The sequence below is a fragment of the Bacillus cereus group sp. BfR-BA-01311 genome (assembly GCF_022664295.1).
In the GTDB taxonomy this organism is placed as follows: domain Bacteria; phylum Bacillota; class Bacilli; order Bacillales; family Bacillaceae_G; genus Bacillus_A; species Bacillus_A cereus.
On the sequence record NZ_JAKUHC010000016.1, the window covers coordinates 1 to 57671 of the forward strand.

Genomic DNA, 57671 nt, shown 5'->3' on the forward strand with positions numbered 1-57671 from the left:
CAGCGTTCATCCTGAGCCAGGATCAAACTCTCCAATAAAGTTAGTTTGTCTAGCATCTAAAATAAAAATTGACGTTTCACGTTGTTTGTTTCGTTCAGTTTTCAAAGAACTAAAAGCGGGTGAAGAGAATCGAACTCTCGACCAGAGCTTGGAAGGCTCTTGTTTTACCACTAAACTACACCCGCGTGGTCGGGAAGACAGGATTTGAACCTGCGACCCCCTGGTCCCAAACCAGGTGCTCTACCAAGCTGAGCCACTTCCCGTAATTGGCGCGCCCGAGAGGAGTCGAACCCCTAACCTCTTGATCCGTAGTCAAACGCTCTATCCAATTGAGCTACGGGCGCTTATTCATGATGTTTTTTCGTCGTTGTAATTTGGCGACTCAATTATCTTATCATACTACATTTTCAAATGCAAGCACTTTTTTAAGATTTTTTTGATGCGGCCGAGAGGACTTGAACCTCCACGGGGTTTCCCCCACTAGGCCCTCAACCTAGCGCGTCTGCCGTTCCGCCACGACCGCGCGGAAAAAACAAAAGTGAGCCATGAAGGACTCGAACCTTCGACCCTCTGATTAAAAGTCAGATGCTCTACCAACTGAGCTAATGGCTCGGAAATGGCTGGGCTAGCTGGATTCGAACCAGCGCATGACGGAGTCAAAGTCCGTTGCCTTACCGCTTGGCTATAGCCCATCGAAATAATTATCTTCTTTTCAAAGACAAATGTTATTGTAACATAATGCCCAATAAAAAACAACTGCTATATAGCAGAAGTTAAAATGGCGGTCCCGACCGGGGTCGAACCGGCGATCTCCTGCGTGACAGGCAGGCATGTTAACCACTACACCACGGGACCATTTGATTGCGGGGACAGGATTTGAACCTGCGACCTTCGGGTTATGAGCCCGACGAGCTACCGTGCTGCTCCACCCCGCGACAATACTATTCATATAAAATTATATGGTGGAGGATGACGGGATCGAACCGCCGACCCCCTGCTTGTAAGGCAGGTGCTCTCCCAGCTGAGCTAATCCTCCGAAGTGGTGACCCGTACGGGATTCGAACCCGTGTTACCGCCGTGAAAGGGCGGTGTCTTAACCACTTGACCAACGGGCCAATATGTATGGCAGAGAAGAAGGGATTCGAACCCTCGCACCGCGTTAGCGATCTACTCCCTTAGCAGGGGAGCCCCTTGAGCCACTTGGGTACTTCTCTGTATGGCTCCGCAGGTAGGACTCGAACCTACGACCGATCGGTTAACAGCCGATAGCTCTACCACTGAGCTACTGCGGAATAATGAAGACAATTTGTATCTTATAAAAATTCTCTCTGTAAGTCAAGAAGTTTTTAACAACATCTTGTTCAAACGTGACATGTTTATAATATACTGGATTGCGTTTTTACTGTCAAGATGTTTTCGATATCGGTTTGAGTTTCCCTTTACACTTTCCACAGACATATCTTTTTATATTTATTTGACGCCTTCTTACATATTGAAGTGAACACTCCATACATTCATACTTATAAATCTTTTTTTCCTTCTCTTCATTAATCATTCGTTTACAAAAACGTGGTGCATCAACTTTCTTTAACAACTCACGAAAATCCCTGTCCCCGTGCTTATACCCTCTTCCTGCAATATGTAAGTGATAATGACAAAGCTCATGTTTAATAATCCCGACTAACTCTTCTTCACCATACAATTCGTAATATCGATAATTCAGTTCGATATTATGACTCTTCAATAAATAACGCCCACCAGTTGTACGTAATCTATTATTAAAAACCGCTTTATGTAAGAACGGCATCTCAAAGTATTGTAGTGACACTTCTTCCACTAGTCGCTGAATTTCTTGCTCATCCACTCTCATTCCTCCTAAACAAAAAAATATTTTTACACTTTTCTCCCTTCTTATACATATATTAAATAGTACATATACCCATCCTCATGTAAGAAGCGGGGTTTCTAAAAACAAAACATGAATAGAAATCCACTCACCAACCTCTCATCAATAGCATTTTAAATTTTTGAGAGCAGGATTAAACAAGGAGGGATTCCTATGCCTACGTGGCTAAAAAAACAAATGCAACGTGCATATTTCGAAAAAAACCGGTATCAAATTAAGTTATTAAATGAATGCTGGTTTTATTATAGCAAAATACATCAAAGCTCATAATCCATTACACTTTTTATTTCATAAAAAAAGAGCAGTTTCATCTGCTCTCTTCTCTTACTATTCAATCGGCAACATAGATAGTGCAACGCGTCCTTTTTTTGTATCAATATCATCTACCCATACTTTTACAATTTGCCCTACTGATACAACATCTAACGGATGCTTTACAAACTGTTTGCTAAGTTTAGAAATATGTACTAAACCATCTTGCTTTACACCAACATCAACAAAAGCACCAAAATCAACAACGTTACGAACTGTTCCTTCTAGTTCCATACCACGTTTTAAATCTTCTAATTTCAAAATCCCTTTTTTCAAAAGTGGTTTAGGCAACTCATCCCTCATATCTCGTTCAGGACTAATAAGCGCATCTATAATATCAACTAACGTCGGCTCCCCAACTCCTGTTTCTTGAGATAACTTAGAAATCTCTACTTCTTCCAATCTCTTTTGTAATTGCGGTTGTCCTACGTCATCTATTGATAACCCTAGACTCTTCAATAACAATTCAACATTTTTATATTGCTCTGGATGAATACCTGTTCGATCTAATGGATTCGCTCCTTCTAGTATACGTAAGAAACCTATACATTGTTCATAAGTCTTTGCACCTAAACGTGGGATTTTCTTTAATTCCGTGCGCTTCGTGAATTTCCCATCTTCTTCTCTCTTTGCTACAATATTTTTCGCAACAGTTTTCGATAAACCTGAAACATATTGTAACAATGCAACCGAAGCCGTATTTACATTAACCCCAACTTGGTTAACAGCTGTTTCTACTACAAATGTTAATGACTCATTCAGTCTCTTTTGAGATACATCATGTTGGTATTGTCCAACCCCAACTGATTTAGGATCAATTTTCACAAGTTCAGCAAGTGGATCTTGCAGACGTCTCCCAATAGAAACGGCACTTCTCTCTTCAACTTGTAAATTTGGGAATTCCTCACGGGCTAAATCAGAAGCTGAATATACACTAGCACCCGCTTCATTTACAATAATATAAAAGACATCTCGGTTCACACTTTGTAATACATCTACTATAAACTCTTCTGTTTCTCTAGATGCTGTCCCATTACCAATTGCAATCATTTCAACTTGATATTTATCTATAATAGAAAGAACTTTCGTTTTTGCATCATCATATTTACGAACAGGTGGATGCGGATAAATAACATCGATATGTAGTACTTTCCCCGTATCATCTACTACAGACAATTTACAACCAGTTCTATATGCCGGATCTACCGCTAGCACGACTTTCCCTTTCATCGGAGGTTGTAATAATAAGTTACGTAAGTTCTCAGAGAAAATATGTATTGCTTGTTCTTCAGCTGTTTCTGTTAATTCTTTACGAATCTCTCTTTCGATTGAAGATTGAATTAATCGTTTATAACCATCTTCAATCGCTAATTGTACATAATGTGCACTTTTCGAATCGTTATCACGAATTACTTTCTTATTTAAGAAGGTTACTATCTCATCTACTGGCGGAACAACAGCAACTCTCAATATATCTTCTTTCTCGCCACGATTCATTGCTAATACACGATGTGGTACTACTTTTTGCAATGGTTCTTCATAACTGTAATACATTTCATATATATTCTTTTCATCTTTTTCTTCATCTTTCACGGAAGAAGACATAACACCTTTTCTAAAAGTAACATTTCGAATCCAACTACGATACGCAGCTTCATCTGAAACCATTTCTGCAATAATGTCTTGTGCACCTTGTAAAGCTTCTTCTGCAGATTGCACTTCTTTCTCTACATTAATAAATTCCACTGCCTTTTTAGCCGGATCTTCTTTCTTATATAACAATAACCATTCAGCTAATGGTTCTAATCCTTTTTCTTTAGCAACTGTCGCTTTCGTTCTTCTTTTCTCTTTATATGGACGATATAGATCTTCTACTTCTTGCAACTTTGTAGCTTTAACAATTTGCTGTCGTAGCTCTTCTGTCAGTTTCCCCTTCTCATCAATAAGACGAAGAACTTCTTCCTTCCTATCTTCAAGTTGCATCATATATTGCCATCTCTCTAAAATCGTACGAATTTGCACCTCATCTAAAGAGCCTGTCCATTCTTTTCGGTAACGAGCAATAAATGGAACTGTGTTACCTTCTTCTGTTAATTGAATAACATGACGAACTTGCTTTTCGGTAAAGCCTAATTCTTTCACTAACATTTTCATTAACGCTTGTCGATTATCTACCATTTCCATATACAACCGTAACCTCCTCTATAATAAAAAAAGTTGCCCTTCAAAGAGAGCAACTTAAACTGCCGATTTAAAAATCTATTAGTCCTAAACTAATTTGTAGCGCTTCATCTACACGAATCATCATCACTTCATCTAAGTGAGTGATTTTGTCCGTTAAGCGCTGCTTATCGATTGTTCGAATCTGCTCAAGTAAAATAACAGAATCTCTCTCAAAACCGTACTTTTTCGCATCAATTTCCACATGAGTGGGTAATTTCGCTTTTTGAATCTGTGCAGTAATAGCCGCTACAATCACCGTTGGACTAAAACGATTTCCGATGTCATTTTGAATGACAAGAACCGGACGAACGCCTCCTTGCTCAGAACCAACAACTGGGGAAAGGTCTGCAAAATACACGTCGCCGCGTTTTACAATCAAAATATTACCCCCCGCTAACTAAGCGTTCTACTGTATGAGCTGCTTCATACTCTGCTAAGAAAGCTTCAGATGCAATACCAAGATTAATTTTTCCCATTTCAATGTACCCACGTCGCATTGATTCATGTTGGTAGCGTTTCTTCGTCTTATGTTGACGCAATAACAATTGTGTTGCCTGGCAAATTAGTTCATGGCGATTCTTATTCTCTTGTTTTCCAATTCCGTCCAATTCCGTTACCATTTGCTTTGGCAACCGAACCACGATTTCAGTAGTTACACTTGATTCGGACACAAAAATACACCTCCACCGTCAACTACACACCCAAATATATATATGACACCTATTGTAATAATACCATTGTATGGAGCCTGTTGCAAAGACTTCCTTATTCCTTGCTTATGTTTTCCAATTCACAAACAAAACATTCATCTTCTTAAATTTTTTATCTTATAACTAACTAAAAACAATAGAACTCCTCTTCAAAACTTACGTGCAACTTATATAAAAAATGATTATAAGTAAAAAGCTTCTCATCAAAAAGAGCTTATTATCCAGCAATGAACAGTCACTCCAATGACAAGAAGCAATCATACTACCTTCTATATATTGTTCAAGTAATTAATTATCTCTACAACCTTACCATTCCGTATAAATATTCTCGGCACACGGAAACTGATCGTTGCAATAATTTCATAATTAATAGTCCCTGAGTATTCCGCAACCTCTGTAGCGCTAATATACTCATCTCCTTGCCTTCCAATAAGCGTAACTTTCGTACCAAGTGGCACTTCACAAGGAAGATGAATCATGAACTGATCCATTGTTACTCGCCCTACAATCGGTACCCTTTTACCATTTATAAGCACTTCAAATCCTTGTAACCTCCTAAGCCACCCATCTGCATAGCCAATCGCTACAGTCGCAATCCATTCTTCAGTTTTCGTTCGGTAGGTGACGTTATAACTAATTCCATCACCTTTAATTACCTGTTTAATATGAGCGACTTTCGTATGAAGTGATAGCGCCGGTTCTAATTCAAATGGTAAAAAAGGACGTATTTCTACAGAAGGAGATAATCCATACATTGCAATCCCAATTCGCACTGCATTAAATGTAATCCCTTGAAAACGTAACGTCGCAGCACTATTAGCTGTATGAACAAACTTAGGATCCACTCCGAATTCTTTCAACCAACTTAACTGCTCTAAGAACGTGTTATATTGCTTATCAAAATACGAAGTCTCAACTTCATCTGCCGTTGCAAAATGCGTGTATACTCCTTCTAACTCTAAAAACGGTGCACCCTCTAAACTCTTTAAAAATTCTTTTAGCTCTTTTCTTTCACGTATTCCAATTCTCCCCATACCACTATCAAAGTTAATATGGAATTTCATTACAGATGAACCATCCCAAAGTTTAATTGCTTCGTCCACCCATTCTTTTTGAAAAACAGTTAGCGCTACATCATTTTCAGCAGCTACATTTACATCACGCGGCGGCGAGGGACCTAACACTAAAATCGGCTCAGTAATACCAGCCCTCCGAAGCACTAAAGCTTCATCTAAAAAAGCAACAGCTAACCTTGTTGCACCTGCTTCTAATGCCGTTTTAGCCACCGGTACATAATCGTGCCCATATGCGTTTGCTTTAACTACAGCAAAAATCTCTACATTACTTGGGATGAACTCTTTAATATGTGTAACGTTGTTATAAATGGCATCTAAATCCACTTCCACCCAAGTGTCACGGTAAAATGGTGCTTCTTCCATAAATACACTTCCTTATACACGATATGCGAAGCTTATTCTTTTATATGCTTCTTTTATGAAATCCACCTTCAAACTAAGAAAAGACGTGGTGCACATATATCACCACGTCTAAGAAGTTTACTTCACCTGCTTCGCTGTAACTGAACGAGCAACCATTAACAGCTCCTTCGGCTCTAAACCTTTAGACACGAGCATATATTCTACTCCGTTATGCGACCACGTTACAGAGTCTTTCGTTAATGCACCAATCGTAAACCCAAGATCAACTGGTTCTCCACTTACACTTACCGCTGATGATGCCTCTGCAACTTTTGCCTTTTCTTGTATTAAAGTAAAGGATTTCTTATTTCCAGTGTATGTGAGTATCGCACGCTTGCCACTGTCTGTCTTCAACTCTTTTTCATCTTGCAGAGTCATACCTTGTGGTGTATCAAGTGGATACAAAATAGCAAACGGTTTGTCTTCTTTCGCTGTTGTTTGAACATCTACCTGCGCTCTAGACATATTTTGTTTCGTATCAAATGCACCTTTATCAAATTTCGCATCGAATTTCACTTTAGAGAAATCTACTTTCACAAGAACATTTTGATCATTATCCATTACCTTCACTGAAACTGGAGTCAAGTCGCTCTTATTCAATGTAATCTCTTGTCTCGGCAACATATTTTGATGTTGATAGTTTGTTTTTGTTTTAAAAATATAATACTTATCTGTTTTCTCAAAAGTAAGGTTTTTCTTGTCCTGCAAAATATCTCTTACAAGTGATTCATATAAATAAGCCTGGCTACTATTTTGCGGCCAATCACTTTGAAAACGGAAGCTCTTATTAAGTGCTGGCGTTAATACAAATACACCTTCTTCATTTCTCAAAATAATTTGGCTCTGATCTTTTTTTGCATTTTTTAAATTCACACGATAAAAAGACGGTTCCTTATGCCAAATCTCTACGTTATACTCTTGAGGCTCATTGCCTGTTTTAATAGATAATTTTGCCTCAGCTTGATAACTTTTCATCCCTTTTACTTTTGATTCTAAATCTCTCACGACATCATCTTGCTTCTTTTCCATACAACCCGCCAACACAAAAACGGTCAACAAACCGACAAGAACTAAAAACAGACGCCTTTTCATCAATTCAGCCCCTTTGCCCCTATAAATGAATGGAAGATGTACCTTCCTTATCGCTACCTCAAATATATGAGACAAAGATATAAAATATGCAGACTAGCGTGACAAGCTTTCTAAAACAACTTGAGCAACAGCAAATTCCTTACTATGACTAATTGATAAATGAACAATATACTCTGTACTTGTAATCAGAATTGGCTTACCTCTTTCATCATTTTTCACTTCAACATCTAAAAAACTCACTTCTTTTCCGATACCAGTACCTACAGCTTTTGAATACGCCTCTTTCGCTGCAAACCTTCCAGCTACAAACTCTGTAAGGCGACTTCCTTTCAGCTCCATAGCAACATTACGTTCATTTTCCGTTAAAATACGTTCCATAAATTTAAGCTTTCCATCTAGCATTTTTTCAATACGATTTAATTCAATAATATCGATACCAATCCCTATAATCATTTCAAAATCCCCTTCTTCTATTTAACTTTCTTCTTTCATATTGATAAGAATAACAGAGAATCTTTCTGATGCAAAAGGGGTGATAGTAACCGTATGCTAATAAGATCCACTCATATTTCTTTACAACCGACTATTCTTACCTTACTGCTTATTCATTTAGTCATGATGATATTAGGCGACTTTTTTCTCTTACCACTGGCAGCCTCTAATGAATATATCGCGAAAGGAGAATGGTGGCGTGTCATAACTTCTCTTCTCGTACACGTAGACTTACAACATTTTCTTTCTAATAGTATTTTTTTGTTTGCTCTTGGTTCTTCTATCGAAAAGCAACTCGGACACTTTTCTTTTTTTATTCTATTTTTTCTCTCTGGAATTTCTGGAAATATTTCTTCTTATATTATTATGCCGCTTGAATATATTCACGCAGGTGCATCAGGTGGTATTTTCGGACTATTAGGTGCACAGTTATTTTTATTGTACAATCGATACCGCTCTTCAAAACCAAAAGAAATTGCCATTTTCTCAATTATGATACTTCTATTACTGCTATTTACTTTCTTTAACCCTTCTGCCAATCCGATCAGTCATTTAACAGGTTTAATAACCGGTGGCATTTTAACCCCTTTTTTAACAAAAAAAAACGATGGTGCAAAGCTTATTTAATATAAAAGCTTGCACCATCGATAATTTCTACATCTACTTGTTCACTTAAATCTCTCATTAATTGAAATAAAGACTCATCCTTCATCTTCGCCTCAATCATACAATCAATTTGCGGAACACTTCCCTTTATCCTTCTTAAAAAAGATAAAAATGCGTCTACATTAATATAATCTGCATGAGCTCTTGGATCTTTTCCCTCTCTAGGGCTAGAGATATGCATTTTAATCGGCAACAAAGACGTTTCCCACGTATGAACAACACGTGCCCAATCTTCATACCAATCTTCTTGCTCATTATTCATCATATGGTGATGCAAGTCAAATACGACGGGAATATCTAATTTTTCTCCTAAATATAATGTTTCCTCTAACGTAAAGGTTGTATCATCATTTTCTAATATAATCATTTCTTGAATACCCCTTGGGACATTCGACCAATTCTCTATAAAGCGCTCTAATGCAAGTTCTTTATCTTTATATCCTCCTCCAACATGCAGTACACATCGTTGCTTATGTTCAATCCCCATGCCTTTTAATAATTTTTTGTGCATCTGCAATGTTTTTACAGATTGTTTAAAAACACTCTCTTCAGGCGAATTTAGTACAACAAAATGATCTGGATGGAAATCAATTCTCATATTCATATGAACTGCATATTCACCTAGTTTTTTTAAATTTTCTTTTAACGGACGAATATAGTTCCACTCTAGCAATTCCTCATGATTCGCTAAAGGAATGAGCTTTGAACTGAGCCGAAAGAAAGATATGTCATGCCCTTTATTATGCTTTAATAAACGTAAACAATTTTCTAAATTGGAATTAGCAATTCTTTCAAGCTTACGAATTGCAGCATCACGATCATCTAATTTCTGAAACTGTGCATACGTCATCGTTTGAGATGGAGATGCATTCTTCAAATGCACACTCATCGCAACGTAACCAAGCCTTACAAGCATATAACAGCCCCTTTTCTATCATAACTATTATGTAGTATGCACAATTATAGAAATAAAAAAAAGAGAATGCCCGCAAAGGGCATTCTCTTTTTTTTATTAAGCTTGTGGACGGCTATGATGTTTTCTTTCGCCGCGTCCATTTGAAGAACCAGGGCGACCTTGACCTTCACCTCTACGACCACGACTACCACCATCACGATTACGATCGCGGTTACCATCACGATTGCGATCACGGTTTCCGTCACGATTACGTCCATCACGGTTACGGTCACGATTACGTCCATCGCCACCGCCGCGTCCATCACGACTACGATTACGGTTACCATCACGGTATCCGCCTCCGTTACCGCCGCGTTTTTTAGAACCGCCGCCTCTTGAAACAACAGGTGGTTCTGATGTTAAAGCGATCGGAGTTGTATCCGGCTCTTTAGTCATCATTTTTAAAGCAGCAGCTACTACTGTTACAGAGTCATTTTCTTCTAACATTTCTTCTGCAATACGCTTGTAGTATGCTAAGTTTTCATTTTCAATTGTGCTTTGAAGCTTTTCAGCGATTAAACGTTGTTGACCTTCTAATGCCTCGTCAAGTGTCGGTGCATCCATACGGTCCATTTTACGTTTTGTTGTACGCTCGATATTTTTTAATTGTCCTGATTCACGTGGTGTTACAAATAGCATTGCAATACCTTTTTTACCTGCACGACCAGTACGACCGATACGGTGAACGTATGATTCTGGATCTTGTGGAATATCGAAGTTATATACGTGCGTTACGCCTGAAATATCAAGACCACGCGCAGCAACGTCTGTTGCAACAAGAACTTCAATAGAACCTTCTTTAAATTTACGTAATACAGACATACGTTTCGCCTGAGTTAAATCACCGTGAATACCTTCTGCAGCATAACCACGTAAGTTTAATGCTTCTGATAATTCATCAACACGACGCTTTGTACGACCAAATACGATTGCAAGCTCTGGAGATTGAATATCTAATAAGCGTGTTAACACGTCAAACTTTTTCTTTTCTTGCACTTCTAAATAGAACTGCTGAATGTTTGGCATTGTTACTTCTTTTGCTTTTACTTTAATGTGTTGAGGCTCAGTCATGAAACGCTCAGCAATACGGCGGATTGGATCCGGCATTGTCGCTGAGAATAGTAATGTTTGATGTGTTTCTGGCACATCTGTTAAAATTGCTTCAATGTCTTCAATGAAGCCCATGTTTAACATTTCATCCGCTTCGTCAAGAACAACTGTCTCTACGTTTTGCAGACGAAGTGTTTTACGGTTAATATGATCTAAAATACGACCCGGCGTACCAACAATAATGTGTGGGTGTTTTTTTAGAGCACGAATTTGGCGGTTAATATCTTGACCACCATAAATCGGTAAAATACGAACGCGTTTATGCTTACCAATTTTGTATAATTCTTCTCCAACTTGAATTGCTAATTCACGCGTTGGCGCGATAACAATACCTTGAACCGATTCTTTATGTGTATCCACTTTATCTAATAGTGGTAATCCGAATGCTGCTGTTTTCCCTGTACCTGTTTGCGCTTGCCCAATAATATCTTTACCTTGCAATGCATGTGGAATTGTTTCAGCTTGAATTGGTGTAGCCTCTTCAAAGCCCATACTTTCAACAGATTGCAGTAAAGAATCACTTAATCCTAATTCTCGAAATGTTGTCAATGTTACTTCTCCTTTTCTATCCTATACTTATCATTTAAAAAAAGGCGTTTTCCGAATTTGCGGAAAAGCCCTTTTCCTGAATGCTCACGTATATAAACGGGCGTATATTCTTCACGAAAATACTTCTAAACGTTATTACACTTTATCAATTATAAGTTTTGTATGTGTAAAAAGCAAACCCAACTGTTACCTTATTTTCATATTCAGAGTTTTTTTCTTCACTTTTATTTTTTTATATTTACTGTAAGCGCTTATTATAAGTTTCTTCTATTTTCGCAACTATCATCCCTATTTATATACACCAATTATTTCAACATCGTAATTACTTCTTCTAATTTCATACCGCGAGATGCTTTTATTAATACAACATCTTTCACATCGACTACTGCTTGTAAATCTTTTACTAACTCTTCTTTATTATCATACGCCTTTACACGTTCATTAGGGAAATTAATTTTTGCTCCTTCAGCAATTTGAGCCCCTAATCTACCGTATGTGAATACATGTGAGATTTTTGCTGGATCGATTAATTTTCCTACCTCATAATGGAACTGTACTTCTTGATCTCCAAGTTCTAACATATCACCGAGCACAACGATTTTTTTAGCAAAACCATCTAAACCATTCATTAAATGGAATGCTGCTTCCATAGCCGTCGGGCTTGCATTATAAGCATCGTTGATAATTGTTAAACCACTATTTGTTTTCACAATTTCCATACGCATGCCCGTCATTTGAAGTGTTACTAAACCTTCTTTCATCTCTTCCCACGTTACACCAAAATGTTTCGCAATTGCCATTGAAGCAAGTGTATTATACACATTATGTTTTCCTAACACCGGTAAGTAGAATGAAATATTTTCATCTCTATTCATTTTGAAATGTGTCCCAGTTGCTTGTAATGTTACAGTCGTTGGATAATAATCGTTTGCTCTTGCATCACCAAACGTAACCGTTTCTGCTGCTAAATTCATTCCAGGAACACGATTCGTTAATAAAGGCTCATCTCCGTTATATACGAACACGCCACCTTCTTGTAATCCTGTAACAATTTCTAATTTCGCTTCAGCAATTGCCTCACGAGATCCTAAATCCATTAAATGCGCCTCACCAATATTTGTAATGATAGCTGCATTAGGACGAGCTAACTTAGATAAGAATTCAATTTCGCCTCGGCTTGACATACCCATCTCTAATACTGCTACTTCTGTATTTTCTTCTAAGTTTAAAATGGTAAGAGGTAATCCGATATGGTTATTGAAGTTCCCTTCTGTTTTTTGCACTTTGAATTTAGTCGCAAGAAGACTTGTTACAATATCTTTCGTAGATGTTTTACCGTTACTACCCGTTACACCTACAACTTTAACATCCAATTGATCGCGATAGTTTTTCGCTAACATTTGCAATGCCGATAGCGTGTCTTCTACAAAAATAACCGGAAGATTCTCAGGTGGATTCGCTACATCTTTCATCCATAATGTAGCCACAGCTCCATTTTCAACAGCTTTATCTACAAAAGCATGTCCATCGAAGCGCTCCCCTTGAATCGGAACATACAAGTTTCCTTTTTCAATTTTTCTCGTATCAATAGACACGCCTTGAATAGTAATTCCCTCATATTGCTCTGCTAATTCAGTACCATTTACCATCTGTTCCACTTGCTTTAACATTCGCTTTATCATATATAAACGCTCCTTACATAGAGGAAGCACTATTCCTATGAATAGTGCTTCCTCCTTTTTTGTTAGATTGTATATTTAATTTTTTGTTTTTCTTCGTGACGTTCAATCGCTAAACGAATTAGCTCTTCGATTAATTCTGGATATGGTAACCCAGTATGTTGCCATAATAGAGGGAACATACTGAACGGTGTAAATCCTGGCATTGTGTTTACTTCGTTAATATACACTTCTCCATCTTTCGTTAAGAAGAAATCAGCTCGCGTTAAACCTGCACCGTCTAATGATTGGAATGCAATAATCGCATCACGCTTAATTACATTAGATTCTTCTTCTGTCATTTCAGCTGGAATAATTAGCCCCGTATCACCATCGATATATTTCGACTTATAATCATAGAAGTCCTTTTTCGGAACGATTTCACCTACAACTGAACATTTCGGCTCATCATTACCTAGTACCCCAACTTCTACTTCACGACCTACAATATTTTCTTCTACAATAATTTTGCGATCAAATTGGAATGCCTCTACAAATGCATCCTCAAGTTCTTCACGATTTTTACACTTATTAATACCAACACTTGAACCAAGGTTCGCTGGTTTTACGAAGCAAGGATATCCTAACTTATCTTCTACTTTAGAATAAGCTTCCTCACGATTTTTTTCCCATGCACTACGAATGAAGGATGCATATTTTGCTTGTTTTAAACCAGCCTCTGCAAAGATGTTTTTCATAACAACTTTATCCATACCAGCAGATGATGCTAGAACACCATTTCCTACATAAGGGATATTCATTAATTCTAATAGTCCTTGAACCGTTCCATCTTCACCGTTTGGTCCATGTAGTAATGGGAAAATAACGTCAATAGCGTTCTCCTCAGAAGCTGCAGATGGGATAATTTCTGTACTTAATGATAACGGAGAAATCGCATTTTCTGCACCGCTCATTTTTAAAGCTTCAACATCTGTTACTTCGCCTTCAATACGCTCACCGCGTACCCATTGACCTTGTTCTGTAATATAAATTGGATGAATCTCGAATTTATCTTGATTTAACGCTTTAATAGCAGCAAGAGCCGTCTGTAGCGAAACTTGATGCTCAGCTGATTTTCCACCATATAATAAACCTAATTTAATTTTCGTCAATGAAATCACCCTAACCAATTGTTTTCATTTTTCTATTTTAGCACTTTTTATAAAAATAGGTAGTTCCTATTTGAAATAAAATGTAACTTCCATAAATAATTAAATAACATCACTTATTGGTTTTTCATTTCATTTTCTATATAACTACACAAAATAAAATGGCAATCTAATCTAGTTATGTACCTAAAATATGTAGAAATCCCCTTTTTTGTGTATGTCACCTATTCACTAAGAAGATCGTTTGGTTAGTGTGTCTTTTTGCCTTTGCTCCACAAGGCGATCTAAAGAAACATATACAATACCTGCAACTACACATCCTACAGCTAAAATTGTAAATAGAAAGTGACCAAGTAATCGATCTAATAAAAAACCGCCCAAAAGTGGACCAAATGCGCTTCCTGTAATCCACTGCAAACTTGCAGCTCCCATATAAGTCCCTCTCAAATGCTCAGGGGCCAAATTTGCTACAAATGTCATCTGTACAGGCGACATAATCATCTCACCTAACGTATATATAGCATAAACGAACAGTAGTATTATTAAAATAATTGTAGCATTTGTATTAAATTCTCCAAACCACTTCGGTAACCACCCTATAAAAAATAATCCAATCCCGAATAAACATGCACCATATAACATCGTCTTCCCGACCGGTTTATCCGTAGCCCATTTTGAAATTTGAAACTGGAATAAAACAACTAATAGTCCGTTTAACGCCATTAAATATGGATATGGATTATTCGTTCCAAAAATATGCTTCATTTCATTATCAAAATGTAGTGGCAACATGCCTTCGGTTTGAGAAAACCCCATCGAAATGATAATGCCTGCTAATAAGTAAATCATTAATACCTTATCTCGCATTACAATTTTCCAAACTGCCCCAGCTTCCTTTTCTTTATGTTCTTCCTTATCTGTCCTTTTTGGCATCGTCTCTTGAATAAGAAGTAATACAAGTAACGCATAAAATAGCATTGTAGAAGAGGCAATAATAAACACAAGGTTCTTTGACAACACAACTACTGATGCTCCCATTATCGGACCAATCGCAGCACCTATATTGTGTCCCATTCGTAATAAACCATATGCCTCTGTTCTTTTTTCTGGTGCCGTTACATCCGCGACCATAGCTGATGCAGCTGGATGAAATAAAGAATTACTCAACCCTAAAAAAATAGATAAAATTGCATATGGAATAAATCCTTCTATAAATAGAAAACCGAGCATTAATAATGCATTACTTGCCATAGAAAATATCATAATAGGCTTTCTTCCATATATGTCAGCAATTCTCCCTCCTATAAGTGATCCAAAACTTGCAGCAATTGGAGAAAGCGCCATAATAACCCCAACTTCCAACAACGAATCTACCTTATCTTTTAAATATAATGCAAAAAAAGGCATTAACATCATCATTGCAATTGCATTTAACGTCTCTCCAATAAATCGAATCCATACGTTACGGTCCATCTCCCTTAACTCACGCCACGTATTTTTCATCATTTCACCCCTTTAGTTAGCCAACAATTATCTTATAATAAGTTCAGAAAAATGTAAATTTTCAAATAAAAAAATCCATTCTAACAGAATTAGAATGGATTTTTTCACTTATAAATTTGCAACATCTTCTTCTTTTTTACTATTATTTAAAGCACTATGTTTTCGGCTATATAAAAAGTAAACCGCTATACCAATAACCATCCATATCCCAAAACTAATCCATGCTGTCCCTGATAATTGAAGCATTAAGTATAAACAGAACATCACTGTTAATGCTGGTAAAAATGGTACAAGCGGAGCCTTAAATGCCCTTGGTAAGTCTGGATGAGTTCTTCTCATTACGATTACCGCAACAGCTACGAGTGCAAATGCTGACAATGTCCCCATATTTACAAGATGTGCTAAAACATTTAAATCTATTAATCCTGAAATCAGTGCCGCAATAATCCCCGTTGTCCATGTATTTAAAAATGGTGTTTTAAATTTTGGATGAACTTTAGCAAGACGCTTCGGTAGTAAACCATCTCGACTCATCGCATAAGAAACACGAACTTGCCCATACATCATAACTAGCATTACTGTTGTAATTCCTGTAATTGCTCCTACTGAAATTACCCCCGCTAAACCATCTTGTCCAATAAATTGAAGTGCAAAAGCAACTGGATCTGATATATTTAGCTGTCCGTATGGAACAATTCCTGTCAAAATAAGCGACACAACGATATAAAGAACTGTACAAATTAATAACGATGCAATAATACCAATTGGTAAATCACGTTGCGGACGTTTCACTTCTTCTGCCGCTGTTGAAACTGCATCAAATCCTATAAATGCGAAGAATACTGTAGCCGCTCCAGCCATTACACCATCTAAACCAAATGGCATAAAAGGCGTCCAGTTTTCAGGTTTCACATAATTAAAACCAGCAAAGATAAAAATAAGAACAACTGCTATTTTAATAAATACCATAATGTTATTTACTCGTGCACTTTCACGAACACCCCTAGATAAAAGAACTGTCATCACTAAAATAATTAGAACTGCAGGTAGATCAATTATTCCACCCTTACCTGTACCAGGAGCCGAGGAGAGAATAGTCGGAATATGAATTCCAAACCCCTTTAATAAAGATTGAAAATATGCAGACCAACCGTTCGCTACAGCAGATGTAGCAAGTAAATATTCCAGCATTAAGTCCCAGCCAATTAAAAATGCGAATACTTCCCCCATCGTCGCGTATGTATACGTATACACACTGCCCGAGACAGGAACTGAAGAAGCAAATTCAGCATAACAAAATGCAGCAAAGGCACAAGCTAGAGCGGCAATCGCAAATGATAATATAATAGCTGGCCCAGAATGTTTCGCTGCCACAACACCCGTTAGAACAAAAATACCAGTTCCAACAATTGCTCCGATTCCAAGCATAGTTAAATCTAGCGCGCCCAATGTTCTTGCTAACGTTTTTTGCTTACTTTCTTGCATTAACTTTGCAATTGGCTTCTTTTGAAAAATTTGCTTCATCTTTCACTCCTCCAAGTTTTAAATTTTCTGAAAATTTTTAATTCGCTTTTTTATTTTACTCATTACGCTTTTCCTAGTCAATACTTTTGTCGAAACAAGTAGAAATTCTTCTGAATATGCACAATCCTTATTATTCTTTCTATATATCTTTCCATTATTTTTTTGGTATTATTATACATGTCGATTCCGTGAAAAAGGCATGCCCCCTTATTGAGAGCATGCCTTTTTTACTTATTTCACAGTATATGAACCTTGTTCAATCCAGCTATACATATACTTTTCATCTTCTGTTTCATGTGCTTGTTTTACAATACGAAGCGGACGGAATGTGTCTATCATAACAGCTAATTCAAGCGTCTCTTTCTTCCCTATACTTGCCTCTGTTTTCCCCGGATGCGGTCCATGGGGAATCCCGCTCGGATGAAGTGTAATAGAACCTTCTTCCACACCTTTGCGACTCATAAAGTTTCCTTCTACATAGTAAAGAACTTCATCACTATTAACATTACTATGATAATATGGTGCCGGAATTGACTCTGGATGATAATCGTATAAACGTGGTACGAAAGAGCAAATAACAAAATTATGTCCTTCAAATGTTTGATGTACTGGCGGTGGCTGATGAATGCGCCCTGTAATTGGTTCAAAATCCTCTACATTAAATACCCACGGATATAAATAGCCATCCCATCCCACAACATCTAACGGGTGGTGTCCTAAAACATGTTTATGCATATAGCCTCTTGATTTTGTCATTACGACAAACTCGCCTTTTTCATCATATGTCTCTAATTTTTCTGGACCACGAAGATCTCTTTCACAAAACGGACTATGCTCTAACAATTGTCCGTATTCATTTCGATAACGACGCGGCGTTGTAATTTGGCTATTCGCCTCTACAACAAGAAACTTAGTCTCTCCTTCATCTGGAATAACACGATAAATCGTTCCAATTGGAATCGTTACATAGTCGCCTTTTCTATAGTGAATCGTTCCAAACATCGTTTCAATTTTCCCTGTTCCATAATGAACAAATAACATTTCGTCGCCATCACCATTACGATAGAAATAATCCATTTTTTCTGTTGGACTCACTACTCCAATTAATAAATCTTCATTTCCAAGTATGAAATTCCGTCCACTTATTGCATCACCACTTTTTTTACTTTCTTTCGTTCGAAAGTGGCGATGAGAAAGAGCAACATCCTCTTCATACTGCAACTGACAAGAATGCGATAATGCAGAATGACCTACTTCTGTCGGCATATAATGATGATACAAAATAGACTGCGTACCAGAAAAACCTTTTGTTCCCATTACCTGTTCACGATAAAGCGATCCATCTTTTTTACGAAATTGTACATGTCGTTTATGAGGTAGTTCTCCCATGTGACGATAAAACATGCCCATCACCCGCTTCCTTTTCTTTTTTGATCGTATTACGTAGTGTACCTAAACCAGTAATCGACAGTTCTACAACATCTCCATCTTGTAGCCACTCTTCTGTACCCAGTTCTAAAATACATCCTGTTCCCACTGTCCCAGAACCAATCACATCTCCTGGATATAACGTAACGTCCTCTGAAGCACGTTCAATCATTTCAGCAAATGTATAGTAAATATCTTGGAAGTTTCCTTTTGATAATAGTTTTCCATTTACATGAGCAGTCATTTCTAAATTATATCGATCACCATTACGATAAACGTCTAATTCCTCTTTCGTAACAAGATGTGCTCCTAAAGAAGTTGCAAAGTCTTTTCCTTTCGCTGGACCGAGACCTACTTTCATTTCTGTTGCTTGTAAGTCTCTCGCACTCCAGTCGTTCATAATACAATAACCAAAAATATATTCCTCTGCTTGCTCACGAGAAATATTTCGCCCTTCTCTTCCTATTACGCAAGCAATCTCCAACTCATAATCAAGCTTTTTAGACTTTTTCGGACCAATTACAAAATCACTGGAACCAATTACAGCACGATGATTAGTAAAATAAAAAACCGGAATATCATACCATTCAGGCACAACATCTAATCCTCTTCGTCCGCGAGCTGTTTTTACATGTTGTTCAAATGCGTAAAAATCTCGAATACTACTCGGATTAGGAAGAGCAGCTGTCAATTGTACTTCTTCTAAAGCATATATACCCTTATTTGGATTCTTAATATTCCGCACTACTTCTACATACTCATCCGCTTTCTCTAAAAAAGCAATCATAGAAGAAGGGATTTTCCCTTCACTAACAAGATTCATATCTATTACTTTGTCACCTTCAAGCCATCCAGCCCGTAGTTCTTTTGAAGGAAGACGAAATGTAACAAATTTCATCCTGATTCCTCCTTATAAAAATGAAATTTCCACCAGCAAAGGGACTTTTGCTGGTGGATACAAATCTTATAAGTTTCCGCGACGCTCTTGTTCTCTTTCAATTGATTCGAATAACGCTTTAAAGTTTCCTTCACCAAATCCACGAGAACCTTTACGTTGAATGATTTCAATAAATAAAGTCGGGCGATCTACAATTGGTTTCGTAAAGATTTGTAGTAAGTAACCTTCATCATCACGATCTACTAAAATCTTTAATTCTTTTAACTTATCAATTTCTTCATCGATTTTTCCAACTCGTGCAGTTAACTCATCATAATAAGTATCAGGTGTATCTAAAAACTCCACCCCATTTGCACGAAGCGCTTCAACTGTTTTAACAATATCACTTGTTAATAAAGCAAGATGTTGTACACCAGCTCCATTATAGAATTCTAGATACTCTTGAATTTGTGACTTTCTCTTTCCATCTGCTGGTTCGTTAATAGGAAACTTAATACGACTTCCATTCGTCATAACTTTCGACATTAACGCCGAATACTCTGTACTAATATCGTCATCATCAAAATGAATCATTTGTTTAAAGCCCATAACATTCTCGTAATAACTAACCCACTCTTCCATTTTTTCAACATTACCAACTACATGATCAACAGCAATTAAACCAGACTCTTCAAATGGAATATTAAATTCTACCTTTTGGAATCCTGGCATAAATGCCCCTTTATAATTTTTACGCTCTACAAGCGTATGAATTGTATCACCATACGTACCAATAACTGCTTTTTTCAATGTACCGTCCTCATCTGTTAATTCCTGCGGTGGAGCAATTGCGACGGCACCACGTTTCACTGCTTCTGAGTATGCTTTATCAACATCATCAACAAGTAGTGCCACATCCTTCACGCCATCACCATGAGTCTTTACAAACTCTGCAATACGATTTTCACTACTTAAAGCTCCAGACACAACGAAACGCATATTTTTTTGCACAAGAACATAAGATACCTTTTCACGGTTTCCAGTTTCTAATCCAGAGTAAGCCACAATTTTGAATCCGAACGCTCTCGCAAGATAATAACTCGATTGCTTTGCATTCCCTACGTAAAATTCCAAATGATCTACATCACGTACTGGAAAAAAGTCCTCCATTTGTGCAGCTAGCGTATCCATAGATTTTTGTTTCATAATATCTTCATCCCCCTGTAAATAGATTAAATGGTCCATACTTAAAACCAACCGAAAACGCTTCCAACGTTAATTAATAGAAATTAGTTAGCAAGCTAACAAATTCTGACCTTTAAAATTTTCTATCTTTTCTGTCAAATTCCTCTTTTTTTCTTACATATAAAATTCGACTTTTTTCTCTTTGAAATAAAGCGGGATTTTATTCAGTGGATTTTTGATTATTCGTTGAATCAAGTTTCAACCGCAACGTTTAATTAGCCATGCATGCTGGATAATGAGGTAACTTTAATACTTGAGGGGATATAAGAAGAATATAAAAAAGACTCCAACATATTAACTACTTACTAATACGTTAGAGTCTTTATTTTTTTTGAATGATTGTATTTATATATCTCATACTAATACATTTGCAAGGAATAGAATAAATGACGTTAATATTACCGCTCCACCTAAGGATCCTAATAAATCTGTTTTTGTTACTTGAAACACTTGTTCACTGTTCATATCCCTCATTCTCCTTCCTTTTTTGTTTGATTTAAAACTTCTATTATACTAATACACTTGATAAAAATACGATTAATGCTGTTAATACTACTGCTCCACTTGCTGATCCTACGAAGTCACCTTTTGTTACTTGTAATACTTGCTCTTTCATATCTTTCATTCTCCCTTCTGTTTCTTTTGTTACAAAGCTTCTATTATACTAATACGCTTGATAAAAATACGATTAATGCTGTTAATACTACTGCTCCACTTGCTGATCCTACGAAGTCACCTTTTGTTACTTGTAATACTTGCTCTTTCATATCTTTCATTCTCCCTTCTGTTTCTTTTGTTACAAAGCTTCTATTATACTAATACGCTTGATAGAAATACGATTAACGCTGTTAATACTACTGCTCCACTTGCTGATCCTACAAAATCACCTTTTGTTACTTGTAATACTTGCTCTTTCATATCATTTATCCTCCCTTTTTATAAGTTATCTATATGTAATTTCTAAGAAATGTTTATTTCATAGTTTTTATGTTAACGTTACATTAAATTTGATAACGTAACGTTTGTAACATTAATGTAACATAACTATTATTACGTTGCAATATAATTACGTAAAATTTATTACACTTTTTTTACGTTTTTTTATAATAATCCTCAAAAGCCTTTATTTAATGCGTTTTTCACTAAGTTCACGTTTGTAACATTCGTGTAACATTACAGTCATAAAGTGAAATATAGTCATATTCCTCTCTATTTTTGTTACAAATCGTTTATTTAGTGACACTAAACCTATCTAATCTTTACTTACTTTTAATATGAGATAAAATACCGTCTTTCCAAGATAAGTTTATATGTTTCCTCTATATAACTATGTATAATAAAAACAAAGAGGTGGTCATTTTGAAATTAATCGCATTAGATATGGATGGTACACTACTATCATCTAATCTTGAAATCTCCAAAGAAAACCTACAAGCAATCCAAACTGCACAAGAAGCTGGTCATATTGTAATGATCTGTTCTGGTCGTGCGAAAGAGGATGCTTTAAAGCTATTGGAAGAATATAAATTATCTCTTCCAGTCGGAGCAAGCAATGGGGCTATTGTTTATGTGGATGGAAAAGTAATTAACTCGCGTTGTATACAAAACGACAAAGTGTACAAACTTGCAAAATTACTAGAATCTGAAGGTTTCCCATATAAGCTATATACGAATAAAGGAGTTTATTCTCCATATACATGGCAAGATCAAGTGATGCAAGCATTCGAAGAAAATAAGCATGCGCTTGATGTTACATTAGAGGAACTTGAACGAATTACAGAAAAGCAAAAGAAATCGAACCTAATTACTGATTTCAAAAAAATAGAAGATGTTGTAAATAACCAAGAACTAGAAATATCTAAATTCTTCATTTTAACGTTTAATGCAGCGCATCGCGCACAACTATTAAGTATATTACAAGAAGATGCTGATATTATGGTTACAGCATCGGCTCCTACTAACTTAGAAATTATGGATAAGAATGGACATAAAGGAAACGGGATACAGCAGATGGCAGCTCATTTTAATATCCCTATTGAAGATACAGTTGCTATTGGTGATAATTTTAATGATGTACCGATGTTAGAAGTAGCAGGCTTATCTGTTGCAATGGGCAACGCTGAAGAAGATGTAAAAAAGCTATGTGATGTTGTAACACTAACAAACAATGAACATGGTGTTGCTCACGCAATCGAGCAATTTGTATTGAAACAAACTTCATCTATTAAATAAAAAAAGGACTCTTTCAATTTGAAAGAGTCCTTTTTTATACGTGATGACAAGCAACAAAATGCTCTGCACCAATATTACGGAATTCTGGTACTATTTTTTTACAAACATCCGTTGCAAATGGGCAACGTGTATGAAAACGACAGCCCGAAGGTGGATTTGCTGGACTTGGAATATCCCCTTCTAGTATAATTCGCTCTCGCTTCACTGTTGGATCTGGTATTGGAACAGCTGATAACAATGCTTTCGTATAAGGATGTAGCGGATTGGTAAATAACTCATCACGCGGTGCTGTCTCCACAATCGTACCTAAATACATAATTCCGATTTTCGTACATAAATGTTCTACTACACTTAAATCATGCGAAATGAATAAATAAGATAATCCCTTTTTCTCTTGTAACTCACTAAATAAATTAATAATTTGTGCTTGGATAGATACATCTAGTGCCGCCACAGGTTCATCAGCTACAATAAATTCCGGATTTAATACCATAGCTCTTGCGATTACGATACGTTGACGTTGTCCACCAGAAAACTCATGGGGATACCGGTCAATATGATAAGGAGCTAACCCACATAACTCCAATACTTCAATTACCTTTTCACGAACATTTTCTTTCGTCGCTAATCCGTGGGCCAACATTGGCTCTCCAAGCGCTTCTCCAATTCTCATTCTCGGATTTAATGAGCTAAATGGATCTTGGAAAACGAGCTGCATATTAGGGCGATGTTTTCTTAATTCATCCTTGGATAAAGAATGAACATCTTTCCCTTTAAACTTCACTTCTCCCTCCGTTTTTTGAACGAGGCGTAAAATTGTTTTTCCTATTGTTGTTTTTCCGCTCCCTGATTCGCCAACGAGACCAAACACTTCACCTTTATTAATAGTAAAACTTACTCCATCAACCGCTTTTACATGCCCAATTGTTCTACTAAATACGCCACCCTTAATTGGAAAATATGTCTTTAGATTTTTCACCTCTAATAATGGTTCACTCATTGTTCCGCACGCTCCTCATATAGCCAGCAAGCTACTTTATGATTTTCATCATTTACATTTAGATTTGGGGCTTCTTTTTCACATATTTCCATACAATGCTCACAACGCCCACTAAAGTAGCAAAACTCACCTAAACCAACTAAATTCGGAACTTGCCCTGGAATAGAATATAGTTTATCTATTCGTTTTCCCATTACTGGTTTTGATTTCAATAATCCTTTCGTATAAGGATGTTTTGGATTTTGGAATATCTCTAGTACTGGGGCTTCTTCAATAACTTTCCCGCCATACATAACGACAACATAATCAGCCATTTCCGCTACGACACCTAAGTCATGTGTAATTAATAAAATCGACGTTTTAAATTCTTCTTTCACTTGTCTTAGTAGATCCAATATTTGAGCCTGAATGGTAACATCAAGAGCTGTTGTTGGTTCATCCGCAATTAATAACTTAGGATTACAACTAAGTGCAACAGCAATCATAATACGTTGTAACATCCCACCGCTCAGTTCATGCGGATAAGAATGGACGATTTCATCAGCGCGGGCTATGCCAACTTTACGAATTAACTCAATTGCCTTCTTATATGCTTCATTTTTACTAAGTAATTCATGCTCCCTTAACGTTTCTACAATTTGCTCTCCTACAGTGAAGACGGGGTTTAGCGATGTCATCGGTTCTTGGAAAATCATCGCAATATCATTTCCTCGTAAACTACGAAGCTCTTTCTCTTTCATTCCTAAAAGACTTTTTCCTTCATATAAAATATCTCCACCTACTACACTGCCTGATTCAGCAATAAGTCCCATAATAGATAACGCCGTTACACTTTTTCCGCAACCAGATTCACCTACAACACAAACAGTTTCACCTTCTCGAACAGAAAAACTAACATGATTCACAGCTTTTACTGTCCCTTCTTCTGTCTGAAAGTATGTTTGTAAATCTTTCAGCTCTACTACCGCTTTACTCATATCTCCTCACCTACCGTCTCATCTTTGGATCTAATGCATCACGAAGTGCATCACCAAGTAAATTAATTGATACAACTGTTATAAAGATTGCAAAACCAGGCGGAATCCATAACCATGGACGCTTTTGGAAATCGATTAATGAGTTAGCTGCGCTAATCATGTTCCCCCATGATGGTGTAGGTGGAACGACTCCGAGACCTAAGTAACTTAGTGCGGATTCTCCCAAAATAGAACCTGCAACACCTAATGTAGATACGACAATTAAAATGGGTAAAACATTAGGTATTAAGTGATATATAATTTTCCGGTAATCTTTTATTCCTAACACATCCGCAGCTTGCATAAATGCTTGCTCCCTAAGTGATAAAATTTGCCCTCTTACAAGGCGTGCAAGCCCTGGCCAACCTACTAAACTTAAAATAATCATAATGACATACAAACGATAATCAGACGGTACTTTCCACTCTGATAAAATCGCACCCATTATAATAAGTAACGGTAATCCTGGTATCGACATTAAAATATCTGCAAGTCGCATAATAATATTGTCCACAATACCACGATAAAAACCTGCAATCGCTCCTAATAAAGCTCCAAGTATAACCGATAAAACCATTGAAGCTAAACCAATGGTTAATGAAATACGTCCCGCTTGCATAAGCCTTGTTAAAATATCTCTTCCTAATTGATCTGTACCAAGCCAATGAGAAAAACTAGGTGGTTTGTTAATGAGCGCAACTTGTATTTTTCCTGATGCATATGGAGAAAAGAACGGACCGATAAAACAAAATAAAAACATAAAAATTAATGCATAAAACCCTACAAGTGCCATCTTATTTTTCTTTATCTTTTTAAAAGCTTGTCGCCATGGTGATGATTCATTTCTTCTCTTTTTTTCTTTTTTTTCTGTAATTACTGTAACAGTCTCCATTTCTTTCCCCCCTTACTTCAACCGAATTCTTGGATCAACAACTGCATATACGATATCTGCTAAAAAGTTTGAAACGATTGTTAAACAAGAAAGAAACATCGTAAATGCCATCAATACTGTATAGTCACGGAAATTTAATGCTTCTAATTGAATATTACCAATCCCTGGCCAGTTAAAAATTTGTTCAATAATAATTGCCCCAGAAAACAATCCAGGTAATTCAAATGCTAATAACGTAATTGCCGGTAAAATTGCATTTTTTAATGCATGCTTATAAATAACCGTCTTCTCCTTCAAACCTTTCGCTCTTGCTGTTCGTATGTAATCTTGTCTTACAACCTCTAACATACTTGTTCTAAAATAACGAGTTAGCGAGCCGACCCCAAGAAGTGTCAAAATAAATACTGGTAAAATCATATGTTTTGCAACTTCTATCACGTAAGCAAATCCTGTTGAATTACTGCCAACATCAATCATTCCACCTATCGGTAATAACTTAAAGTCAACCGCAAACACCTTAATTAAAAACAAACCGATAAAGAATGAAGGGAATGACATTGCTGCAAAAACACCGATTGTTACAAGTTTATCGAATAAAGAATGTTGCTTCGTCGCCGAGAATACACCGATAATAAGTGCAATTAGCCAAATAAAAAACAATGCAATAATTGCTACACTAAAAGAATTCCAAATAAATTTATTTAATAATGACGTTACAGGCTCTTGATATTGAAGCGAGAAGCCAAAGTCCCCTTGCAATGCATTACCTAACCAATGAAAATAACGCTCAACAATTGGTTTGTTCAACCCATATAACTCCCTCAGTTCAGCTGCTCTTTCCGGTGTAATTTTCGGGTTTGAATCAATATAATCCCCAGGAAGAAGTGCGAACAGGACGAAGATAATAATTGATGTACCAAGCAGTGTAGGAATCATTTGTAACAACCTACGAACAATATATGTTTTCACCCTTTTTCTCTCCAATCTTATGCTTAAAATAGAAGAACATTTTTTCAAAGCGGCACATTACTAACCGAATGAAAAAATGTCTTCTACTTATACATTCTTATCGTTATTTTTCAAATGATAATACTGGTAAGTTTGCACTAATACTGTTGTACTTTTCAGGATCAATTCCTTTTATATTCCCGTTATAACCAGTAATTGTTCTACGGTAGTTTAATAGAATTACTGGTGGATCATCACTTAATTCTTTATACAATTCTTTATAAATAGGTTTACGCTTTTCGATATCTACAGTTTCAATACCTTTTTGAATTAGCTCATCTACTTTTGCATTCTTATAACCAAGACTAGTTTCATTTGCAGTAGACAAATATTCACCAGCTGTTTCACTCGGATCACTTGTAATCGGTGTCGAAACAGAAGCTAAATCATAATCCCCTTTGTTTACCTTAGAAAGCATCGTATTAAAGTCCATAAATTCAGGATTAAACTCTACACCTATTTCTTTATAATTCTCTTTCGCAATCGGAATTAATAAATCACTATCTTTAGCCGAACTTGGACCGAAATAAGAAAGTTTTAATTTTTGACCATCTTTTTCACGAATTCCATCCGAACCAACTTTCCACCCTGCTTCATCTAATAATTTTTTCGCTTTTTCTTTATCGTATTCGTATTTATTAACTCCTTCTTCCGTATAAGCCCAAGAAGTTGGATGAATTGGTACATTGGCTACTGTACCGTATCCTTTTAACGCTGTATCAACATATTTTTTGCGGTCTAATCCGTAAATAAGTGCTTGGCGAACCTTTTTATCCTTTAAGTAAGGCTTATTATTATTCATATAAATATAACTAAATGACGGTGCTGTTTCGATTTGGATATTGGCGAATTCTAAAGCCTTAGCCTGTTCAAGAACCTCATCACCAGTACCTAAGCCAGTATGGTCAACTTCTCCTGTTTGGAATAACTGAAGCTTCGTATCACCAGAAGTAATTTTATAAATGAAGTTTTGAATTTTTGGTTTACCCGCATAATAATTTTCGTTTGCTACAAAACGAACTTCTTGACCTGGAATATACTTTTCAAATTTATATGGACCCGCAGCTAATGGCTTTCCATATAAATCTTTTAAGTAATCTAAGCTTGTATTTTGCTTATAATCTTTTCCATAATAAGCTTTTGATAGTACTGTACCTCCTAAAACAAATATAGCTTGTGAATTCACTTTTTCAGTTGTAATTTTAATTGTTTGTGGATCAACAACTTGAATACCTTCAATTGAAGTTGCTTTTCCTTCCTTATATTCTTTACCACCTTTAACCGCATATTGAGAGATATCTACTTCACCTTCATATGCCTTATCATGTAAAAGCGTCAATGTGAAAGCTACATCATCCGCCGTTAATGGCGATCCATCACTAAATTTCAAATCTTTACGTAAATGGAATGTATATGTTAACTGATCAGAAGAAACGTCCCACTTCTCAGCTAATTCTGGAATTGGTTTCCCTTGTTTATCGGTTGATACGAGAGATGCAAAAATAACTGAAGTTACGTTTCCATCCCAACCATTTTGTTGGAAGTATGGCAAAAATACGCCGCCTGGCTTACTAATACCAACTACTAACGTATCTTTTCTATTCTTCGCTTTGTCTGGCACTTTCGTTTTATCTGTCGCAGCGATCTTTTCAATTTTCACATTTTTTAAATCCTGCTGTTTAACCGGCTCTGTAGAAGCCGCGTCCTCCTGTCCCCCACAAGCAGACAACACAAGCGAACTACTCATTAATACCGAAAATACACCAGCCCATTTTTTTGTCTTTTTCTTCATTGTCCCCACCCTAACTTTTTATGATTATACCCTCTGAACGAATTACCTTATGTATGCCTCCCACAGCAACATTTATAGCCAATCGGAAAAGTCGGTTTTAATTGTAAAAAAATAGATGTTTTTGAGGGGTAACAATCTTATTCCGACCTTTCCGGTAGACTTTATGGTTATTAGCTTATATCGTTCATTATGTTTTGTCAATTCTTTCTAAATAAATATTTTTAGAATTTTTCCAAAATTATCACTCTACATTTATACTTTAAGAAAACTCAGCTATAATTCGTATTAAAAAACTTAAAAATCTACTTCTATTCCTTCAACATGAAACATAGAATACTAATAACCAATTACCAAAAAGGGGGCGAAAATATGGACAACCTATTCCAATACGTCCTGCACTACGTATTATTAACAATTATGATAGTCGGAGCGCTATTACTATTCCCGTTCTTCCCAAAGTTCGTCCTCTTTTTAGCTTTTTTTATCATGCTCGGAATCGCTATTATAATTTCAACGAGAGAAGATGCCACGCAAAAAGAGAGCAGAGTTCAGCGGGTAAAGCTGTAACTTTGCTCTCTTTTCGTTTTCATTCACTAGTCTCTTTTATACATATTTATCCCGCTATTTGCCGGGCAGTAAGAACCCCACCTCAAAATTCAGCGAAAGCAAAAGAAGTTAGGTCGGGGTCGGGCTGCCCGTAAAAGCCCTCACTTTATCTCTCGGGAAATAATTAGCCTTTGTTTTTGTAATTACTCCTATCGAAAAGCCACTAATGACATTTCTTTTTCACCTTATCATTTTAATATGTTTCACAAACTATGCAAATTGAGGAACACGGATTTATCTAAGTTACTGTTTCACGTGAAACACACCGCTCCATTTAATCTTTAAAGCAAAATATCATTATGAAAAAAGCAACTTCCTCCAACAAAACTGAAAGGAAGTGGCTTTCTACTCTTTACTCCACAATATTCTCTAAATCACTATATAACTTCGCTCGTAACAACTCTTTCTTCGTTTTTTCCTCATATAATTTTTTAAGTCTTTCAACATCAGCTACATGTTCCATTTCACATTCTATTGCATATATATCTTCTTCTACATGCATTAACTCATTTTCAATCTCTTCAAGATTCCTAGCTTTTTTCTCTTTTACTGGAACCATTTCAACACTCTTTCTCCCTTGGCGTTTTTGCTTTATTACTTGCTTCCCAAGCTTTTCTTCCCATTTTTGACGAGCCCATGCATAGTTTCCTGCAAACTCAAATAATTTACATTCATCAATCCAGTACGTCTTTTCAAATAACTTATTTAAAAAATAACGATCATGTGAAACAGCTAGGATTGTTCCATTATATTGCTCAAGGGCTTCCTCTAAAACTTCCCTTGATTCAATATCAAGATGGTTTGTCGGCTCATCTAGAATTAGAAAATTGATGTCTTGATACATAAGTTGCGCAAGTCTTAACCTCATTTTTTCTCCACCGCTCAGTTGCGTTACTTTCTTAAATACTGCTGGACCATAAAATAAAAACTTAGCCAATATATGTCTTGCTTCTCCTTCTGTTACAGCTACATACTCTCTAAACGCTTCCAATACATTACTCTTCACATTTCCATACGTATGCTGTGATAAATAACCAATTTTGACACTACTACCAATTCGAATTTCACCAACGTCTGGATTTATTTCTTCTAATAGTAGTTTTAATAATGTAGTCTTTCCTGTACCATTACGACCAACGATAGCCGCACGCTCTTGAAAACGAACATGTAAATTCGCTTGTTCAAATAAAGGTCGTCCAGCAAAACCTTTACTCACTTCTTTCATTACAACAACATCTTTCCCGCTTCTCTCTTGCCCTTCAAACTGAAGACCCATCTGTTTTCGTTCTAAAATTGGCCTCTTTAATTTCTCTATACGTTCTAACGCACGTTCCATATTTCTCGCTCTTTTATGCAATCCTTCATTCGGAGGGTTCGCTTGATTTGCCCATTCACGTAGACGCTTAATTGCTTCTTTCATTTTCTTTATTTTCTTTTGCTGCTCCTGATAAGCTTGAAACTCTTGAAGTAATCTTTCTTCCTTCTCCTCAACGAACTGAGAATAATTCGTATGGTACACGTGAATCTCTCCATCTTCCAAATCAAAAATTTTCGTTACAACTTCATCAAGGAAATAGCGATCATGTGAAATAACTATAACTGTTCCAGTGTATTCTTTTAAAAATTGCTCTAACCATTCAACTGCAAATAAATCTAAATGATTTGTTGGTTCATCTAATAGAAGTAAATCTGGTTTCTGCAATAGCATATATGCAAGGCTTACTTTCGTCTGTTCTCCTCCACTTAATTCCGTAAATACTCTTGAAAATAAGTCTGTCACTTGTAAGCCATTTGCTACCTTCATTATATTTGCCTCGATTTCATAACCACCGAGAAATGCAAATTTTTCTTGAATGACTCCGTACCTCTCCATTAGCTTTTCCAAAGCAGATTGTTCCTGTTCCACCGCCATATTTTTTTCTAAAGCATGCATTTCTTTTTCTAATTCCTTTTCTACTTTAAAAGCAGAACTCAATACATCATATACAGTCATAACCTCATCAAACTTCGGAATTTGTGCGACATGACCAATACGTGTACCTTTCTTCATATGAATGGCTCCTGCATCCAAACTCTCCATTCCAGTTAGAAGCCCAAAGATTGTTGTCTTCCCACTACCGTTACGACCAACTAATCCAACACGTTCACCATTCTTTATTTCAAGCGATATATTTTCAAATATGGTGTTTCCACCAAAAGATTTCGTTACATTATTTACACTACAAATAGTCATTTTCCGTACTCCTTTCAATATAAAAAACCATGAGAAAGAAACATTCCCCATGGTTTTTCGGCATAGAAAAAGGAAGCCAAATAGCTCCCTTTTCACACGTTTATTAAAAATGGGTGAAGAGATTTCTATCGTTCAATAGTCACTATGCAATTGTTAAAAAAGGGCATACGTATCCCGTTAACAACTACATCATGAAAAATCGCACGACAAAAATAGATAAAATCTAAAAATTTGGCACGTGCAGCTAAAGAACGTTTCATCTCATTCACCCCTTTCGTACGGAATTTAATACTTACTTCTTTATTATACTTTCCAATTTCATGTTTGAATAGTCATTTTTCTGAAAATAATGAAGATAGACTAAACATTTCAATAAGTGACATCAAATCTTACAAAACTGTTATGTTCACGTAATGGAAAGCGATAGTACGAAAAGATGCCTCCCTATACAATAAAGATGTAAACAAGCGAGACAAACAAAAGGAGGAAACAAACATGATGAAAGAAATCGTAAAAGCAATCTTTGAGGTATTAGTGAACGGACAAGCAGTTGTAAAAGAACTAAATGAACTATAAAAAGGAGTGAAGAAATATGATGAACATGGTGAAAATGATTTTACACGCTTTAGTCGATGCAAAAGCAGTTAGCCAAGAATTAAACCAACAATAAAAAGGGGTATATGAATATGAAGAAAGCCATTATTATAATTGCAAGCACAGCAATTACCTTATACACAATAAAAAAGAAAAATAATGAAAATGTTCTATATTATCCATACACGCTATTAGAGAAAAAATAAAAGACAAGGTACCCTATCGTAATGAGGATATCTTGTCTTTTATTTTTCCCCTATTCCTTTAGAGGATTTCCTTCTCCTTTTCCCGAATGTATTAAGCGGGATTTTTACACATATTTTAAAGGGGCATATATACAAATGGATACACAACAACTATATTTTTTAAACGATATCGGTAAACAAAAACCAGAAAGTATTCGGAATAGAAGCGCTGCATGTCCATTTTGCGATAAAGAACAATTAACGGATATTTTAGCAACTGATGGTTCTATTATTTGGTTAAAAAATAAATTTCCTACATTACAAGATACATTTCAAACAGTGTTAATCGAAACCGATAATTGCGAAGATCATATCGCAACATATACAGAAGAACATATGAGAAAATTAATGCAATTTTCTATTCAACATTGGTTACACTTACAGAAGAACAAGGAGTTCGCATCTGTGATTTTATATAAAAATCACGGTCCATTTTCAGGTGGAAGTTTGCATCATGCACACATGCAAATTATCGGAATGAAATATGTAGATTATCTTGAAAATATTGAAGAAGAAAATTTCCAAGGGTTAATTGTTCAAAAAAATGAATGCATTGAGCTTAATATTTCAGAGCGTCCCATTATTGGCTTCACTGAATTCAATATAATCATTGATAACATTTCATATATAGATGAAATGGCAAATTACATTCAGCAAACTGTACGTTACATACTGACAGATTTCCATAAAGGATGCAGTAGTTATAACTTATTCTTCTATTACTTAAATGGAAAAATCATTTGTAAAGTTGTACCTAGATTTGTCGTTTCACCATTGTATGTAGGATATAAAATACCGCAAGTTTCTACAAAACTAGAAGAGGTGAAAATACAACTCACGCAGTATTTCACGAAAGAAAAGGATGAAATTATTCATAAAAAAACAGAGTAGGTATAGAAAACCTACTCTTTAATTACACCTTTATTTCGATAGTACACATCTTCTAATCCGATGTTATACTTCATGTTATTATCCGTCCACTCTGGCCCTAAATTCCCTGGCCATCCAGATGTATTCGCTATATATTTCAGTAATGCAAAATCAGTCAAACCTTTTTGCACCCCACGCTTATATCCTTTCATTAAATGCGGCATTGCAATTTGCGCATTTGTACGTGGATCTTTCAGCTCATCATCAGTTAAATGCTCTGGTGCAAGCCCGCCGCCGCGGTGTAGTTGAAACAATCCGAATGAAGTTCCATTATCTCCAACACTTCTTGGATTTAATCGACTTTCATGCTCGGCAATTGCAAGAGGTATCCATTCCGGAAGATTTACTTTCTTCGCTTCCTCTATAATGATTTGTTTCATCTGTTTTGCTTCTTCTGAATCAACATAGCTTGTTCCATTCACTAGCTTATCCATTCCTTCAGACTTTCCTTGGAAATATAAATATATCCCAAGAACAACTAAAAATCCTACAAAGAATTTCTTCACTACCTCTACCTCTTTCTCCGCTGAAATTTGTCCCCTTTCAGCCTTCCCTTTACAATTACCTACATTCTACTACTCTTTTATCATAGCAAATAACTATACATATTATCATCATGCTTTAGACCGATTTTGTGAAAAAACAGCTGGTAAATACGTACAAAAATGTAACTTTCATAGACTATAACGCATTTATTGTATATAATTGTAAATTGAACTCTATATATAGAATAGGAGCATACAAAATGAAAAAATGCCTAACACTCTTGTTCAGCATTTTACTACTCATCCCTACCTACACCTCTGCACAAACATCATCAAAACCAAAAGTACTTGTTTTGTATAGTACACAAGACGATAAATTTTCAAATAATGTCCAAATCCTTAATACTCAATTAGGACATTTTACAAATGATATAACCGTAAAAAACTTAAAAGAAGCAACTTCAATTAATAACGTATCCTCCTATACACATATTGTTTATATCGGTGAAACAAAAGAAGCGTTTTCTGATGAAACGAAACAATTTCTAGAAAACTTCTCCGGCCCTGTATTAGTATTAGGACAAAATGTTGAACAATTATCTAAGCGTTTTTCTTTCATTACTTTGAATAGTGATGATATACGAGTTAATAAAATTGAATATCCAGACAAGAAGCTAAAAAATACCTTAGAGGAGGAACGATTAATTCAATCATTTGATACGAATGGAACTGTGCTTGCTAACGCCTTAAGCTCAAATAACACTAACCCACTAATCGTTCAGCATGAAACATCTTATTATGTTGCAACACCTAACCTCTTTGACTGGATGTCTCATTACGTCGGTGAAATGTTATTTTCTTATTTCAGCCAAAAACCAACGAAAAATAAAGTTGAAGCTTATTTACGCCTTGAGGATGTTCACCCCGCAGCAGATATAAATCAATTGAAAGAAATTGCTGAATTACTAAAAGAGAAAAAGATGCCTTACATGATTACTGTTATTCCGGTATATAAAGATCCAGATACAGGAAAGATAATACATTTAAAAGATAAACCAGAACTAGTTGATCTTTTACGCTCTATGCAAGATGATGGTGCAGCAATTATTATGCATGGTTATACTCACCAATTTTATGACAGTGAAACAGGTGAAGGCTTTGAATTTTGGGATGTAAAAACAGATCAACCAATTCGCCAACCGAAGCATGAAAAACCGAAGACAAAAGATGACTTTCCAAATATAGAGGCATATAACCAATATGTAAAAAAAGGGGAAGAATTCGAGGAAAAATATACGAAAGATCATATCGAAAAAGGAATTCAAGAACTTGTAGATGCTAAACTATATCCTGTTGCCTTTGAAGCACCTCATTACACGATGTCTCAAAAAGGATATGAAATATTATCAAGGTACTTTTCAACTTATGTAGGACAACTACAGTTAAATGATACAACTTGGAAATCCATGCACTCACCATATTATACAAGTACTCCATCATTTTTACATGGAATGAAACTATTACCTGAAACAGTCGGATTTATTGAAGAAGATACGCCACAAACTACTGCTAAAATGAAAGAGCGTGCTCTATCTGTTTCTAAATTATCCGATGGAGTTATTGGTGCATTCTATCATCCTTACTTAGGTGCGAAACCATTAAAAGAAGTGTTAAAGGATCTAGAAAGTATTCCAAATATAGAATGGATTGATTTACAAAAGGAAAAGAATGAAGTAAAAATGAAAGATATTCATATTACGACGAATAAAGACGGCATTCACGTTGAAAAACCAACCAGTGCGAATGACATAATTGATTATATAAAGCAATATGGCTTCTTCCTTATGCTAGGGTTCGTTATCATTGTCTTTCTTTTATTATTAAAACGTGCGAAAAAATTAGAATCCTAATACAAAACCACCGAGCGGAACGCTTGGTGGTTTTTTGTCCTATATCAAACCGTGGCATTTTATTAAATAAATTCAACTTTTACTTTTTCCGTTACATGATTAAAACTATAATTCTCCTATCCTTTCAAATAAAATCGACTTGTATTTTCATATATTGTTTCTGCGACCTTATCAATGGATATGTTTTTTATAGAACTAATTTCCTTTAATACCTCTCGAATCATTCTTGGGTGCGTTATAACATCTTCTTGAAATTCCCACGGACCATCTGTTTCTACCATCATATATTCAAGCGGATAATACGAAACGATTTTTCTAATCTTCTCCTTATGTAAAACATCCGGTGTAATCGAAATATAATAACCATTTCTCATCATCCGTTTCATTGTTTCATCGCTTCCTTTAAACCAATGGAAGTGTGCACGTGAAACTTTATATTTCTCTAGCAAATCACATACAATGTCAGCATCTTCATAAACTGCGTGTAATACAATCGGCAAATTATACTTACTAGCTAGTTCTATAAATTTTTTCAATACAGCTATGTATGGATCTGCAGCAATTCTTTCATCTTCTTTTCTCAAATAATAGGGCAAACCTACTTCACCAATCGCAACAATTTCCTCTGCGTTCTGTTCAATAAGTTGATAAATCTGTTCACACTCTTCTTTATGAATCTGTTGCTCTGGATGAAACCCTATCGCTGGATATATAAAGGGATACTTCTTCGCTAAAGATAACGTTTCCTTACAAGATTGATAATTCATAGATACTGTAATAAGCCCCTTTATTTCCTTACTATTTTCCACCTCTTTCAGCAATCTGCTCTTCTCTTCATCCTTATATTGATCAACATGTATATGACTATCAATCCATTTCATCTTTATGCCCCCATAAAAAAAACAAGAAAGGACTTCCTTTCTTGTTTTAGCATCTATATTATTTAACAATTAAGTTTGTTATGATATCAAATAATCCAATACACACTACGGCAACAGTAAAGTAGCTACAGAAATCTTTAATTGGTAACTTCACTACTTCTTCTTTACGCATCCCATTCTTCTCCCTTCTTACTAGATCCCTAATTATTTTTCTATCTGTATCTATTATGCAAAAAATATGACAAATTTACTATCGAATTAACTTACGTAAACCTTACAATGTTGTAAGGTTTAAAAAAGGATCCCCATCTTTATTCAGATGAGGATTATTAAAAATTAGTTGGTTTTTCATTCTTCATTACAAACAGAAAGTAATACATTGAGACTTTCTAGTTACACTATATGAAAATTACTATCTTTTAACTATCGAATTACATTACAGAAGGCTTACATGTTTGTAAGTTATGTGTAATGTAATTCGATAGTTCCCCTTACTTATATTTCGTACAATAAAGTTAGAAAGTAAGCCAAATAAGAAGAACACTCACATAACCAAATTACATTGCTAGTAGCTACTCTTCTTATACCTTTCACCCATGCTACTACAATGTACCCCCTTCCCCTTTATATAATAAAAAAGCCTTAGTCTATATGGACTAAGGCTTTTTTGTTAATCTCAAAAATACCCTTACCCAGTATTTTTATTTTCGACAAAAAATAGCCGGGGGTATATTTCACTATCTCATCGTTAAAAGTTTGCTCTTCGCATTTATAGGAATATTTGCAACCTCAATCTCTTCAATCGATTCACCGTAACGTCCTTTTGCAAAAACCTTTAATGCTTCATCTCTCTTTAACATATGCTTAACCGTTTTCTTTATTTTCTGCTCTCTACCACGTTCATCGAATGCAATAAATTCATATTCATACCACTCATCACCAATATGCTGACCAATTGTATTCACAACCGTATAGTATTCTTTCGTCTTATAAAATGGATTATATTTATCGATAACTGGTCCAAGTTTCGTAGGCAGTAACATTACTACTATCACTATCATCGCTATTATAGTAGTGATCATTTTTTTCTTCATAATAAACATTCCTCCTCTGCAGGATATATATACATCCATTTTAAAAAGGGGGAATAAAATCTACTATTGAATCTCATTACATTACACTTACATTTTTGTAAGAATTAAAAAAGGTGAACGAATTTGCTCGTTCACCTTTTAGCTTGCTTTAAAGCCACCGCCAAGTACATCACGTACATCATGTATAACAACGAAAGCATCTTCATCTACCCGGCTAATAACTTGTTTTAACTTAACAAGCTCTTGTTTATTAATAACAACATATAAAACTTCTTTATTTTTACCAGTATATCCGCCGCGCCCTTCTAATACAGTAACACCGCGTGTCATATTTTTCGTAATAGCTTCACGAATTAAATCTGGTTGATTCGAAATAATCGTAACAGCCGTTTTTGTGTCCATTCCTTCTACAATGAAATCAATCACCTTCGCTCCAATGAACACAGCCACAAGTGTATACATCGCCTTTTCTTGCCCTATTATAAATACAGAACCAGCAATTACAACAATATCAATAATTAGCACGCCTTTACCTACACTCCAACCTAAATATTGATTTGCTAACTGAGCTAAGATTGCTGATCCTCCCGATGTACCTCCGGCTTTGAACATACAACCTAATCCAATTCCCACAAATAAACCAGCAAATAAAGCTGCTAATAATGTATCACTATTTACATGATACTCAATATGTTCTGTAACGTATAAAAACAAAGATGTTTCTACAATCCCTAAAATTGTATAAATCATTGTTTTCTTATCAAAAAATTTATAACCAACAGCTAGTAAAATTGCATTTATAGCAAAGTTCACAATTCCTGGTGACCAATCAAATAAGTAGTACGTAACAACCGTTAAACCAATAATTCCACCTTCCGATAAACGGTTTGGAATTGCAAAGTAATTAATACCAATTGCGAATAATAATGAACCAATTGTAATTAGTGTTATTTCCTTTATACGTTGATTAACCATAGTTCATACCCTCCCCCCATTTGACATTGTATCACTATCTCCTAGAGGTTTAGAAGTGGTTTTTATTCCGCATTTTCCCTCTTAAAAATTGAAATATTATGTTTAAACAGAGGGTTGATTAATTATTCATATTTGCTCTAACTGCACGGACAAATCGCTCCACATTCCCTTTCTGAATATACTTAGCGCGAATGGTTTCATGACTACAAGTAAATTCAAAATACGGATGAAAATCTATGCTATCTATATACAAATATGAATACTCTTTAAATGTTGAAGAATAGTACGGAAATTTCCCGTAAAAAAGGAGACGTCTAGTAGTGGCAACAAAAACCCCATGTTGATACGATAATATAAAATTATCCTTCTCAAATATCCCTACCACAAAAGCCAGAATCTTTTCATCATCATCTACATACTTTTTCATACTCGATAAAAGTTCATTCATGCATATTCCTCCAAATTCTATTCACTGCATTAACACTTGAAAAGAATCCATGGATTATTACAGACCGGTTTAACTCCTTTATAAAGTATGAAACGCGTTTCCTGTCAAAGATATTTCAAAAAAATAATCCGTTATGCGATTATACACATAACGGATTACGATTAAACTGTAGAGCGTTCCACAAGTTCGTATGGAATTTCCAGCTTTTCTTGTTCAGAACTCTCGTCATTCACTTTTCTATGCAACATTTCAAAAGCAGTTTTCCCTATCTCCTTTAAATTTTGATCAATAGTTGTCAATTGTAACACTTGCGAGATAGGTTGATTATCAAAGCCAATAATCGCTAAATCCTCAGGAACTTGAATCCCTAATTTTTCAACCTCTGTCATAACCCCAATCGCAACTTCATCACCTGCTACTATTAATGCTTCAGGAAGATCCTGCATCTCTTTTAACTTATGAGCCACTTTTACACCATCTTCTAGTGTAAAACATTCTGTAAAAATCCATTCTTCATTAACCTCTTCGTCTATAGATTGCAATTGCTGTTTATAAACATCAAAACGCTTTTGACTACTCGGCCCTAATTTTCTTCCCGTACAATAACCAATTTTTTTATAACCTTTCTCAATCAAATAATCCATTCCTAATTGAAAGGCCGCTGAATGATTCGTATATACACTTGAGATGTTTGAAATATCATTGTCTTCACAAGCAATTATTGCGCCGTAAGAAGCATACGGTTCTATCGTTTCCCAATCATTTGCACGTGAACAAATAATAAGACCATCCAATTGTTTTGTTTTTAACATATGTAAACTTTTCATTTCTTCTTTTTTATTATAATTCGTTTGGCAAAGTAGCACCCTGTAATTATGCGCTAACGCAGTCTCCATCATTCCGCTCACCATCGCATCAAAACACGGATGATTAATATACGGTAAAATCACACCAACAATATTCGTTTTTCCTTTTGATAAATGAACAGCATTTGCGTTTTGCGAGTAATTCAATTTCTCAACTATCTCTATAACCGCTTTTCTTTTTTCTTCACTTACATATGGGTGATCATTCAACACTCTCGAAACAGTCGTAACTGAAACTCCCGCCATCTTTGCAATATCTTTAATATTAGCCATACACTCACCTCTACCTTTAACTTAATGAATCTCATGAACATATGTCAAATCTTCTTATCATTACACCTTCATTCGTTTCTCTTACAAAAGTGTAATTTTTCTGTAAGCTAATTCGATAGTGACTTTCCGCAACATTTCATACAATTAAGTCAGAAACAAGGTAACAACTATTCGAAAAGGAGCGGATTAATATGATGAACAAAATAAAAACGAACAATTTCTTACATACAATGGGCATGGTATTTTCCGCTCTTATCGACGCAAAAGCTGTTGCTTCTACATTAAACAAGTAAGGAGAATGTATTATGAATAACATCACTTTTAACAAATTAGATTTTTTAGGACTAGCTAGTGGCTCGATTCTTCTTACTGCTTTTATTTACGCCGCTACGCTTGTATAACTTTGTGTCCCCTTTCCCCTTTATTATAAATAGTAATAGAAAAGACGACCGTCTATGCCCGGTCGTCTTTCCTTATTTTTGATTTGATTGCAAAGCTTCTTTTAACTCCTCAAACTTCTCATTTAATTGATCCGTCATCATTTTCATAGCGGTTTTTCGATCTATTTGTTCTCCAGCCTCAATTTGAATTGGATCTCCAAAAATCAATTGTGCCTTTTTCCCATTTATTAATTCTTTTACACTTGATGGACCAACATAAGCTGCTGGTACTAACGGAACATTGGAACGCATCGCAATTGTCACAGCACCCGCTTTTAATGAAACATCTTCCGCTGATCTTGTTCCACTCGGAAAAATCCCTACTACCTTTCCTTCTTTTAATAAACGTGATGGAATTTTAAGTGTACTTGGTCCTGGATTCGCACGATCTACAGGGAATGCATTTACATTTTTAAAGAACCAATTTTTGAATTTCCCTTCAAATAATTCTTTTTTGGCCATGTAATGAATTTGAGTTGGATACATCCCTGTAGCTAACATTAATACATCCATAAAACTTGTATGTGTACATGCAACAACATAGGGTCCACCTTCTGGTAGCTTTTCTCTTCCTTGTACTTCTACTTTCCCAGCTGTTTTAAATATATATTTCAACAAAAATGTAATTGGTTTATACATTTATTTCGTTCCTTTCTAAACATCCGAAGTATAATCATATTCTTATAATAATTATAACACTAAGTTTTAGGAGTTGGTAATAAAATTAAGGCTGAATTGTTAAATTTCAATTCTTACAAAAGTGTAATTTTCTTGTAAGCTAATTCGATAGTTACTTCTTACTATATTTCATACAATTAAGTCAGAAACAGGGCAACAATTATTCGAAAAGGAGTGGATCAATATGATGAACAAAATGAAAACGAACACTTTCTTAAATACAATGGGCATGGTATTATCGGCTCTTTTCGATGCAAAAGCTGTTGCTTCTGCATTAAACAAGTAAGGAGAATGTATTATGAATAACATTACTTTTAACAAATTAGATTTTTTAGGATTAGCTAGCGGCTCTCTTCTTCTTACTGCTTTCATTTACGCTGCTACGCTTGTATAACTTTGTGTCCCCTTTCCCCTTTATATAGAAAAAGACGACCGTCTATGCCCGGTCGTCTTTTTAATTTTTTCTTTCTTTCAATTCTTTTAAAAGCTGTATCAGCTCAGCTTGTTGTTTTATCTTTTTACGACCATTTCGATTAATTGCTGCAAGCTCACAGGCAACTCCGACGGCGAAGAAAAACAATAAACTTTCTAACATGTGAAATCCTCCATTTGCCTATTAAACAGCTTGACGTAATTGTTCTTCTTGTAAAACTCTCTTATTTATATTTTCTTCTTTTCTCTGGCAAACGTTATTGCGAATAAGCGCTGCAATAACAAGTACAGTCCCTATAATATCAAACATTGTGATTTGATACCCTTGCATCATCATAATAGCTAAAGTCGTAATTGGTACAAAATTAATAAATAAAATCCCATTAATGGATGATAAAATTTTCACACCATAGTTCCAAGCAAGTAGCGCTACAATACCTGGCAATGTCATCATGAATAACAAATCATATTTCACAATAGAAATCGTTCCCATACTTGGAACTGAAATATATCCAAGCGACGTAATAATTACCGTTATAATCGCTGTAACAGTCGTACCGAATACACACGTCAACGTAGAATAACGTAATGTTGACCAATCACTACAAGTTTGACCACCCATCGTATAAATAACCCACCCTACAACACCAATAAATATAAATGCTAATGGGAACATATTATCTTTCAATGTTACAAAGAAACTCATGTCACCTTTTGTAATAACAAACACAGCTCCTACAAAAGCAATAACCATACTCGTTATCATATACTTCTTCGGTTTTATATGCTTATATCCCCATAAAATACAAATAGAAATCATCGGCATAAGTGCTTCCATAATGGAAGCTACCATTACACCCGACTTACCCATTAACATTTGCCCTAAAAATATGAGGACATTATATACTGTAAATGCCATCGTTCCAAAAAAGACGAGTAACTTTCCTCTTCCCTCTAAACAAAATGCCTGTTTTCCTTCTTTCACTAACAACAATACAATCAGCATTATCGCCACTGCTCCATAGCGAATAAGCGAAAAATAAAATGGATCTATGTATTCTAGCGCATGATCAGCAACTGGAAACATCGCTCCCCATGACATACTCGCAATTAAACACGCCAAAGCCCCTATTATCATTTGACCTCTTCTCACCGCAATCCCCCGTTTCTTTCTATTTGCACAAAGAGAATTGTAAAAGAAAAAATATATCACGTAAAATGATTCAAAATGATGTTAACTATCATTTATAATGATAGTTAACATCAAGGGGGATTACAAAATGGAATTAAGAGACTTACAAATCTTTAAAAGCGTTGCCGATCAGGGTAGTGTAAGTAGCGCAGCAAAGGAATTAAATTATGTACAATCAAATGTAACTGCACGTATTAAACAACTAGAAAACGAATTAAAAACCCCACTCTTTTACCGCCATAAACGAGGAATGACTTTAACAGCTGAAGGAAGAAAAATGCTCGTTTATGTTAGTAAAATTTTGCAAGATGTCGACGAACTAAAACAAGTATTTTTAGATAGCGAAACACCTTCTGGTATATTAAAAATCGGTACAGTCGAAACAGTAAGTACACTGCCTACCATTTTATCTTCTTACTATAAAAGCTATCCGAATGTCGATTTATCATTACAAGCGGGTCTAACAGAAGAATTAATTAGAGAAGTACTTGATCATCAATTAGATGGCGCCTTTATATCAGGTCCTATTAAACATCCACTAATCGAACAATACGATGTTAGTACAGAGAAATTAATGCTTATAACACAAAATAAAGCCTTTCATATAGAAGAATTTACAACAACGCCTCTACTCGTTTTTAACCAAGGATGTGGATACCGCTCCAAACTAGAACGTTGGCTTAAAGACGAAGGTTTGCTACCAAAAAGAATTATGGAATTCAATATATTAGAGACAATATTAAACAGTGTTGCACTCGGTCTCGGAATTACACTCGTACCACAGTCTGCTGTCCATCATCTTTCTAAAGCAGGTAAGGTACATTGTCATGCAATCCCTGAAAAATACGGCAGTATTTCAACGGTTTTCATACGCCGTAAAGATAGCTATATGACGAATTCAATGCGTAGTTTTTTAAAAACAATTGAAGACCATCATCATATCAATATGCTGTGAAAGACATTCTTACATGAATGTCTTTTTTTCTTACAAAAGTGTAAGTCTTTCGTAAGCTAATTCGATAGTTGGAAGTATCCATATTCCCTATAATTAAGACATAAGCAGGGCAACAACTATTCGAAAAGGAGCGGATACGCATGATGAACAATATGAAATCAAATAAATTTTTAAATACAATGGGCATGGTGCTATCCGCACTTGTCGATGCAAAAGCTGTTGCAACTACATTAAACAAATAAGGAGAGATTATAATGAACAACATTACTTTCAACAAATCAGACTTTATCGGACTTGCAAGTGGAGCTACTCTTCTTACGGCTTTCATTTATACACTTGCTCAAGGTCTTATTTAACACTTTGTTTCCCCAAACCCCTTTATATATAGAAAAAGCTGCTCGTCTTATAGACAAGCAGCTTTTTAGTTTGTCCCGCTTTAATGGGCAGTAAGACCCCCTCCTCAAAATTCAGCGAAAGCAAAGAAGTTAGGTGGGGGTCGGGCTGCCCATAAAAGTCCGATTGGTGAAGGCTAATAATCAGTGGGGGATGAAGAACCCCCACACTGATTAAAGTTTCACTTTATTTCATATACAATTTGACCTGTTTTCGTAATATCATATCCGCCAATCGCATTTAATTCATTATGAAATTCTTCCGATTGCAGAATGTCTTTCACAACTTCAATCAGCTCTTCATTTTCTTTATTCTTCAAAATTACTAAATCATACTGTTCTTTCATGATTGGAATAAAGTCCACATTTACAATTTGCGAAAACTTTTCTGAACCTACTCCTACATCAGCTTTTCCATTTGCAACTTGCGTGGCAACACCAAGATGATTCGATTCTTCCCATTCATATCCACTAATATCAGCTTTATTTAATTTTCGGATTCGTAATTGTTCATCCACTAACACTCTAATACCAGAACCCTTTTCTCGATTCACAAACTTTATAGTGGACCCGGATATGTCAGCCCATGTCTTTATTTTCTTCGGATTTCCTTTTTGAACATAAAACCCTACATTTCTGGACAATAAATTAATCATAAGACATGGCTGTCCTACTAAAATACGTTTTACGTAAGGAATATTATATGTACCCGTTTCACCATCAAACAAATGCAAACTAACGATACTTCCTTCTCCTTGATACATTTTCACTAAACTCGTTAAGCTACCTTGATACGCTCTTAAAACATTAGAACTTGGCAAACGATTTTCTATACGTTTAGCTAACATATCTAACGTTAGTTCTTGACCACTAATAATACACGTGTTCAAGATACTACTACCATCGTTTTTTACAGGATTAACTTGTACTTTCCCTGTTTTCATTTGCTTTATATATTGATCTAAATCTGCTGCATCAATGCGCATCTGTCTACCAACTCTATAAGAAGGAAGTTCTCCTTTTTTAATTAAGTCGTATACAGTTAATTTTGATACTTTTAATCGCTTTGCTACTTCTTCCGTTGTGTAGGAATGATGATCCATAGACGATTCCTCACTTTCTCCTTTCATTGTAACAAAGAAAAGAATATTTCTCCTATTTTTTAAAAATAGACATATGTTCAAATTATATTCAATTATAACTAGTTATATTTAGTTATATTTAGTTATAATTAGATGTGTCAAAATGAAAGGGGATTTTTTTATGAATAAATTTATATTACGTTCCATCGGGGCACTTATACTTTCTTTCCTCCTTATATTTAGCGCTGCTTGTACAAGTGGGGAAAAGCATACAAAGTCAGCTGCTAAAGAGGATAAAACAGTTGAACTGACTATCTCAGCTGCTGCAAGCTTACAAGATGCATTAAAAGAAATCGAAAAACAATATAAAGAAAAAGAGCCAAATATCAAACTTTCTTTTAACTTCGGTGCTTCTGGAGCACTTCAACAACAAATTGAACAAGGTGCACCTGCTGATTTATTCTTCTCAGCAGCAGAAGATAAATTCCAAACCCTTGTAAAAAAAGGATTCATTAATGAAAAAGAGGGGAAAAATCTCCTTGAAAACGAACTCGTTCTAGTTGTCCCAAAAGATAGTTCTCTTACAAAAATTCAAGATTTAAAAGATGAAAAAATAAAAAAAATTGCACTTGGTACACCTGAATCTGTACCTGCTGGCAAATATGCAAAGGCTTCTCTAACACACGAAAACCTTTGGAATGATGTTCAAAATAAAGTCATATTTACAAAAGATGTTCGCCAAGTGTTAACATATGTAGAAACAGGGAATGTCGATGCTGGTATCGTATACAAAACAGATGCTCTCATTTCGGATAAAGTAAAGATTGGTGAGACAGCAGCAGCTACTTCTCATGAGCCAATCCACTATCCTTTAGGTGTTATAAAGGAATCTAAACATAAGAAAGAGGCGACTTCATTTTATGAGTATTTGCAGTCAAAAGATGCACAATCTATCTTTAAAAAATATGGATTTACAGTCCTGTCGTAATTACTATGAGCATTGATGCTATTTTATTGCCTGTCTTTCTATCTTTAAGAGTAGCTGCATGCGCCACTATTCTCGTTACAATTTTAGGGACAATTGTCGGGCGAGCACTAGCTCGCTCCTCATGGCGATATAAAGTACTATTAGAAACCATATTTTTATTACCAATGGTACTTCCACCAACTGTTATCGGCTTCTTTCTCATTATCATCTTTGGAAACAACAGCCCGATCGGAAAGTGGGTTGAATCATTATTTCAGCAGTCTATTATGTTCACATCTACTGCTGCGATCATTGCTTCTACAGTTGTTGCATTTCCGCTTATGTACCAATCAGCGAAAACGGGATTTTCTATCGCAAATGTACAAATTGAAGAAAGTGCTCGTGACCTTGGCGCAAGTGAATATCAAGTTTTTCTGCACGTTACACTTCCGCTCGCATTTCCTGCCTTACTAAGCGGGATGATTTTGAGCTTTGTCCGCGCGCTCGGTGAATTTGGTGCTACACTTATGTTTGCCGGGAACATTCCTGGTAAAACACAGACAATCCCAACCGCAATTTACATGGCTATTGATGCAAGTAATATGCAACTCGCATGGACACTTGTAGTTATTACTATCGGTATGTCACTCGTATTTCTACTATGTATTCAACTTATTAATAAAAGAATTACTAACTCTTAAAGCAGCTTTTTTCGAAGCTGCTTCTTTATTTCTTAGGAAATAAAATATACCATCGGGAAATAACTGAATTTTACCTCTTATTAAAATATACATTTTATTTGAATTCACTTTCTAAAATAGGCAATTTCCTGTTATTATATGGAGGTGTTTCAAAAAATGAAGAAATGAAAACGCATTTATATCGTGAATTCTTCATCCTGTTTTAGCGATCGGTAATCTTCTACTCTATTAGTGGGGCATTACCGATCGTTAGAACGATATGTAACTATATTGGTATAGCAAACCGAAGGGAGTCTTGTAATGGACATTTTATTAGCGCTTCTTCCTGCAATTGCATGGGGAAACATCTTATTAGTAAGCGTAAAAATGGGCGGTGGTGCATATAGCCAAACGGTAGGTATGACAATCGGTGCTCTATTCTTCGCAACAATTATGTATGTATTTACTCAACCAGCTTTAACAATGACAATCTTAATTGTTGGTTTTATTTCAGGTTTATTCTGGGCTTTAGGACAAGTAAACCAATTAAAAACAGTTGAAAAACTAGGTGTTTCAACTACTGTAACGATTTCTACTGGTATGCAACTTGTTGCAACTTCTATCTTTGGGGTTATCGCTTTCCGTGAGTGGACTACTACTACAACGATCATTCTGGGAACGATTGCAATCCTATTAATCGTAGTTGGTGTTGTATTCACATCATTAGATGATAAAGAAAATGCTCAGCCACCTGGACAATTGAAAAAAGGACTTCTTACTTTAATTGTTTCTACTTTCGGCTATCTTGTATATGTAATTATTATTCGTTGGTATAATATCGATGGTTGGTCTGCTATTTTACCACAAGCAGTTGGTATGTTTGTTGGTGCGGTTGTACTGACGTCTAAACATAAACCATTTAACAAATATGCAATCCGTAATGCTTTGTCTGGTTTACTATGGGGAACTGGAAACTTATTCTTACTTCTTTCATTACCACGTGTTGGAGTAGCAACAAGCTTCCCATTATCTCAAACTGGAATCGTTATCTCAACATTCGGTGCGATTGTATTCTTAGGTGAAAAGAAAACAAAACGTCAATTGATCTTTATTGCACTAGGTAGTGTTTTAATTATTGGCGGCGCTGTATTACTTGGTATGACAAAAGCATAATCTTATATTCTATTAGTAAACCCCTGAAGCATATGTACTTCAGGGGTTTTTTAATTCTAATTATTTTCTAGATATAATTATTTGTATGTTCTTGCCCCTTATAATTGCTCTTCCACTCTAGCAAACCAGCTACACATATAAAGAGATTAATAATAGCTAATATTAGCATGAATTTCCTCCTTCTCATTATCCATTCCATCTACGATAAGTCTTTTCTTTTTACAAAATTCTCTTAAAGATGATATCGTTTTTATAACATATCTCTACTAGAAAGGAATAAAGGATATGCTAACTAAACATCGAATTTTATTTATTGGTGCCGGTCGTATGGCAGAAGCTATATTTTCCGGATTACTTAAAACAAGCAAAGAGTACATCGAAGAAATTATCGTCTCTAACCGAAGCAACATAGAAAAGCTAAAACAGTTACAACATCAATATAATGTGTCTACTACAACAGATTGGAAACAGCATGTTACATCTGTTGATACGGTTGTTTTAGCAATGCCACCTTCGGCTCATGAAGAGTTATTAGCTGAGCTATCTCCGTTAATATCAAATCAACTAGTCGTAACAGTAGCAGCTGGCATTGGACCATCTTATTTAGAAGCTAGACTCCCAAAAGGCACGCCTGTTGCTTGGATTATGCCTAATACAGCTGCTGAAATTGGAAAGTCTATCTCCTTATATACAATGGGACAATCAGTAAACGAGATACATCAAGAAACCCTGCAACTACTTTTAAAAGGTATTGGTACTTCGCAACTTTGTAATGAGGAAGAAGTTCATCAGCTTACTGCAGTTACTGGAAGTGCACCAGCCTTCCTTTATTACTTTGCTGAAAGCTTAATTGAAGCAACAAAAAGTTATGGAGTTGATGAAGAAACCGCAAAACATCTTGTCATTCAAATGATTTCTGGCTCTGCTTCTATGCTTGAACAAACGCAAAATCCAGCTAACCTTCGCGAACAAGTAACAACGCCAGGTGGTTCCACAGCTGAAGGTCTCAAAACTTTATACGAATATAATTTTTCAGAGGCAATTCAAAAAGCAGTAGAAGCAACAAACAAAAAAGCTAGGGGGAAATAATATGATTTTAACAAGTTTAAAAGACTATACAACATTACATAACGGTGTAAAAATGCCTTGGTTTGGTTTAGGTGTTTTTAAAGTAGAAGATGGTTCAGAAGTAATTGATTCTGTAAAAGCAGCAATTAAAAATGGCTACCGCAGCATCGATACTGCAGCAATCTATCAAAATGAAGAAGGCGTTGGGCAAGCGATTCGTGAATCCGGTGTTTCACGTGAAGAATTATTTATTACCTCAAAAGTATGGAATAGCGATCAAGGATATGAAACAACGCTTCAAGCATTTGAAACTACATTAGAGAAATTAGGTCTAGAATATTTAGATTTATATTTAGTACATTGGCCTGTAAAAGGGAAATATACTGAATCATGGAAAGCATTAGAAACACTTTATAAAGATGGCCGTGTTCGCGCTATCGGTGTGAGTAATTTCCACATTCACCACTTACAAGACGTATTTGAAATTGCTGAAATTAAGCCAATGGTCAACCAAGTGGAATACCACCCACGTTTAGCACAAGAAGAGTTACATGCATTCTGTAAAGAACATAATATCCAGCTTGAAGCTTGGTCACCATTAATGCAAGGACAACTACTAGATAATCCAACGTTACAAGAAATTGCGACAAAATATAATAAATCAACTGCGCAAATTATTTTACGTTGGGATTTACAAAACGAAGTTGTAACAATTCCCAAATCAATTAAAGAACATCGCATTATTGAAAATGCAAACATCTTCGACTTTGAATTAAGTGCTGATGATATGAAAGCAATTCAAGCTTTAAATGAAGATCGTCGCGTTGGTCCAGATCCAGATAACTTTAACTTCTAGTAGAAAAACCACTGCCATATGCAGTGGTTTTTTCATTTAAGAAAACTGAAAATTTAAACTATATTTCATTTAGTTGACACTTCATTATTCAAGGTGTAAGATTTTGAATTATCAAAGAAACACAAAAATTAATAAAATTTATTCGTTTACTCATTGTATCAAGAGAGGTGGAGGGACTGGCCCTTTGAAACCTCGGCAACAGGTTCATTTTGAATACTGTGCCACTTCCTGCAAGCTTTATGCTTGAAAGATAGAATGAGGGACTTCGTTTATATACGGGTGCATAACTTGTACGTAAAAATCCCTCTTTCTCAATATGAAAAGAGGGATTTTTTATTTTTCATTTCCCTCATCATCATCCAAACTTAATTATTTAGGAGGAAAATCAAATGAAAAAGAAGTTTGTACCCGGTATTGCATCAGTTGTAGGAGTAAGTATTTTATTAACTGGTTGCGGTAGTTATAAAAACGAAGCAAGCGGAGCAAATGCAAAAGACGAGGCACCTAGTAAACAGGTTTTAAACTTATCTTCACCTACTGAAATACGAACAATGGATACGGCTCGTGCTACAGATACTGATTCTGGTCAAGTAATGAGAAACGTATTTGAAGGTTTGTATAATCTTGGTGAAGGTAACAAACCTGTTCCTGGTGTTGCAAAATCTCATGAAGTAAGTGGCGATAAAACGAAATACACATTCCATTTGCGAGATTCAAAATGGTCAAACGGCACTCCTGTTACAGCTAAAGATTTTGTGTTCGCTTGGCAACGTGCCGTAGATCCAGCAACAGCCTCTGAATATGCATTTTTATTCTTTGATATTAAAAACGCAACAAAAATTAACAACAAAGAACTTCCAGCCGACCAACTTGGTGTAAAAGCAGTTGATGACCATACGTTTGAGGTAGAATTAGAGCGTCCTGTTCCTTATTTTATTAGCTTAACAGCGTTCCCAACATTTCTACCAATTAATGAGGAATTCTTTAAAGTACAAGGTGATAAATACGCTTTAGAAGATAATACAATCTTGTACAATGGAGCTTTTACACTAAGCGATTGGAAGCACGAACAAAGCTTTAAATTTAAGAAGAACCCTACCTATTGGGATAAAGATACTGTCAAACTAGAAGAAATCAATTTTAATGTCGTAAAAGAAAAATCAACAGAAGTAAATTTATTCGAGTCAAAACAATTAGATCGTATAAAACTAACATCTGACTTCGTCGATAAATATAAAAAGGATGCTAACTTTAAAGAACGTCCAAACGTAGGCGTACAATTTTTACGTATGAATCAACAAAACAAAGTACTTCAAAACGTTTCTGCACGCCAAGCAATTGATCAAACAATTGATAGAAAATCCTTTGTAAATACGTTATTAAATGATGGCTCTACACCAACATTTGGTCTCGTTCCAAAAAACTTTGCAAAAGGACCTGAAGGAAAAGACTTCCGTACTGCAAACGGCGATTTAACAAAAGTTGATACAAAATCTGCACAAGAGTTATGGAAAAAAGCTAAACAAGAGCTTGGTTCTGAAAAGATAACATTAGAATTATTAACGAGTGATGCTGACCTTGATAAGAAAACTGGTGAATTCTTAAAAGGACAACTAGAAAAGAATCTAGATGGATTAACAGTAAATATAAAACCTCAGCCGCGTAAGCAACAAGTTTCGCTTTTATTAAAAGGTGACTACGAAATCGGAATTGATGGCTGGAGCCCTGACTTTGCGGATCCAATTACATTCCTTGAGCTATTTACAACGAATAACCCTTATAACTTAGATCATTACTCTAATAAGGAATTCGATGAAACAATAGCAAAAGTGAAAACAACTTTAGCTGGTGATGAAAAAGCTCGCTGGGAAGCATTACTAGCATCCGAGAAAATATTATTTAAAGACTCTGTTATCGCTCCTCTTTACCAAAAAGGCGAATCTTATTTAGAACGTTCTTATGTGAAAGGAATTGTGCAAGTAGACTTTGCAGGTCAATTAAACTTCAAGTGGGCAAAAATTGAAAAATAAAGTGAAACTTTAATAAGTGGGGGTTTCTTCATCCCCACTTATTATTAGCCCACACCAATTGTTTTTTTAGCAAAATATATTAAAAATAGGTTCTCTCACACATGAGAATCTGCTTTTTTAATATATTATTCTGAGAAATTAACAATCTATTTTTATTATTGACATATAGTTCTTTTCAGTGTTAATATTCTAAATAATCAAAGAAATAAAATATTTCACCATCAAAATATAATGTCTACTACGTTGAAACATATAACGATAGATTATAGTTCGACATGTATATACATATAGAACACCTGATTACCTATAAACAAATATTTATAATAGGTTTTATCTCCTTCTATAGCTACTTCAAGACACGGACATTATGACGTTACGAACAACACATTTAGGGAGGAACGAACAATGAAGAAAAAAGTTGTACCTGTTGTTGCATCTGTTTTAGGGGCAAGTCTATTACTAACTGCTTGCGGGGGAAATAAAGATAATGCAAGCGGAGCGAAAGCAAACGATAAAGCACCTGATAAACAGGCAATTAACTTATCATTCGCTTCAGAAATTCCAACAATGGATGTTGCAAAAGCAACGGATGGGGAATCCATGAACGTAATGCGTAATGTTTTTGAAGGGCTATATGCAATGGGAGAAGATAATAAACCGGTTCCTGGTGTCGCTGAGTCGGTTGACATTAGTCCCGATAAAACAAAATATACATTCCATCTCCGTGATTCAAAATGGTCAAACGGTACTCCTGTTACAGCAAAGGACTTTGCCTTCGCTTGGCAACGTGCCGTAAATCCTGATACAGCAGCTGAATACGCATTCTTATTCTTCGATATAAAGAATGCGAAACAAATAAACCAAAAACAATTGCCAATTGATCAACTAGGGGTCAAAGCTGTTGATGATAAAACGTTAGAAGTACAACTAGACCGTCCTGTTCCCTACTTCTTAAGCTTAACTACATTCTCAACATTCTTACCAATTAATGAAGAGTACTTAAAGTCTCAAGGCGATAAATATGGTTTAGAAACAAATCATTTAATTTATAACGGTGCTTTCACATTAGATAACTGGAAACATGAACAAAGCTTCCAATTGAAGAAAAATCCTAACTATTGGGATGCTAAAACTGTAAAATTAGAAGAAATCAACTTCAATGTCGTTAAAGATAAGTCTACAGAAGTAAACTTATATGATTCAGGACAAATTGATCGTGTTGCTTTAACTGCAGAGTTTGTTGATAAATATAAGAGCGATCCAAACTTCAAAGAACGCGCTGAAGTCGGTATTCAATTCTTACGATTAAATCAGAAAAATGAAACATTAAAAAATCAACATGCACGCCTTGCTATTAACGGCGCAATGAATAAAAAAGCTTACGTAGAAACAATCTTAAATAACGGCGCTGTTCCAGCTGAAGGAATGGTTCCTGCGAAATTTGCAAAGAGCCCAGAAGGCAATGACTTCCGTAAAGAAAATGGAAATCTAGTCAAGGATGATGTGAAAACAGCGAAAGAAAACTGGAAAAAAGCAAAACAAGAACTTGGTACTGACAAAGTAACAATCGAACTATTAACAAGTGACAATGCTTTAGCTAAAAAGACTGGTGAATATTTAAAAGGTGAATTAGAAAAGAACCTAGATGGATTAACAGTGAATTTAAAACCACAACCACGTAAACAACAGCTAAAACTACTATTAAGTGGTGACTATGAAATTGGTATTGACGGCTGGGGCCCTGACTTCGCTGATCCAATTACATTCTTAGATTTATTTACAACAGATAGTGCTTATAACTTCGATAAATACTCTAACAAAGAGTACGATGAGCTAATTCATAAAGTGAAAACAGATTTAGCTGGCGATGAAAAAGCACGCTTTGAAGCAATGAAGCAAGCTGAAAAAATTCTATTACAAGACGGCGCTGTCGCTCCTTTATACCAACAAGGCCGTTCTTACTTACAACGCTCTTTCATTAAAGGACTTGTAACAACTGACTTCGGTGGTGAGTTTAACTACAAGTGGACAGAAGTTACAAAATAATAATTGCTAATAAAAAGGTATCCCACCGAGGATACCTTTTTATTTTATACTTCTTTAACTACAGAGCTTCTTCTTCCCTTTACCATTCCTTTTATAGCTAAAGTCATCACTGCTACTGATTGTGTAACCAATACAATAACTAATAATGAAATAATATTTCTCTCTAAACTAACTCCTCCAAATATTATTGTATAATAGCCATTCGCTGCATATGTTGCAGGAAATAATTCACTAATTGTTTGATATGTTTTAGAAAGCATTTCATGTGGCACAGTTACAACCATTTGTGTTAATGAAAGAAAGGCGAAAAAGACTATTGTCAATAATCCTCTTTTCCTTCTTTTTGCATTGAACCAAAACTCATCATAAATATAAACACAAACATCAAATATGTTCTCCACGTCAAAGAAGGTATATGCCCTGACCAAAGATAGCTAACTAAATAATTAATTCCCATAATACAAGACGATATTACTAAACTAATACTTATTAGTTTTACATATTTGAGCATATCTTTTCTCCTTGTTTTTATTTTTCTACTTCTTCAAACTGTAGATTCACCGGATCTTCTAAAAGTGTTTCATAAAAGTTCTCTGCCAAATCTGTTGAAGGGATTTTTTCATCTACTTCATCAAATCGAATACTATCTAGCCACACACAACCTTCTCCTGATAATAAAACACCAAATGCAATACCAAGTGCTTCTTCTTTTATATCTAATACAACCGAGTACGATTGCCAGTTATTCGTATTTTTAATGGGGCGATTTTGCATATTATCCATAGCGAGCGGTTCTGTATCTTTTCCATCTACTCGCATCCACAATCCTGCCCAATCTCTTACATTTTCACTCTTAATAAATGCTGTAAAACGTAATCTCTTCCCTACATATTTATCCGCTCGGAACATTTGCATTAATGTTGAAAATCCTCCATGCGTAACATTCTCTTTTGCTTTTATGTATGCAGATACTTTTCCTTGATGGACAACTTCATAATCTAAACCCATCTCATATTCAGCAGGATGACTTCCACTTAAGATCCATCCTTTCGGTATACCTTTTTGCATTGAAACACCCTCTCTTTCTATATAAAATGACTGAAAGTACTTTCGATATTTCTTTGGTGGCAATTGAAACATTCTTTTAAAAGCTCTCGTAAATGCCTCTTGTGAGGAAAAACCGTATTGCACTGCAATATCAATAACAGCTCTCTCCGTTGACACTAAAACTTGCGCAGCATGAGTTAACCTTCTCTTTCGAATATAATCTGTTACACTCATCCCAACATATCTTTGAAAGATGCGATGAAAATGGTACATCGATACTGCACTGTGGGATGCCACTCTTTCTGTTGTAAGCTCCTCATGTAAGTGATTCTCTATATATTCAATTGATTTTTTTATTATCTCTTTATATTCTTCATGCATTTTAGCCCCTCCCTCACAACTTCAATTTACCATATACATACAAATCGTTTTTGATTTAAATTGCGGATTAGTCCTTGTGACTGCAGGATAATAATTTATTTTCAACACATACATAATTACATGTTTTTGGGAAAAACTTGTATAGAACGAATTTACATAAGGAGGAATTTATAATGAGAATTCTACTATCAGTTTTATTAGCTCTTATGCTAGTACCTGCATTAACAGGATGTAAAGCTCCTGCAAAAGAAGACACAACTTCTAATAAAAAGACGACTGAAGAAGCAAAAAATGAGGCCCCTGCAGATTTAAAACTTAATTTTAATGAATTTAGTTTAGATACAGACTATCAGGATACAAAGAAAGACTACGAAGCAGATTATAAAAATGTAGCGGCTGATAAGAAAATGGAAGCAAAAATTGAAGATCATAAAGCAGATGTAAATTTAACAGGAGACGAAGCTATCACAAAATTAAGCCCACTTCTACAAGAATTAAAATTTGATAAAGATACTCCTGACCAAGAAGTAATTGATCAAGTAGTGAACGTGTTCAAACTTGATAAAGACTATCAAAAATTCGATTTAGAAGTTGTCTTCTCTGATGGAACGAAAAAAGAATACAAAAGAGAAATAAAATAAAGAAGTAGGCCGTAGTAAGAAGAAAAAATAACCTTGCACAGGCAAGGTTATTTTTTCGTTTCTGCTTGAAAACGTTTATAGTATGTCGATGCTGTTGCAAAATTAATTTCTATATCACGAATCAACGATGAATCTTCTTCTTTAGCTAACTTCTGTAATTTTTTCATTGCTTGTTCTGATTCATTCAAGAAACCAACATATACCTCATGTTCTTGCTCTTTCGATTTTGGAACACGAATTTCTTTACGTATATGATCAATATCTTCTAACATGCTCGTTGTTACCTTTTGCACATCTTCTTTATATGTAGCATTCGTTATTTCCTTACCGCCCTTTTCCTTTGCCACTTCAAATAGCTGCAGTGCGTTATTAATTTCTTTATTCATTTTCATATCGTATTTTTCATGTACTGCAAGGTATTCTTTCATCTCTTCTGTTTGCTCAGTGGATTGCTCTACCTTTTCTTTCGGTTCTTTCGTATCTTTATTTCCATTACATCCTGCTAGAAGGATCATACTTCCCATTACAGCAATACCCAAAACCTTCTTCATCTCTTCTTCTCCTTTTATCTACAGCTACTACTCATTATAGTTTCTTTTATCTCCACTTGTTATTATACCGAGAACGCCCTACTTTTTACACTTAAGACGACATCGTAATATATATACCAACATGTTTGTCACAGTATCGTCACTTTATACAAATAACTTTTGCAATGCTTTACTACATCCCCTTAAAAAACTGTATGAGGTATTTCAAAGAAATGAAAAAAGAACTGATTCAAACATTCCCTTTGAATCAGTTCTTTTTTGTTAAGCCTCTAAATTTTGTTTTTGCTGCAGTTCAAACTGCTTCTCACTTCTTCTGGCCATAAATAGATAACATAACACTGCTCCTACTTCACAAAGCGCAATAACAACACCCATCGGTAATGCTGTATTACTTCCACCAATACCTACTAGCGGAGCGACAAGCGCTCCTGAAATGAACTGTAATAAGCCTAATAAAGCTGACGCTGTTCCTGCAGCTTGCTTCTGATTTCTCATCGCTAATGAGAACCCAGTTGTTGATACAACCCCGACACTTGATACAACAAGGAATAACGAACATAAAACACCGATTAAACCTATTCCTAGTACGATTGTCAGTAGTAAAGATAGGCCACCAACAGCTGCGATAATAATACCAGCAACAAATAATGTCTTCTCATTCACTTTCCCCGCTAAACGACCCG

Annotated in this window: 61 protein-coding genes, 12 tRNA genes and 1 riboswitch (1 of these 74 running past the window's edge); of the genes, 19 read left to right on the forward strand and 54 right to left on the reverse strand. The window is 35.5% G+C overall.

Annotated features, from left to right (window positions below; all coding sequences use genetic code 11):
• Positions 1-114 precede the first annotated feature (114 nt).
• The 13 genes from MR136_RS24250 to MR136_RS24310 all read right to left on the reverse strand — a co-directional run bounded on the left by MR136_RS24250 (position 115) and on the right by MR136_RS24310 (position 1864).
• Positions 115-185 (reverse strand) — tRNA-Gly (locus MR136_RS24250).
• A 1-nt stretch (position 186) separates the two neighbouring features.
• Positions 187-263, reverse strand: a tRNA-Pro gene (locus MR136_RS24255).
• 4 nt (positions 264-267) lie between these two features.
• Positions 268-344 (reverse strand) — tRNA-Arg (locus tag MR136_RS24260).
• A gap of 96 nt (positions 345-440) precedes the next feature.
• Positions 441-523 (reverse strand) — tRNA-Leu (locus MR136_RS24265).
• A 16-nt stretch (positions 524-539) separates the two neighbouring features.
• A tRNA-Lys gene (locus MR136_RS24270) sits at positions 540-612 on the reverse strand.
• A gap of 5 nt (positions 613-617) precedes the next feature.
• Positions 618-692 (reverse strand) — tRNA-Gln (locus tag MR136_RS24275).
• A gap of 87 nt (positions 693-779) precedes the next feature.
• A tRNA-Asp gene (locus tag MR136_RS24280) sits at positions 780-855 on the reverse strand.
• A gap of 6 nt (positions 856-861) precedes the next feature.
• Positions 862-935 (reverse strand) — tRNA-Met (locus tag MR136_RS24285).
• A gap of 25 nt (positions 936-960) precedes the next feature.
• Positions 961-1036 (reverse strand) — tRNA-Val (locus tag MR136_RS24290).
• Positions 1037-1040: 4 nt separating this feature from the next.
• Positions 1041-1115, reverse strand: a tRNA-Glu gene (locus MR136_RS24295).
• Between the two features lie 8 nt (positions 1116-1123).
• Positions 1124-1214 (reverse strand) — tRNA-Ser (locus MR136_RS24300).
• 3 nt (positions 1215-1217) lie between these two features.
• Positions 1218-1292 (reverse strand) — tRNA-Asn (locus MR136_RS24305).
• A 113-nt stretch (positions 1293-1405) separates the two neighbouring features.
• Positions 1406-1864, reverse strand: coding sequence for a SprT family protein (locus MR136_RS24310; RefSeq protein WP_000344231.1), 459 nt, complete (start codon positions 1862-1864; stop codon positions 1406-1408).
• Positions 1865-2059: 195 nt separating this feature from the next.
• On the opposite strand from MR136_RS24310, the gene cmpA reads away from it, so the two are divergent.
• Positions 2060-2176 carry a cortex morphogenetic protein CmpA gene (gene cmpA, locus MR136_RS24315; protein ID WP_001143642.1) on the forward strand — a complete coding sequence of 39 codons (117 nt, stop codon included), beginning with the start codon at positions 2060-2062 and terminating at the stop codon, positions 2174-2176.
• A gap of 57 nt (positions 2177-2233) precedes the next feature.
• Here the strand turns inward: cmpA and MR136_RS24320 are convergent, their stop codons facing one another.
• The 6 genes from MR136_RS24320 to acpS all read right to left on the reverse strand — a co-directional run bounded on the left by MR136_RS24320 (position 2234) and on the right by acpS (position 8174).
• Positions 2234-4402: a Tex family protein gene (locus tag MR136_RS24320; RefSeq protein ID WP_000426242.1), complete on the reverse strand. Its 2169-nt coding sequence runs from the start codon at positions 4400-4402 to the stop codon at positions 2234-2236.
• 67 nt (positions 4403-4469) lie between these two features.
• Positions 4470-4820: a type II toxin-antitoxin system endoribonuclease NdoA gene (gene ndoA, locus MR136_RS24325; protein ID WP_000635963.1), complete on the reverse strand. Its 351-nt coding sequence runs from the start codon at positions 4818-4820 to the stop codon at positions 4470-4472.
• A 4-nt stretch (positions 4821-4824) separates the two neighbouring features.
• A complete protein-coding gene (locus tag MR136_RS24330; RefSeq protein WP_000004570.1) occupies positions 4825-5112 on the reverse strand; it encodes an antitoxin EndoAI in 288 nt (95 codons plus the stop codon).
• Positions 5113-5420: 308 nt separating this feature from the next.
• Positions 5421-6590: an alanine racemase gene (alr, locus tag MR136_RS24335; RefSeq protein WP_000390615.1), complete on the reverse strand. Its 1170-nt coding sequence runs from the start codon at positions 6588-6590 to the stop codon at positions 5421-5423.
• Between the two features lie 117 nt (positions 6591-6707).
• Positions 6708-7658: a LolA family protein gene (locus tag MR136_RS24340; RefSeq protein ID WP_242259656.1), complete on the reverse strand. Its 951-nt coding sequence runs from the start codon at positions 7656-7658 to the stop codon at positions 6708-6710.
• Positions 7659-7814: 156 nt separating this feature from the next.
• Positions 7815-8174 carry a holo-ACP synthase gene (gene acpS, locus MR136_RS24345; RefSeq protein WP_017673683.1) on the reverse strand — a complete coding sequence of 120 codons (360 nt, stop codon included), beginning with the start codon at positions 8172-8174 and terminating at the stop codon, positions 7815-7817.
• Between the two features lie 93 nt (positions 8175-8267).
• Here acpS and MR136_RS24350 point away from each other — a divergent pair, with 93 nt between their 5' ends.
• Positions 8268-8840 (forward strand): rhomboid family intramembrane serine protease, encoded by a 573-nt coding sequence (locus MR136_RS24350; protein WP_000908523.1) that lies wholly within the window; start codon positions 8268-8270, stop codon positions 8838-8840.
• Here the strand turns inward: MR136_RS24350 and uvsE are convergent.
• From uvsE to MR136_RS24415, 13 genes are all read right to left on the reverse strand, one after another.
• A complete protein-coding gene (gene uvsE, locus MR136_RS24355; protein ID WP_000961166.1) occupies positions 8833-9795 on the reverse strand; it encodes a UV DNA damage repair endonuclease UvsE in 963 nt (320 codons plus the stop codon). The genes MR136_RS24350 and uvsE overlap by 8 nt on opposite strands.
• Positions 9796-9891: 96 nt before the next feature.
• Positions 9892-11493, reverse strand: a complete 1602-nt coding sequence (cshA, locus tag MR136_RS24360; protein WP_000206592.1) for a degradosome RNA helicase CshA — start codon at positions 11491-11493, stop codon at positions 9892-9894.
• A 305-nt stretch (positions 11494-11798) separates the two neighbouring features.
• Complete coding sequence (gene murF / locus MR136_RS24365) at positions 11799-13175, reverse strand: UDP-N-acetylmuramoyl-tripeptide--D-alanyl-D-alanine ligase (RefSeq protein WP_000595957.1); 1377 nt, start codon at positions 13173-13175, stop codon at positions 11799-11801.
• A 62-nt stretch (positions 13176-13237) separates the two neighbouring features.
• Positions 13238-14323 carry a D-alanine--D-alanine ligase gene (locus MR136_RS24370; RefSeq protein WP_242259655.1) on the reverse strand — a complete coding sequence of 362 codons (1086 nt, stop codon included), beginning with the start codon at positions 14321-14323 and terminating at the stop codon, positions 13238-13240.
• A gap of 228 nt (positions 14324-14551) precedes the next feature.
• The gene (locus MR136_RS24375; protein WP_017673685.1) at positions 14552-15823 is read right to left on the reverse strand and encodes an MDR family MFS transporter; all 1272 of its coding nucleotides are present in this window, start codon (positions 15821-15823) and stop codon (positions 14552-14554) included.
• A gap of 108 nt (positions 15824-15931) precedes the next feature.
• A complete protein-coding gene (locus MR136_RS24380) occupies positions 15932-17347 on the reverse strand; it encodes a branched-chain amino acid transporter BcaP (RefSeq protein WP_017673686.1) in 1416 nt (471 codons plus the stop codon).
• Positions 17348-17578: 231 nt separating this feature from the next.
• Positions 17579-18751, reverse strand: a complete 1173-nt coding sequence (locus MR136_RS24385; RefSeq protein ID WP_013141710.1) for a homogentisate 1,2-dioxygenase — start codon at positions 18749-18751, stop codon at positions 17579-17581.
• The gene (locus MR136_RS24390) at positions 18717-19673 is read right to left on the reverse strand and encodes a fumarylacetoacetate hydrolase family protein (RefSeq protein WP_017673687.1); all 957 of its coding nucleotides are present in this window, start codon (positions 19671-19673) and stop codon (positions 18717-18719) included. The genes MR136_RS24385 and MR136_RS24390 overlap by 35 nt, the downstream gene beginning before the upstream one ends.
• A 66-nt stretch (positions 19674-19739) precedes the next feature.
• On the reverse strand, positions 19740-20858 hold the full coding sequence (hppD, locus tag MR136_RS24395) for a 4-hydroxyphenylpyruvate dioxygenase (protein WP_000810922.1): 1119 nt from the start codon (positions 20856-20858) through the stop codon (positions 19740-19742).
• 393 nt (positions 20859-21251) lie between these two features.
• The gene (locus tag MR136_RS24400; RefSeq protein ID WP_001083690.1) at positions 21252-21362 is read right to left on the reverse strand and encodes a DUF3948 family protein; all 111 of its coding nucleotides are present in this window, start codon (positions 21360-21362) and stop codon (positions 21252-21254) included.
• Between the two features lie 43 nt (positions 21363-21405).
• Entirely contained in the window at positions 21406-21513 is a 108-nt protein-coding gene (locus MR136_RS24405) for a DUF3948 family protein (RefSeq protein ID WP_000664237.1), read from the reverse strand.
• Between the two features lie 43 nt (positions 21514-21556).
• Positions 21557-21673 carry a DUF3948 family protein gene (locus MR136_RS24410; RefSeq protein WP_000654250.1) on the reverse strand — a complete coding sequence of 39 codons (117 nt, stop codon included), beginning with the start codon at positions 21671-21673 and terminating at the stop codon, positions 21557-21559.
• 34 nt (positions 21674-21707) lie between these two features.
• Positions 21708-21815: a DUF3948 family protein gene (locus MR136_RS24415; RefSeq protein WP_000664237.1), complete on the reverse strand. Its 108-nt coding sequence runs from the start codon at positions 21813-21815 to the stop codon at positions 21708-21710.
• Between the two features lie 441 nt (positions 21816-22256).
• Here MR136_RS24415 and MR136_RS24420 point away from each other — a divergent pair, with 441 nt between their 5' ends.
• A complete protein-coding gene (locus MR136_RS24420) occupies positions 22257-23129 on the forward strand; it encodes a Cof-type HAD-IIB family hydrolase (RefSeq protein WP_000766420.1) in 873 nt (290 codons plus the stop codon).
• Positions 23130-23163: 34 nt separating this feature from the next.
• Here MR136_RS24420 and MR136_RS24425 read toward each other — a convergent pair whose 3' ends face one another.
• The 5 genes from MR136_RS24425 to MR136_RS24445 form a co-directional block, all read right to left on the reverse strand.
• On the reverse strand, positions 23164-24129 hold the full coding sequence (locus MR136_RS24425) for an ABC transporter ATP-binding protein (protein WP_017674463.1): 966 nt from the start codon (positions 24127-24129) through the stop codon (positions 23164-23166).
• Complete coding sequence (locus MR136_RS24430; RefSeq protein WP_000030800.1) at positions 24126-25106, reverse strand: ABC transporter ATP-binding protein; 981 nt, start codon at positions 25104-25106, stop codon at positions 24126-24128. Before MR136_RS24430 ends, MR136_RS24425 begins: the two co-directional genes overlap by 4 nt.
• Before the next feature lie 10 nt (positions 25107-25116).
• On the reverse strand, positions 25117-26037 hold the full coding sequence (gene opp4C, locus MR136_RS24435) for an oligopeptide ABC transporter permease (protein WP_078420866.1): 921 nt from the start codon (positions 26035-26037) through the stop codon (positions 25117-25119).
• A gap of 12 nt (positions 26038-26049) precedes the next feature.
• Positions 26050-27006, reverse strand: a complete 957-nt coding sequence (locus tag MR136_RS24440; protein ID WP_000860748.1) for an ABC transporter permease — start codon at positions 27004-27006, stop codon at positions 26050-26052.
• A gap of 103 nt (positions 27007-27109) precedes the next feature.
• Positions 27110-28837 carry an ABC transporter substrate-binding protein gene (locus MR136_RS24445; RefSeq protein ID WP_000730692.1) on the reverse strand — a complete coding sequence of 576 codons (1728 nt, stop codon included), beginning with the start codon at positions 28835-28837 and terminating at the stop codon, positions 27110-27112.
• A gap of 369 nt (positions 28838-29206) precedes the next feature.
• Between MR136_RS24445 and MR136_RS24450 the strand changes: the two genes are divergently transcribed.
• Positions 29207-29404 (forward strand): hypothetical protein, encoded by a 198-nt coding sequence (locus MR136_RS24450; protein WP_000369254.1) that lies wholly within the window; start codon positions 29207-29209, stop codon positions 29402-29404.
• Positions 29405-29795: 391 nt separating this feature from the next.
• Here MR136_RS24450 and abc-f read toward each other — a convergent pair whose 3' ends face one another.
• Complete coding sequence (gene abc-f, locus MR136_RS24455; protein ID WP_128809342.1) at positions 29796-31727, reverse strand: ribosomal protection-like ABC-F family protein; 1932 nt, start codon at positions 31725-31727, stop codon at positions 29796-29798.
• Positions 31728-31801: 74 nt separating this feature from the next.
• Positions 31802-31936 (reverse strand): RAxF-45 family protein, encoded by a 135-nt coding sequence (locus MR136_RS28505; protein ID WP_000830643.1) that lies wholly within the window; start codon positions 31934-31936, stop codon positions 31802-31804.
• 420 nt (positions 31937-32356) lie between these two features.
• On the opposite strand from MR136_RS28505, the gene MR136_RS24465 reads away from it, so the two are divergent.
• Both MR136_RS24465 and MR136_RS24470 read left to right on the forward strand, forming a co-directional pair.
• Positions 32357-32476, forward strand: a complete 120-nt coding sequence (locus MR136_RS24465; protein WP_031312430.1) for a hypothetical protein — start codon at positions 32357-32359, stop codon at positions 32474-32476.
• A gap of 135 nt (positions 32477-32611) precedes the next feature.
• Complete coding sequence (locus tag MR136_RS24470) at positions 32612-33406, forward strand: DUF4931 domain-containing protein (RefSeq protein ID WP_000381026.1); 795 nt, start codon at positions 32612-32614, stop codon at positions 33404-33406.
• Between the two features lie 11 nt (positions 33407-33417).
• Here the strand turns inward: MR136_RS24470 and MR136_RS24475 are convergent, their stop codons facing one another.
• Positions 33418-33951: a transglycosylase SLT domain-containing protein gene (locus tag MR136_RS24475; protein WP_017674458.1), complete on the reverse strand. Its 534-nt coding sequence runs from the start codon at positions 33949-33951 to the stop codon at positions 33418-33420.
• 239 nt (positions 33952-34190) lie between these two features.
• On the opposite strand from MR136_RS24475, the gene MR136_RS24480 reads away from it, so the two are divergent.
• Positions 34191-35840 (forward strand): DUF2334 domain-containing protein, encoded by a 1650-nt coding sequence (locus MR136_RS24480; protein WP_000710597.1) that lies wholly within the window; start codon positions 34191-34193, stop codon positions 35838-35840.
• Positions 35841-35956: 116 nt separating this feature from the next.
• Here the strand turns inward: MR136_RS24480 and MR136_RS24485 are convergent, their stop codons facing one another.
• The 5 genes from MR136_RS24485 to MR136_RS24505 all read right to left on the reverse strand — a co-directional run bounded on the left by MR136_RS24485 (position 35957) and on the right by MR136_RS24505 (position 40377).
• Complete coding sequence (locus MR136_RS24485; protein WP_017674457.1) at positions 35957-36721, reverse strand: TatD family hydrolase; 765 nt, start codon at positions 36719-36721, stop codon at positions 35957-35959.
• A 737-nt stretch (positions 36722-37458) separates the two neighbouring features.
• Complete coding sequence (locus MR136_RS24490; RefSeq protein ID WP_000728422.1) at positions 37459-37815, reverse strand: YxeA family protein; 357 nt, start codon at positions 37813-37815, stop codon at positions 37459-37461.
• Between the two features lie 138 nt (positions 37816-37953).
• Complete coding sequence (locus MR136_RS24495) at positions 37954-38790, reverse strand: YitT family protein (protein ID WP_000248045.1); 837 nt, start codon at positions 38788-38790, stop codon at positions 37954-37956.
• Positions 38791-38908: 118 nt separating this feature from the next.
• Positions 38909-39238 carry a PH domain-containing protein gene (locus MR136_RS24500; protein WP_001004246.1) on the reverse strand — a complete coding sequence of 110 codons (330 nt, stop codon included), beginning with the start codon at positions 39236-39238 and terminating at the stop codon, positions 38909-38911.
• A gap of 161 nt (positions 39239-39399) precedes the next feature.
• Positions 39400-40377: a LacI family DNA-binding transcriptional regulator gene (locus tag MR136_RS24505; protein WP_001273903.1), complete on the reverse strand. Its 978-nt coding sequence runs from the start codon at positions 40375-40377 to the stop codon at positions 39400-39402.
• Positions 40378-40682: 305 nt separating this feature from the next.
• On the opposite strand from MR136_RS24505, the gene MR136_RS24510 reads away from it, so the two are divergent.
• Complete coding sequence (locus MR136_RS24510) at positions 40683-40778, forward strand: DUF3948 family protein (RefSeq protein WP_001059999.1); 96 nt, start codon at positions 40683-40685, stop codon at positions 40776-40778.
• A 72-nt stretch (positions 40779-40850) separates the two neighbouring features.
• On the opposite strand, the gene MR136_RS24515 is transcribed toward MR136_RS24510, so the two are convergent.
• On the reverse strand, positions 40851-41456 hold the full coding sequence (locus MR136_RS24515) for a lysophospholipid acyltransferase family protein (protein WP_017674456.1): 606 nt from the start codon (positions 41454-41456) through the stop codon (positions 40851-40853).
• A 337-nt stretch (positions 41457-41793) separates the two neighbouring features.
• On the opposite strand from MR136_RS24515, the gene MR136_RS24520 reads away from it, so the two are divergent.
• Positions 41794-41889 carry a DUF3948 family protein gene (locus MR136_RS24520; protein WP_001060007.1) on the forward strand — a complete coding sequence of 32 codons (96 nt, stop codon included), beginning with the start codon at positions 41794-41796 and terminating at the stop codon, positions 41887-41889.
• Between the two features lie 60 nt (positions 41890-41949).
• Here MR136_RS24520 and MR136_RS24525 read toward each other — a convergent pair whose 3' ends face one another.
• Both MR136_RS24525 and MR136_RS24530 read right to left on the reverse strand, forming a co-directional pair.
• The gene (locus MR136_RS24525) at positions 41950-42090 is read right to left on the reverse strand and encodes a YrzO family protein (RefSeq protein ID WP_000894065.1); all 141 of its coding nucleotides are present in this window, start codon (positions 42088-42090) and stop codon (positions 41950-41952) included.
• A gap of 21 nt (positions 42091-42111) precedes the next feature.
• The gene (locus MR136_RS24530) at positions 42112-43080 is read right to left on the reverse strand and encodes a DMT family transporter (RefSeq protein ID WP_002180311.1); all 969 of its coding nucleotides are present in this window, start codon (positions 43078-43080) and stop codon (positions 42112-42114) included.
• 127 nt (positions 43081-43207) lie between these two features.
• On the opposite strand from MR136_RS24530, the gene MR136_RS24535 reads away from it, so the two are divergent.
• The gene (locus MR136_RS24535) at positions 43208-44074 is read left to right on the forward strand and encodes a LysR family transcriptional regulator (protein ID WP_000423031.1); all 867 of its coding nucleotides are present in this window, start codon (positions 43208-43210) and stop codon (positions 44072-44074) included.
• A gap of 254 nt (positions 44075-44328) precedes the next feature.
• Positions 44329-44430, forward strand: coding sequence for a DUF3948 family protein (locus tag MR136_RS24540; protein ID WP_001060017.1), 102 nt, complete (start codon positions 44329-44331; stop codon positions 44428-44430).
• A gap of 218 nt (positions 44431-44648) precedes the next feature.
• Here the strand turns inward: MR136_RS24540 and MR136_RS24545 are convergent, their stop codons facing one another.
• The gene (locus tag MR136_RS24545; RefSeq protein ID WP_002180310.1) at positions 44649-45569 is read right to left on the reverse strand and encodes a substrate-binding domain-containing protein; all 921 of its coding nucleotides are present in this window, start codon (positions 45567-45569) and stop codon (positions 44649-44651) included.
• A 160-nt stretch (positions 45570-45729) separates the two neighbouring features.
• Between MR136_RS24545 and modA the strand changes: the two genes are divergently transcribed.
• The 7 genes from modA to MR136_RS24580 all read left to right on the forward strand — a co-directional run bounded on the left by modA (position 45730) and on the right by MR136_RS24580 (position 54368).
• Positions 45730-46536 carry a molybdate ABC transporter substrate-binding protein gene (modA, locus tag MR136_RS24550; RefSeq protein WP_078420870.1) on the forward strand — a complete coding sequence of 269 codons (807 nt, stop codon included), beginning with the start codon at positions 45730-45732 and terminating at the stop codon, positions 46534-46536.
• A 5-nt stretch (positions 46537-46541) separates the two neighbouring features.
• Positions 46542-47216, forward strand: coding sequence for a molybdate ABC transporter permease subunit (gene modB / locus MR136_RS24555; RefSeq protein ID WP_017674454.1), 675 nt, complete (start codon positions 46542-46544; stop codon positions 47214-47216).
• Between the two features lie 300 nt (positions 47217-47516).
• Positions 47517-48368, forward strand: coding sequence for a GRP family sugar transporter (locus MR136_RS24560; RefSeq protein WP_000353544.1), 852 nt, complete (start codon positions 47517-47519; stop codon positions 48366-48368).
• 285 nt (positions 48369-48653) lie between these two features.
• A complete protein-coding gene (gene proC / locus MR136_RS24565; protein WP_017674453.1) occupies positions 48654-49457 on the forward strand; it encodes a pyrroline-5-carboxylate reductase in 804 nt (267 codons plus the stop codon).
• Position 49458: 1 nt separating this feature from the next.
• Positions 49459-50292, forward strand: a complete 834-nt coding sequence (locus tag MR136_RS24570; protein WP_000604203.1) for an aldo/keto reductase — start codon at positions 49459-49461, stop codon at positions 50290-50292.
• Between the two features lie 152 nt (positions 50293-50444).
• A riboswitch (SAM riboswitch) is annotated at positions 50445-50549 on the forward strand.
• A 132-nt stretch (positions 50550-50681) separates the two neighbouring features.
• Positions 50682-52322: a peptide ABC transporter substrate-binding protein gene (locus tag MR136_RS24575; protein ID WP_000726482.1), complete on the forward strand. Its 1641-nt coding sequence runs from the start codon at positions 50682-50684 to the stop codon at positions 52320-52322.
• A gap of 405 nt (positions 52323-52727) precedes the next feature.
• Positions 52728-54368 (forward strand): peptide ABC transporter substrate-binding protein, encoded by a 1641-nt coding sequence (locus MR136_RS24580; RefSeq protein ID WP_000731086.1) that lies wholly within the window; start codon positions 52728-52730, stop codon positions 54366-54368.
• Positions 54369-54412: 44 nt separating this feature from the next.
• Here the strand turns inward: MR136_RS24580 and MR136_RS24585 are convergent, their stop codons facing one another.
• From MR136_RS24585 to MR136_RS24595, 3 genes are read right to left on the reverse strand one after another with little or no spacing between them, the layout of a single operon-like run.
• Complete coding sequence (locus MR136_RS24585; RefSeq protein WP_000156944.1) at positions 54413-54691, reverse strand: hypothetical protein; 279 nt, start codon at positions 54689-54691, stop codon at positions 54413-54415.
• Entirely contained in the window at positions 54688-54879 is a 192-nt protein-coding gene (locus tag MR136_RS24590; protein WP_000922547.1) for a hypothetical protein, read from the reverse strand. The genes MR136_RS24585 and MR136_RS24590 overlap by 4 nt, the downstream gene beginning before the upstream one ends.
• A 17-nt stretch (positions 54880-54896) precedes the next feature.
• On the reverse strand, positions 54897-55796 hold the full coding sequence (locus MR136_RS24595; protein ID WP_000544202.1) for a helix-turn-helix transcriptional regulator: 900 nt from the start codon (positions 55794-55796) through the stop codon (positions 54897-54899).
• Between the two features lie 173 nt (positions 55797-55969).
• Here MR136_RS24595 and MR136_RS24600 point away from each other — a divergent pair, with 173 nt between their 5' ends.
• On the forward strand, positions 55970-56437 hold the full coding sequence (locus MR136_RS24600) for a YusW family protein (RefSeq protein WP_061456698.1): 468 nt from the start codon (positions 55970-55972) through the stop codon (positions 56435-56437).
• 47 nt (positions 56438-56484) lie between these two features.
• Here the strand turns inward: MR136_RS24600 and MR136_RS24605 are convergent, their stop codons facing one another.
• Together MR136_RS24605 and MR136_RS24610 are read right to left on the reverse strand one after the other, a co-directional pair.
• Positions 56485-56988, reverse strand: a complete 504-nt coding sequence (locus tag MR136_RS24605; protein ID WP_000756526.1) for a hypothetical protein — start codon at positions 56986-56988, stop codon at positions 56485-56487.
• A gap of 261 nt (positions 56989-57249) precedes the next feature.
• Positions 57250-57671 carry the final stretch of a multidrug effflux MFS transporter gene (locus MR136_RS24610; protein WP_224200803.1) on the reverse strand. 838 nt of this gene lie beyond the right edge of the window, so 422 of the gene's 1260 nt are visible here — the last part of the coding sequence; the start codon falls outside the window, past its right edge; it ends in the stop codon at positions 57250-57252.

What these genes read in the sequence shown, in the direction of transcription:
- cmpA (WP_001143642.1), top strand. Translation starts at nt 2,060, where the DNA reads ATGCCTACGTGGCTAAAAAAACAAATGCAACGTGCATATTTCGAAAAA.
- MR136_RS24320 (WP_000426242.1), bottom strand. Translation starts at nt 4,402, where the DNA reads ATGGAAATGGTAGATAATCGACAAGCGTTAATGAAAATGTTAGTGAAA.
- alr (WP_000390615.1), bottom strand. Translation starts at nt 6,590, where the DNA reads ATGGAAGAAGCACCATTTTACCGTGACACTTGGGTGGAAGTGGATTTA.
- MR136_RS24340 (WP_242259656.1), bottom strand. Translation starts at nt 7,658, where the DNA reads ATGGAAAAGAAGCAAGATGATGTCGTGAGAGATTTAGAATCAAAAGTA.
- acpS (WP_017673683.1), bottom strand. Translation starts at nt 8,174, where the DNA reads ATGATTATAGGGATTGGTATCGATATTATTGAATTAAATCGTATTGAA.
- MR136_RS24350 (WP_000908523.1), top strand. Translation starts at nt 8,268, where the DNA reads ATGCTAATAAGATCCACTCATATTTCTTTACAACCGACTATTCTTACC.
- uvsE (WP_000961166.1), bottom strand. Translation starts at nt 9,795, where the DNA reads ATGCTTGTAAGGCTTGGTTACGTTGCGATGAGTGTGCATTTGAAGAAT.
- murF (WP_000595957.1), bottom strand. Translation starts at nt 13,175, where the DNA reads ATGATAAAGCGAATGTTAAAGCAAGTGGAACAGATGGTAAATGGTACT.
- MR136_RS24375 (WP_017673685.1), bottom strand. Translation starts at nt 15,823, where the DNA reads ATGAAAAATACGTGGCGTGAGTTAAGGGAGATGGACCGTAACGTATGG.
- MR136_RS24380 (WP_017673686.1), bottom strand. Translation starts at nt 17,347, where the DNA reads ATGAAGCAAATTTTTCAAAAGAAGCCAATTGCAAAGTTAATGCAAGAA.
- MR136_RS24385 (WP_013141710.1), bottom strand. Translation starts at nt 18,751, where the DNA reads ATGTTTTATCGTCACATGGGAGAACTACCTCATAAACGACATGTACAA.
- MR136_RS24390 (WP_017673687.1), bottom strand. Translation starts at nt 19,673, where the DNA reads ATGAAATTTGTTACATTTCGTCTTCCTTCAAAAGAACTACGGGCTGGA.
- hppD (WP_000810922.1), bottom strand. Translation starts at nt 20,858, where the DNA reads ATGAAACAAAAATCTATGGATACGCTAGCTGCACAAATGGAGGACTTT.
- MR136_RS24400 (WP_001083690.1), bottom strand. Translation starts at nt 21,362, where the DNA reads ATGAACAGTGAACAAGTGTTTCAAGTAACAAAAACAGATTTATTAGGA.
- MR136_RS24405 (WP_000664237.1), bottom strand. Translation starts at nt 21,513, where the DNA reads ATGAAAGAGCAAGTATTACAAGTAACAAAAGGTGACTTCGTAGGATCA.
- MR136_RS24410 (WP_000654250.1), bottom strand. Translation starts at nt 21,673, where the DNA reads ATGAAAGATATGAAAGAGCAAGTATTACAAGTAACAAAAGGTGACTTC.
- MR136_RS24415 (WP_000664237.1), bottom strand. Translation starts at nt 21,815, where the DNA reads ATGAAAGAGCAAGTATTACAAGTAACAAAAGGTGATTTTGTAGGATCA.
- MR136_RS24425 (WP_017674463.1), bottom strand. Translation starts at nt 24,129, where the DNA reads ATGAGTGAACCATTATTAGAGGTGAAAAATCTAAAGACATATTTTCCA.
- MR136_RS24430 (WP_000030800.1), bottom strand. Translation starts at nt 25,106, where the DNA reads ATGAGTAAAGCGGTAGTAGAGCTGAAAGATTTACAAACATACTTTCAG.
- opp4C (WP_078420866.1), bottom strand. Translation starts at nt 26,037, where the DNA reads ATGGAGACTGTTACAGTAATTACAGAAAAAAAAGAAAAAAAGAGAAGA.
- MR136_RS24445 (WP_000730692.1), bottom strand. Translation starts at nt 28,837, where the DNA reads ATGAAGAAAAAGACAAAAAAATGGGCTGGTGTATTTTCGGTATTAATG.
- MR136_RS24450 (WP_000369254.1), top strand. Translation starts at nt 29,207, where the DNA reads ATGGACAACCTATTCCAATACGTCCTGCACTACGTATTATTAACAATT.
- abc-f (WP_128809342.1), bottom strand. Translation starts at nt 31,727, where the DNA reads ATGGGGAATGTTTCTTTCTCATGGTTTTTTATATTGAAAGGAGTACGG.
- MR136_RS28505 (WP_000830643.1), bottom strand. Translation starts at nt 31,936, where the DNA reads ATGAAACGTTCTTTAGCTGCACGTGCCAAATTTTTAGATTTTATCTAT.
- MR136_RS24465 (WP_031312430.1), top strand. Translation starts at nt 32,357, where the DNA reads ATGAATATGAAGAAAGCCATTATTATAATTGCAAGCACAGCAATTACC.
- MR136_RS24470 (WP_000381026.1), top strand. Translation starts at nt 32,612, where the DNA reads ATGGATACACAACAACTATATTTTTTAAACGATATCGGTAAACAAAAA.
- MR136_RS24480 (WP_000710597.1), top strand. Translation starts at nt 34,191, where the DNA reads ATGAAAAAATGCCTAACACTCTTGTTCAGCATTTTACTACTCATCCCT.
- MR136_RS24485 (WP_017674457.1), bottom strand. Translation starts at nt 36,721, where the DNA reads ATGAAATGGATTGATAGTCATATACATGTTGATCAATATAAGGATGAA.
- MR136_RS24490 (WP_000728422.1), bottom strand. Translation starts at nt 37,815, where the DNA reads ATGAAGAAAAAAATGATCACTACTATAATAGCGATGATAGTGATAGTA.
- MR136_RS24495 (WP_000248045.1), bottom strand. Translation starts at nt 38,790, where the DNA reads ATGGTTAATCAACGTATAAAGGAAATAACACTAATTACAATTGGTTCA.
- MR136_RS24500 (WP_001004246.1), bottom strand. Translation starts at nt 39,238, where the DNA reads ATGAATGAACTTTTATCGAGTATGAAAAAGTATGTAGATGATGATGAA.
- MR136_RS24505 (WP_001273903.1), bottom strand. Translation starts at nt 40,377, where the DNA reads ATGGCTAATATTAAAGATATTGCAAAGATGGCGGGAGTTTCAGTTACG.
- MR136_RS24510 (WP_001059999.1), top strand. Translation starts at nt 40,683, where the DNA reads ATGAATAACATCACTTTTAACAAATTAGATTTTTTAGGACTAGCTAGT.
- MR136_RS24515 (WP_017674456.1), bottom strand. Translation starts at nt 41,456, where the DNA reads ATGTATAAACCAATTACATTTTTGTTGAAATATATATTTAAAACAGCT.
- MR136_RS24520 (WP_001060007.1), top strand. Translation starts at nt 41,794, where the DNA reads ATGAATAACATTACTTTTAACAAATTAGATTTTTTAGGATTAGCTAGC.
- MR136_RS24525 (WP_000894065.1), bottom strand. Translation starts at nt 42,090, where the DNA reads ATGTTAGAAAGTTTATTGTTTTTCTTCGCCGTCGGAGTTGCCTGTGAG.
- MR136_RS24535 (WP_000423031.1), top strand. Translation starts at nt 43,208, where the DNA reads ATGGAATTAAGAGACTTACAAATCTTTAAAAGCGTTGCCGATCAGGGT.
- MR136_RS24540 (WP_001060017.1), top strand. Translation starts at nt 44,329, where the DNA reads ATGAACAACATTACTTTCAACAAATCAGACTTTATCGGACTTGCAAGT.
- MR136_RS24545 (WP_002180310.1), bottom strand. Translation starts at nt 45,569, where the DNA reads ATGGATCATCATTCCTACACAACGGAAGAAGTAGCAAAGCGATTAAAA.
- modA (WP_078420870.1), top strand. Translation starts at nt 45,730, where the DNA reads ATGAATAAATTTATATTACGTTCCATCGGGGCACTTATACTTTCTTTC.
- modB (WP_017674454.1), top strand. Translation starts at nt 46,542, where the DNA reads ATGAGCATTGATGCTATTTTATTGCCTGTCTTTCTATCTTTAAGAGTA.
- MR136_RS24560 (WP_000353544.1), top strand. Translation starts at nt 47,517, where the DNA reads ATGGACATTTTATTAGCGCTTCTTCCTGCAATTGCATGGGGAAACATC.
- proC (WP_017674453.1), top strand. Translation starts at nt 48,654, where the DNA reads ATGCTAACTAAACATCGAATTTTATTTATTGGTGCCGGTCGTATGGCA.
- MR136_RS24570 (WP_000604203.1), top strand. Translation starts at nt 49,459, where the DNA reads ATGATTTTAACAAGTTTAAAAGACTATACAACATTACATAACGGTGTA.
- MR136_RS24575 (WP_000726482.1), top strand. Translation starts at nt 50,682, where the DNA reads ATGAAAAAGAAGTTTGTACCCGGTATTGCATCAGTTGTAGGAGTAAGT.
- MR136_RS24580 (WP_000731086.1), top strand. Translation starts at nt 52,728, where the DNA reads ATGAAGAAAAAAGTTGTACCTGTTGTTGCATCTGTTTTAGGGGCAAGT.
- MR136_RS24590 (WP_000922547.1), bottom strand. Translation starts at nt 54,879, where the DNA reads ATGCTCAAATATGTAAAACTAATAAGTATTAGTTTAGTAATATCGTCT.
- MR136_RS24595 (WP_000544202.1), bottom strand. Translation starts at nt 55,796, where the DNA reads ATGCATGAAGAATATAAAGAGATAATAAAAAAATCAATTGAATATATA.
- MR136_RS24600 (WP_061456698.1), top strand. Translation starts at nt 55,970, where the DNA reads ATGAGAATTCTACTATCAGTTTTATTAGCTCTTATGCTAGTACCTGCA.
- MR136_RS24605 (WP_000756526.1), bottom strand. Translation starts at nt 56,988, where the DNA reads ATGAAGAAGGTTTTGGGTATTGCTGTAATGGGAAGTATGATCCTTCTA.